Origin of the sequence: Streptomyces sp. NPDC056987, assembly GCF_042673865.1 — a bacterium.
GTDB lineage: Bacteria > Actinomycetota > Actinomycetes > Streptomycetales > Streptomycetaceae > Streptomyces.
In genome coordinates, this window is record NZ_JBHURV010000022.1 from 111,962 (window position 1) to 159,411 (window position 47,450).

General features: G+C 70.3%; 41 protein-coding genes (1 of these 41 cut by a window edge). 27 read left to right on the forward strand and 14 right to left on the reverse strand.

Going from position 1 to position 47,450, the window contains the following annotated elements:
• The 5 genes from ACFTZC_RS24605 to ACFTZC_RS24625 all read left to right on the forward strand — a co-directional run.
• A protein-coding gene (locus ACFTZC_RS24605; RefSeq protein ID WP_382893135.1) for an NADP-dependent succinic semialdehyde dehydrogenase crosses the window boundary here: on the forward strand, positions 1-783 show its 3' portion. The gene continues 624 nt to the left of window position 1, outside the view; 783 of the gene's 1,407 nt are visible here — the last part of the coding sequence; its start codon lies off the left edge, out of view; the stop codon is at positions 781-783.
• Between the two features lie 46 nt (positions 784-829).
• On the forward strand, positions 830-1,795 hold the full coding sequence (locus ACFTZC_RS24610; protein ID WP_382893137.1) for a pirin family protein: 966 nt from the start codon (positions 830-832) through the stop codon (positions 1,793-1,795).
• 81 nt (positions 1,796-1,876) lie between these two features.
• Positions 1,877-2,377, forward strand: coding sequence for a TetR/AcrR family transcriptional regulator (locus tag ACFTZC_RS24615; RefSeq protein WP_382893139.1), 501 nt, complete (start codon positions 1,877-1,879; stop codon positions 2,375-2,377).
• A 13-nt stretch (positions 2,378-2,390) separates the two neighbouring features.
• Complete coding sequence (locus ACFTZC_RS24620; RefSeq protein WP_382893141.1) at positions 2,391-2,741, forward strand: hypothetical protein; 351 nt, start codon at positions 2,391-2,393, stop codon at positions 2,739-2,741.
• An 18-nt stretch (positions 2,742-2,759) separates the two neighbouring features.
• The gene (locus ACFTZC_RS24625) at positions 2,760-3,788 is read left to right on the forward strand and encodes an alpha/beta hydrolase (protein WP_382893143.1); all 1,029 of its coding nucleotides are present in this window, start codon (positions 2,760-2,762) and stop codon (positions 3,786-3,788) included.
• 14 nt (positions 3,789-3,802) lie between these two features.
• Here ACFTZC_RS24625 and ACFTZC_RS24630 read toward each other — a convergent pair whose 3' ends face one another.
• Positions 3,803-4,255, reverse strand: coding sequence for a VOC family protein (locus ACFTZC_RS24630; RefSeq protein WP_382893144.1), 453 nt, complete (start codon positions 4,253-4,255; stop codon positions 3,803-3,805).
• 117 nt (positions 4,256-4,372) lie between these two features.
• On the opposite strand from ACFTZC_RS24630, the gene ACFTZC_RS24635 reads away from it, so the two are divergent.
• The gene (locus tag ACFTZC_RS24635; protein WP_382893146.1) at positions 4,373-5,572 is read left to right on the forward strand and encodes a sensor histidine kinase; all 1,200 of its coding nucleotides are present in this window, start codon (positions 4,373-4,375) and stop codon (positions 5,570-5,572) included.
• A 44-nt stretch (positions 5,573-5,616) separates the two neighbouring features.
• Here ACFTZC_RS24635 and ACFTZC_RS24640 read toward each other — a convergent pair whose 3' ends face one another.
• The 7 genes from ACFTZC_RS24640 to ACFTZC_RS24670 all read right to left on the reverse strand — a co-directional run bounded on the left by ACFTZC_RS24640 (position 5,617) and on the right by ACFTZC_RS24670 (position 13,973).
• Entirely contained in the window at positions 5,617-6,192 is a 576-nt protein-coding gene (locus ACFTZC_RS24640) for a DUF3159 domain-containing protein (protein ID WP_382893148.1), read from the reverse strand.
• A gap of 432 nt (positions 6,193-6,624) precedes the next feature.
• Complete coding sequence (locus ACFTZC_RS24645; RefSeq protein WP_382893150.1) at positions 6,625-8,094, reverse strand: dihydroorotase family protein; 1,470 nt, start codon at positions 8,092-8,094, stop codon at positions 6,625-6,627.
• Positions 8,095-8,178: 84 nt separating this feature from the next.
• Positions 8,179-8,979 carry an ABC transporter permease gene (locus ACFTZC_RS24650; protein ID WP_382893152.1) on the reverse strand — a complete coding sequence of 267 codons (801 nt, stop codon included), beginning with the start codon at positions 8,977-8,979 and terminating at the stop codon, positions 8,179-8,181.
• On the reverse strand, positions 8,976-9,827 hold the full coding sequence (locus ACFTZC_RS24655; protein WP_382893154.1) for an ABC transporter ATP-binding protein: 852 nt from the start codon (positions 9,825-9,827) through the stop codon (positions 8,976-8,978). Before ACFTZC_RS24655 ends, ACFTZC_RS24650 begins: the two co-directional genes overlap by 4 nt.
• A 41-nt stretch (positions 9,828-9,868) precedes the next feature.
• Entirely contained in the window at positions 9,869-10,993 is a 1,125-nt protein-coding gene (locus tag ACFTZC_RS24660; protein ID WP_382893156.1) for an ABC transporter substrate-binding protein, read from the reverse strand.
• A gap of 380 nt (positions 10,994-11,373) precedes the next feature.
• Positions 11,374-12,120, reverse strand: a complete 747-nt coding sequence (locus ACFTZC_RS24665; protein WP_382893158.1) for an SDR family NAD(P)-dependent oxidoreductase — start codon at positions 12,118-12,120, stop codon at positions 11,374-11,376.
• A 170-nt stretch (positions 12,121-12,290) separates the two neighbouring features.
• Positions 12,291-13,973, reverse strand: a complete 1,683-nt coding sequence (locus ACFTZC_RS24670) for a hypothetical protein (RefSeq protein WP_382893159.1) — start codon at positions 13,971-13,973, stop codon at positions 12,291-12,293.
• Between the two features lie 260 nt (positions 13,974-14,233).
• Between ACFTZC_RS24670 and ACFTZC_RS24675 the strand changes: the two genes are divergently transcribed.
• Together ACFTZC_RS24675 and ACFTZC_RS24680 are read left to right on the forward strand one after the other, a co-directional pair.
• Positions 14,234-16,105: a potassium transporter TrkA gene (locus ACFTZC_RS24675; RefSeq protein ID WP_382893161.1), complete on the forward strand. Its 1,872-nt coding sequence runs from the start codon at positions 14,234-14,236 to the stop codon at positions 16,103-16,105.
• A 144-nt stretch (positions 16,106-16,249) separates the two neighbouring features.
• On the forward strand, positions 16,250-16,756 hold the full coding sequence (locus ACFTZC_RS24680; RefSeq protein WP_382893166.1) for an excalibur calcium-binding domain-containing protein: 507 nt from the start codon (positions 16,250-16,252) through the stop codon (positions 16,754-16,756).
• A gap of 75 nt (positions 16,757-16,831) precedes the next feature.
• Here the strand turns inward: ACFTZC_RS24680 and ACFTZC_RS24685 are convergent, their stop codons facing one another.
• The gene (locus ACFTZC_RS24685) at positions 16,832-17,290 is read right to left on the reverse strand and encodes a MarR family winged helix-turn-helix transcriptional regulator (RefSeq protein WP_382893168.1); all 459 of its coding nucleotides are present in this window, start codon (positions 17,288-17,290) and stop codon (positions 16,832-16,834) included.
• Between the two features lie 218 nt (positions 17,291-17,508).
• Between ACFTZC_RS24685 and ACFTZC_RS24690 the strand changes: the two genes are divergently transcribed.
• The 7 genes from ACFTZC_RS24690 (at position 17,509) to ACFTZC_RS24720 (ending at position 22,700) form a co-directional block, all read left to right on the forward strand.
• A complete protein-coding gene (locus ACFTZC_RS24690; RefSeq protein WP_382893170.1) occupies positions 17,509-18,165 on the forward strand; it encodes an NAD(P)-dependent oxidoreductase in 657 nt (218 codons plus the stop codon).
• Positions 18,166-18,172: 7 nt separating this feature from the next.
• Positions 18,173-19,000 (forward strand): SDR family NAD(P)-dependent oxidoreductase, encoded by an 828-nt coding sequence (locus ACFTZC_RS24695; protein ID WP_382893172.1) that lies wholly within the window; start codon positions 18,173-18,175, stop codon positions 18,998-19,000.
• A gap of 399 nt (positions 19,001-19,399) precedes the next feature.
• On the forward strand, positions 19,400-20,467 hold the full coding sequence (locus tag ACFTZC_RS24700) for an alpha/beta hydrolase (protein ID WP_382893174.1): 1,068 nt from the start codon (positions 19,400-19,402) through the stop codon (positions 20,465-20,467).
• A gap of 180 nt (positions 20,468-20,647) precedes the next feature.
• Positions 20,648-21,094, forward strand: a complete 447-nt coding sequence (locus tag ACFTZC_RS24705) for an MFS transporter (RefSeq protein ID WP_382893176.1) — start codon at positions 20,648-20,650, stop codon at positions 21,092-21,094.
• Complete coding sequence (locus tag ACFTZC_RS24710; RefSeq protein WP_382893178.1) at positions 21,069-22,070, forward strand: threonine/serine dehydratase; 1,002 nt, start codon at positions 21,069-21,071, stop codon at positions 22,068-22,070. The genes ACFTZC_RS24705 and ACFTZC_RS24710 overlap by 26 nt, the downstream gene beginning before the upstream one ends.
• A gap of 85 nt (positions 22,071-22,155) precedes the next feature.
• The gene (locus ACFTZC_RS24715) at positions 22,156-22,380 is read left to right on the forward strand and encodes a hypothetical protein (RefSeq protein ID WP_382893180.1); all 225 of its coding nucleotides are present in this window, start codon (positions 22,156-22,158) and stop codon (positions 22,378-22,380) included.
• Positions 22,377-22,700, forward strand: a complete 324-nt coding sequence (locus ACFTZC_RS24720; RefSeq protein ID WP_382893181.1) for a hypothetical protein — start codon at positions 22,377-22,379, stop codon at positions 22,698-22,700. Before ACFTZC_RS24715 ends, ACFTZC_RS24720 begins: the two co-directional genes overlap by 4 nt.
• Positions 22,701-22,796: 96 nt before the next feature.
• On the opposite strand, the gene ACFTZC_RS24725 is transcribed toward ACFTZC_RS24720, so the two are convergent.
• A complete protein-coding gene (locus ACFTZC_RS24725) occupies positions 22,797-23,681 on the reverse strand; it encodes an SDR family NAD(P)-dependent oxidoreductase (RefSeq protein ID WP_382893183.1) in 885 nt (294 codons plus the stop codon).
• Between the two features lie 115 nt (positions 23,682-23,796).
• Positions 23,797-25,338, reverse strand: coding sequence for a nucleoside hydrolase-like domain-containing protein (locus ACFTZC_RS24730; protein ID WP_382893185.1), 1,542 nt, complete (start codon positions 25,336-25,338; stop codon positions 23,797-23,799).
• A gap of 486 nt (positions 25,339-25,824) precedes the next feature.
• On the opposite strand from ACFTZC_RS24730, the gene ACFTZC_RS24735 reads away from it, so the two are divergent.
• The 10 genes from ACFTZC_RS24735 to ACFTZC_RS24780 all read left to right on the forward strand — a co-directional run bounded on the left by ACFTZC_RS24735 (position 25,825) and on the right by ACFTZC_RS24780 (position 37,547).
• Positions 25,825-26,862 (forward strand): TIM barrel protein, encoded by a 1,038-nt coding sequence (locus ACFTZC_RS24735; RefSeq protein WP_382893187.1) that lies wholly within the window; start codon positions 25,825-25,827, stop codon positions 26,860-26,862.
• A complete protein-coding gene (locus ACFTZC_RS24740) occupies positions 26,859-27,767 on the forward strand; it encodes a transketolase (protein ID WP_382893189.1) in 909 nt (302 codons plus the stop codon). The genes ACFTZC_RS24735 and ACFTZC_RS24740 overlap by 4 nt, the downstream gene beginning before the upstream one ends.
• Positions 27,764-28,717 (forward strand): transketolase family protein, encoded by a 954-nt coding sequence (locus ACFTZC_RS24745; RefSeq protein ID WP_382893190.1) that lies wholly within the window; start codon positions 27,764-27,766, stop codon positions 28,715-28,717. The genes ACFTZC_RS24740 and ACFTZC_RS24745 overlap by 4 nt, the downstream gene beginning before the upstream one ends.
• Positions 28,717-30,186, forward strand: coding sequence for a glycerol kinase (locus tag ACFTZC_RS24750; RefSeq protein ID WP_382893192.1), 1,470 nt, complete (start codon positions 28,717-28,719; stop codon positions 30,184-30,186). Before ACFTZC_RS24745 ends, ACFTZC_RS24750 begins: the two co-directional genes overlap by 1 nt.
• Positions 30,183-30,872, forward strand: a complete 690-nt coding sequence (locus tag ACFTZC_RS24755) for a DUF2291 family protein (protein WP_382893194.1) — start codon at positions 30,183-30,185, stop codon at positions 30,870-30,872. The genes ACFTZC_RS24750 and ACFTZC_RS24755 overlap by 4 nt, the downstream gene beginning before the upstream one ends.
• Complete coding sequence (locus ACFTZC_RS24760; protein ID WP_382893196.1) at positions 30,869-32,428, forward strand: sugar ABC transporter ATP-binding protein; 1,560 nt, start codon at positions 30,869-30,871, stop codon at positions 32,426-32,428. The genes ACFTZC_RS24755 and ACFTZC_RS24760 overlap by 4 nt, the downstream gene beginning before the upstream one ends.
• Positions 32,421-33,551 carry an ABC transporter permease gene (locus ACFTZC_RS24765; protein ID WP_382893198.1) on the forward strand — a complete coding sequence of 377 codons (1,131 nt, stop codon included), beginning with the start codon at positions 32,421-32,423 and terminating at the stop codon, positions 33,549-33,551. Before ACFTZC_RS24760 ends, ACFTZC_RS24765 begins: the two co-directional genes overlap by 8 nt.
• Before the next feature lie 130 nt (positions 33,552-33,681).
• The gene (locus ACFTZC_RS24770; RefSeq protein WP_382893200.1) at positions 33,682-34,674 is read left to right on the forward strand and encodes a D-ribose ABC transporter substrate-binding protein; all 993 of its coding nucleotides are present in this window, start codon (positions 33,682-33,684) and stop codon (positions 34,672-34,674) included.
• A gap of 111 nt (positions 34,675-34,785) precedes the next feature.
• Positions 34,786-35,754: a sugar-binding transcriptional regulator gene (locus ACFTZC_RS24775; RefSeq protein ID WP_382893202.1), complete on the forward strand. Its 969-nt coding sequence runs from the start codon at positions 34,786-34,788 to the stop codon at positions 35,752-35,754.
• Between the two features lie 182 nt (positions 35,755-35,936).
• A complete protein-coding gene (locus tag ACFTZC_RS24780; RefSeq protein WP_382893204.1) occupies positions 35,937-37,547 on the forward strand; it encodes a nucleoside hydrolase-like domain-containing protein in 1,611 nt (536 codons plus the stop codon).
• Between the two features lie 19 nt (positions 37,548-37,566).
• Here ACFTZC_RS24780 and ACFTZC_RS24785 read toward each other — a convergent pair whose 3' ends face one another.
• Both ACFTZC_RS24785 and ACFTZC_RS24790 read right to left on the reverse strand, forming a co-directional pair.
• On the reverse strand, positions 37,567-40,692 hold the full coding sequence (locus tag ACFTZC_RS24785; RefSeq protein WP_382893205.1) for a discoidin domain-containing protein: 3,126 nt from the start codon (positions 40,690-40,692) through the stop codon (positions 37,567-37,569).
• Between the two features lie 167 nt (positions 40,693-40,859).
• The gene (locus ACFTZC_RS24790; protein ID WP_382893207.1) at positions 40,860-41,327 is read right to left on the reverse strand and encodes a YybH family protein; all 468 of its coding nucleotides are present in this window, start codon (positions 41,325-41,327) and stop codon (positions 40,860-40,862) included.
• Positions 41,328-41,607: 280 nt separating this feature from the next.
• Here ACFTZC_RS24790 and ACFTZC_RS24795 point away from each other — a divergent pair, with 280 nt between their 5' ends.
• On the forward strand, positions 41,608-43,848 hold the full coding sequence (locus ACFTZC_RS24795; protein ID WP_382893209.1) for an MMPL family transporter: 2,241 nt from the start codon (positions 41,608-41,610) through the stop codon (positions 43,846-43,848).
• A gap of 113 nt (positions 43,849-43,961) precedes the next feature.
• On the opposite strand, the gene ACFTZC_RS24800 is transcribed toward ACFTZC_RS24795, so the two are convergent.
• Positions 43,962-46,661, reverse strand: coding sequence for an AAA family ATPase (locus ACFTZC_RS24800; protein WP_382893211.1), 2,700 nt, complete (start codon positions 46,659-46,661; stop codon positions 43,962-43,964).
• Between the two features lie 353 nt (positions 46,662-47,014).
• On the opposite strand from ACFTZC_RS24800, the gene ACFTZC_RS24805 reads away from it, so the two are divergent.
• Positions 47,015-47,395: a Dabb family protein gene (locus ACFTZC_RS24805; RefSeq protein ID WP_382893213.1), complete on the forward strand. Its 381-nt coding sequence runs from the start codon at positions 47,015-47,017 to the stop codon at positions 47,393-47,395.
• The last annotated feature ends 55 nt before the right edge of the window (positions 47,396-47,450 follow it).

A 47,450-nucleotide genomic window follows, 5' to 3' on the forward strand; every position in this document is an offset into this window, starting at 1 on the left:
ACCCTCACCGGCAGCGAACCGGCCGGCCGCGCCGTCGCGGCGGTCGCCGGCGACGAGATCAAGAAGACCGTCCTGGAACTGGGCGGCAGCGATCCGTACATCGTGATGCCCTCGGCGGACATCGAACGGGCGGCGAGGACCGCGGTGACCGCCAGGACGCAGAACAACGGCCAGTCGTGCATCGCCGCCAAGCGCTTCATCGTCCACGAGGAGGTCTTCGACACCTTCGCCGCCCTGTTCACCGCCGGCATGCGCGACCTGACCGTCGGCGACCCGATGGACGAGTCCACGGACATCGGCCCCCTCGCCAGCGAGCGGGGCCGCGCCGATCTGGAGGAACTGGTCGAGGACGCGCTGGGCCGGGGGGCGACCGCGCTGTGCGGCGGGCAGCGCCCGCAGGAATGCGGCAAGGGGTGGTTCTACGAGCCGACCGTCCTCGCCGGGATCACGGACGCGATGCGGATCCACCACGAGGAGACCTTCGGACCCGTCGCCACGCTCTACCGGGTCAGGGACCTCGACGAGGCGGTGGCGCTCGCCAACGACACCCCGTTCGGGCTGAGCTCCAACGTATGGACGCGCGACGAGCCCGAGACGCACCGCTTCGTACGCGACCTGGAGGCGGGCGGGGTGTTCTTCAACGGCATGACGGCCTCGCACCCCGCCCTCCCCTTCGGGGGCGTGAAGCGCTCCGGGTACGGGCGGGAGCTGTCGGGCCAGGGCATCCGGGCCTTCTGCAACACGACCACGGTGTGGCACGCCCCGGACACCGGCGACCGGTGAACCGCGACGGGACCGGCACGCCCCGTCCCGTACTAGGTTGGTCGCCATGAGTAATCTTGATCGTCAGGCCACCGCCACCGTCTGCGGCGGTCGCGGCTTCGTCGTCGCCGAGCCGGTACGAGAACTCCTGAGCCCCCGCGCGGTCCGGCTGGGTGAGTCCACCGAGGTCCGCAGACTGCTGCCCAACCTCGGCCGCCGCATGGTCGGCGCGTTCGCCTTCGTCGACCACTACGGGCCCGACGACATCGCCGACGAGCCCGGCATGCAGGTCCCGCCCCACCCGCACATGGGGCTCCAGACGGTGAGCTGGCTGCACGACGGCGAGGTGCTGCACCGCGACAGCCTCGGCAGCCTCCAGACCGTACGTCCGCGCGAACTCGGCCTGATGACCGCGGGCCGGGCGATCTCCCACTCGGAGGAGAGTCCCCGCTCCCACGCCCGCTTCCTGCACGGCGCCCAACTCTGGGTCGCGCTCCCGGACGCCCACCGCGAGGTCACACCGCATTTCCAGCACCACGCGGACCTGCCCGTCGTCACCGCCCCCGGCCTGACCGCCACCGTCATCCTGGGCGCACTCGACGGCGCGGTCTCCCCGGGCACCACCTACACCCCCCTGCTCGCCGCGGACCTCGCACTGGCCCGCGGCACCGAGACCCGTCTCCCCCTCGAACCCGACTTCGAGTACGCGGTGCTGTGCATGTCCGGCGAGACGGAGGTCGACGGAGTGCCCGTGCTCCCCGGCTCCATGCTCTACCTGGGCTGCGGCCGCACCGAACTCCCCCTGCGCGCCCGGTCCGACGCGGGACTGATGCTCCTCGGCGGTGAGCCCTTCGAGGAGGAACTGGTCATGTGGTGGAACTTCATCGGCCGTTCGCACGAGGAGATCGAGGCGGCCCGCAAGGACTGGACGGACACCTCCCGCTTCGGCGAGGTACGAGGCTACGCGGGCGACCGCCTCCCCGCCCCCGAACTCCCCCCGGTGGCCCTGAAACCGCGGGGAAGGGTGCGCTGACCCGCGGCACGCGCGGAGCCGCCGCCAGTTGAGGAACGATCGTTCTTGACCAATCGTTCCTCAACTGGCTATGGTCGTGTCATGGGTAGGCCAAGAGCGTTCGACGAGGACGAGGTGGTGCGCGCCGCCGTAGGGTTGTTCGGCAGCCGCGCGTATGACGGTGTGTCCGTCGACGACCTCGTCACCCACCTCGGCGTGCACCGCAACAGCCTGTACAAGACGTTCGGCAGCAAGCGCGGCCTCTACCTGGCCGCCCTGCGCCGCCACCTCGCCGACGATGTCCGTCCCTTGGCGGACGCGCTCGCCGCGGCACCGGACGCCGCGACCGCGCTGCGGCTCGTCACCTCGGCCGACCTCGGTCTGCTGCTGCTCGCGGCGGTCGAACGGGCGCCGGTCGACGAGGAGGTCGCCGCCGAGGTGACGGCCGCGTTGGGCGCCCTCGACCAGGCAATCGCCGACGCGCTCGGCCTCTCCGCCGACCTGGCCGCCGCTCTCACGGCCGCCGCACTGGGCATTCTCCTGCGCGGAAACCCCGAGGGCGTCGGCGCCGCGCTGTCCCAACGCCTCGATTCTCTCGCCTGACAAGGAAACCGACATGGCACTGGTTCACATCGACGGCGACGACCTCGTCGTCGTGATCGAAGGGCTCGGCAAGCTCTGGGCTATGAAGAGCAGCCTGACCATCCCGCTGGTCAACGTCCGTGGCGCGACCGCCGACCCCGGCATCGCAGCCGATCCCAAGGGGATTCGCGCGCCTGGCACCCGCGTACCCGGTCTGATCACGGCGGGCACCTTCCATCTCGACGGCGAGACGGTCTTCTGGGACGTCAAGGACCCGTCGAAGGCCGTCGTGGTCGAACTCGCCGACGAGCGCTACGCCCGCCTGGTCCTCCAGGTCGACGACCCCCGCGCGACCGTCGCGCTGGTCGAGAACGCCCTCATCTGAGCTGAAAGAGGTAGACCGATGTTTTTCCGCTTAGCCGCGGTCGTGCTGGCGTTGACCGTCGTGACCGTCACCCCGGCCGAGGCGACTCCGGCTCTCGTGCCCGCCGCCGACCGCGAGGTCGTCTTCACCGTCGACGGGACGACGACGTACGGGACACTGCATGTTCCCGCGCACCGTGCCGGGCAACGGCTGCGGGCCGCGCTGCTGCTGCCCGGCAGCGGCCCCACCGACCGCGACGGCAACCAGCCACCCGCGTCTCGCCCGGACACCCTGGCGCAGCTGGCCGACGCGCTCGGCAGCGACCAGGTCGCCACGCTGCGGTTCGACAAGTACGGCACCGGCCGCACCGGGCTCGGTGCCTACCGCGACCGCCCGGAGGAACTCGACTACCCGGCGTTCGTCCGCCAGGCGAAGGCCGCCTACGAGTCGTTGCGCGATCAGCCGGAGACCGACCCCCGTGCACTGCTGGTCGTCGGGCACAGCGAGGGCGCGATGACCGGGCTGCTGCTCGGCGGTACCGTCCGCCCGCGCCCGGCCGGCCTGGCGCTTCTGCAACCGCAGGCGATCCGCTTCCTGGACCTGGTCGCGCTGCAACTGCACGCCCAGATAGCCGAGGCGACCCGGCAGGGCCAGTTCACCCCGGAGCAGCAGCGCGCCATCGACGCGGCGGTGGACGCCGCCGTCACCGCCCTGCGGGCACACCGACCGGTCGACACCACCGACCTGCCGCCCGCGGTCGCCCAACTCTTCGAAGCCTTCCAGGGGCCGAGCGCCCTGTTCGTGGAGAGCGACGACGCCGTCTACCCGCCGGACACCGTCGCGGCACTCCGGCCGGGGACCAGGGTGCTGCTGACGTGCGGCACGGACGACGTCCAGGTCCCGTGCTCCACGACGAACGCCCTGACCACCGCCCTGCGCCGCGCACACGTCGAGGGACCGGGCCGGGTGCCGCTGCCCGGAGTGGACCACCTGATGCACGACGCCGACCACCCGGACACCCTCGCCCCCGCCGCGCTCGACGCCTTGCGCCGGTTCACGGAACGCTAGGGGAGGGTCCCTCTTCAGCCGCCGAGAAGTTCACTCTCGATCAGCTCTATGACCGGCCCGTGCGCCAGACCGTCCAGATACACGAAGCGGGCCTGATCGGCGATCGTGGCGTCGAAGGCAACGCGCGGTTCCTCGCCTGCCTCGCGCAGGGCGGCGAGGTGTTGGTCGATGCTCCCCACGACGTAGGCCAGGTGATGCACGCCCTCCCCGGCCGTTTCCAGGAACTCCGTGTACGGAGAGCGGCCGGAGAGCGGCTGGATCAGTTCGATCTCTGAGGCGCCTGTGTTGATGAAGCCGTAGCGGGCCGAGCAGGAGGTCTCCTGCCCGTGGAACCTGGCCGTGGTGAAGTCGAGATCCCTCACCCTTTCGACTTCAACGGACCACCGGCGTTCATAGTCGGCGGCGGCACGGTCGAGGTCCGCCACCACGATGCCTACGTGGAGCAGCGGGGGAAGAGCAGCAGACATGGATATCTCCTCAGTGGATTGCCGAAATGACCCGTCATGACGGAGGCGGTGGCGGCACGGGGACGCCTCGGTCTCCGGCCGGACTCACCACCCGCCGGCTTCGGGGATGATGAGTAGGTGAACTCGGACGTCGTGGCCCGGCTGGGGAGGTGGCAGCGGAACTGGCAGCTTGCCGCAGCCGCAGCAGTGGGCCTATGGATCTGGCTCTATATCGGCGTGGGGATGAAGTGGCCGTCGGCCGACAGGGGCACCTGGTATCTCATCGGTGATCCGTTGGTGGCTCTCGGTTGCCTGACAGCCTTGGTGTGGCGCAGGCGGTACCCGCTGGCTGTCGCTCTGACGGTCGCCGTTGTCTCCAATGCCTCCTCACTTGCCACCGGCGCTGGACTGCTGGCGCTGGCCTCGGTCTCCACCCGCCGGCGCCCGATGGAGATCGGGGCCGTCACGCTCGCCTATCTGACCGCGTCCTACTTCCTCGTCGGGTCCTACCCCGTGCAGAGCCCACCCAACTCGCCCACGTCCTTCTACGAACTCGTCGTCCCACCCCTGATCGCCGGCATCGTGGTGGCCGCGGGTGTGGCTGTCGGTGCGCGACGCGTCGAGGTACGGACCCTGCGGGAGCGGGCACGGAGCACAGAACGGGAACAGAAGGCGCGCGCGGCCCAGGCCCGAGCCCAGGAACGCAACCGCATCGCCCGCGAGATGCACGACGTCCTCGCCCACCGCATCTCCCTGATCGCCATGCAGGCCGGAGCACTCAACCACCGCACCAACCTCCCCGCCCACGAGAACCGGACACTCATCCACGGCATCGCCGACGGCTCCCACCAGGCCCTCGAAGAACTACGCGACGTCCTCGGCGTCCTACGCTCCGGCCCACCCCACTCCGAACCCGCCCAGCCCTCCCTGCACAGGATCCCCGACCTGGTCGCCGACGCCCGCACCTCAGGACTCCACGCCGCCCTCACCACCACCGTGACCGGAACACCACCCGACACCCTCGGACGGACCGCCTACCGCATCGTGCAGGAAGGACTGACCAACGCCACCAAACACGCCCCCGGCGCACACATCCACATCACCCTCGAAGGAACACCCGGCGACCAACTCCACGTCACCGTCACCAACACCCCCGCCCACACCGACAACCCGGCGAAGACCCACCCACCACCATCATCGGGATACGGACTGCTCGGCCTCGCCGAACGCGTCGAACTCGCCGGCGGCACACTCGACCACCACCCCACACCCGACAACGGATACACCCTCACCGCACAACTCCCCTGGCCGACCCCCACCCACGAAACCAACACCTGAACGGACCAGATCCCGGCAGGCAGCGGCCGGCGCGGCCACCCCGTTCAGCCGGCCTTGGCGAGCCGCTTGGTGCTCCGCCGGAAGGCCCAGATGACGACCACCGCGGCCAACGCGGTGAGCGGGGCCCCCATGATGATCTTCGCGGCCGCCAGCCATCCGGTGGAGTCCTTGAGGTAGAGCCACTGCATGACGACGAAGCGGGCGCCGAAGACGGTCGCCGCAGCCAGGGTCGCGACGTAATGCGCGCGGAGCACGGTGCGGTCGGCGCGCCAGGCGTGTTTGCCGCCGTGGAGCAGGTTCCATATGACTCCGGTCAGCGGCCGGCGGGCCACCGCGGAGCAGAAGGTGACGAGGAAGCCCGCAAACGCCGCCCAGATACCAAAGACGAAGAAGTCCTTCGCCGAGCCGGTCCAGGCAACTACCCCCGCGGTGATGGCGATTCCGGCGAGGCTGCCGACCGCCGAGGAGAAGGGCTCACCGCGAGTGAGCCGGAACACCGTGAGCGCCAGCCCGGTGGCGAGCGCGACGGAGACGGTCAGCGGCAACGGCAGGAAGGCGTTGGCGGCCACGAAGATGACAACCGGAACGGTGGAATAGACGAACCCCAGCGGGCCGCCCATGGATTCGAGCGCCGTTGGCTTCGCCGTGGCAGACGGTTGCGTCGTGACCGGAGCCGTTTCGGGCTCGGGAACTCGGTCACGACTGTCGTCAACAAGGGGCATTTCTTCCTCATGTAAAAGTGGGTATGAAGTCTGGAAACCTGAGCCGTGACAACGTGGGAGCGGTACCGGTGAGTTGTGCTCGGCCTGCGGCCTGCGGCCTGTTGCTCGCGCGAGGTGGCGGGCGACGCTGTCCTGATCACCGCCTCACCCCCTTCCCGGGGGTGCGTCATTCGGTCTACGCGGATCAGGACATCCAGCTGAGCGGGGTTGTGCTTGCGTCCGATTGGCTCGGCACCTGCGCAATTCTGTGCCTACGGCGCGGGCTGCGCATCGTCCTGGCGGGCGAAGCCGCCTTAGACCCTGGTCTAAGGCGGCTTCACCCGCCGGCCGTCACGCGCCGCGAGTCGGGCGGTGCAGGTAGGCGCCGACGGGTTCGCCGGCGACCTGGCCCGCCCGCAGGATGTGATGGCCGCGCAGGAAGGTGTCGGTGACCCGGGCGGTCAGCTCGAAGCCTTCGAACGGCGTGTACTCCTGCGCCGACTCCGACTCCGCGGCGCGCACCGTCCAAGGGCGGCCCAGGTCGACCAGGGCGATGTCGGCGTCGAAGCCGGGTGCGAGGCTGCCCTTGGCGCGCAGCCCGTAGCGCCGGGCCGGGTTCCAGGAGGTCAGCGCGGCGATCCGGCCCAGGGGCAGGCCGCGCTTCGTCCCCTCGGTGATCAGGCCCGGGAGGAGGTATTCCGCTCCGCCGAATCCGGACCTGGCGAGGAAGACATCGTCCTCGGGCTCACCGAACTTCACCTCCTCCCGGCAGCACGCGTGGTCGCTGACGACCCAGTCGACGGTGCCGTCGAGCACGTACTCCCAGAGCGCCTCGACGTCCTCGCGGGGCCGCAGCGGCGGGTTGACCTTGCCGCCGAGGCCGTGCGCGGTGGTGATGTCGGCGAGCAGGTGGCCGACGGTGACCTCGCGGCGGAAGTCGATGTGCGGGAACGCCCGGCCCATCCGCACGGCCGCGTCGACCGCCTTGCGGGACGACAGGTGCAGCAGGTTGACGGTCGGCAGCCCGGTCTCGTGCGCCAGGTAGGCGGCGATGGAGACCGCGAGCCCTTCGGAGTGCTGCGGCCGGGAGGCGCTGTAGGCGGCGAGCCCGGTCAGGTCGCCCGCCTTCTCGACCAGTTCGGTGTACGCGGTCATGATCTCGGCGGTCTCACAGTGCAGGGAGAGGGAGATCTCCTCGGCGAGGTGGGGGAAGCGTTCGCGGGCGGCCCGCACCCCGCGCATGACGAACTCGAAGTGCGCGTAGTCGTACCGCTCGTCCTCGGGGATCATCAGGAACGCGCTCTGGTCGGCGGACCTGCCGTGCAGGCCGTGGCTGCCGTAGAACATGAAGATCTTGAACGAGGTGACGCCGAACCGCTCGATCAGGGCGGGAATCTCGTCGATGTGTCCGCGTGACATCGGCGCCAGGTGGAAGCCGTAGTCGACATGCGCCCGGTCGGCGGCGGCGTCCAGCACCTCGGGGAAGAAGTCGGCGTACGCGCCTCCCTTGTTGAGGTAGTACCGCCCGGTCCGCATGTAGGTCAGGGCGGTGGTGACGCCGCCCTGCGCGCACGCGCGGCTCTCGGTGGCCGCGTCCTCGGCGAGCGGATTGTAGATCCCCCAGTGCTGGTGGGCGTCGACGACGCCGGGGAACGCCAGCCGGCCGCGGGCGTCGACCACCCGCCGGGCGCCTTCCGTGGCGATGCCGGGGGCCACGGCGGCTATCCGCCCGCCGCTGACGGCGATGTCCGCGGGCCGCGCGCCGTCCTGGTCGTGGTGGACGACACGGGCGTTCTTCAGCACCAGGTCGTACTCGGTCACGGTGGACTCCGTAAGTTGCCAGGCGGCCCGGGCTCCGCCACGGGCCGGCCGCCGAAGCCGTACTGATCCGCGCTCATGTCCCGGTCACGCGGACCCGGTCACCCGGCTGTCCTCGGCCCAGAAGACGAAGCGCTTCTGGGCGAGACGTACGGTGAAGTGGGCGACGAGCCCCACCACGGAGAGCACCACCAGCACGGCGAACATCCCTGCGATGTCGAAGTTGTAGTTGGTCTGCAGCAGGAGGTATCCGAGGCCCTCCTTCGCCCCGATGAACTCGCCGACGACGGCCCCGAGGATCGAGAAGACGATCCCGATGTCGAGACCGACGAAGATGAAGGGGAGCGCGCTCGGCAGCCGGACCATCCTGAAGACCTCGAACCGGCCCGCGCCGAACACCGTGAGCATCTGGATCCGGTCGGCGTCGGCCGAGCGCAGCCCTTCGATCACGTTGACCAGGATCGGGAAGAACGCGATCACCGCCGCCATGACGACCTTGCTCGTCATGCCGAAGCCGAACCACACGACGAACAGCGGCGCGAGGGCCACCTTGGGCACCGTCTGGAAGGCGACGATGTACGGCATGAACGTCCGCTCGATCAGCCGCACCTGCGCGATCACCGTTCCGAGGACCAGCGCGGCCATCGCGGCGAGGAGGAAGCCGTACAGCGACTCCAGCAGTGTGACCCTCAGATGGCGCCAGAACAACGGGTCGAGCAGTTGGGTCCACAGGGCGTCGGCGATCCGGGAGGGGCGCGGCAGCAGATAGTCGTCGACTCCGAACGCGGGGACCGCGAACTCCCAGACCAGCACGACCAGGGCGAAGACGGCGGGCACGAGCAGCAGTTCGGGGCGCTCCCTGACGGTCCTGGCCCTGGGGAGCCTCATCGGTCGGTCACACCGGCGCCGTCGAAGTGCTTGCGGATCCGCTCGACGAAGACCCCGGCCCGGTCCGAGGCCATGACGCTGAGCGCACGCGGGCGTGCCAGCTCGATGTCGACGATCTCGGCGATACGGCCGGGGCGGGGGCTGAGGACCACCACCCGGTCGGAGAGGAAGACCGCCTCGGGGATGGAGTGGGTGACGAACACGATGGTCTGGCCGCTCTCCCGCCGGATCCGCAGCAGTTCGACGTTCATGTGGTCGCGGGTCAGGGCGTCGAGGGCGCCGAACGGCTCGTCCATCAGCAGCACGGCCGGGTCGTGCACCAGGGCCCGGCAGATTCCGGTGCGTTGCTGCATCCCGCCGCTCAGCTCGTGGGGGTATGTGTCCTCGAAGCCGTCGAGACCGGCCATCGCGAGCAGCCGCTCGGCCCGCTCCCGGTACACCCGGGCGTCGAGTTTCCGCACCTCCACGGGCACCATCACGTTCTGCAGCACGGTGCGCCACGGCAGGAGGGTGGCCGCCTGGAAGACCATGCCCACCTCGGGCAGCGGACCCGCCACCTCGTGGCCGGCGACCCGGACCGTCCCCCGGCTCCCGGGGACGAGCCCGGCGAGGATCTTCAGCAGGGTGGTCTTGCCGCACCCCGAGGGGCCGACGACCGAGACGAACTCGCCGCGCCGGACCGTGAAGGTGACGTCCGAGAGTGCGTGGGTCGGCTCGGACCTGCGCGGCCGGTAGGTCTTGTGCACCGCGTCGACCTCGATCCAGCGGCCTTCGTCCACATCGGGCGCGGGAACCCCGCCCCGGCCCCGCGCGTTCCGGCGGCGTCGGCCCAGAGCACTGATCACCATGGCGGCCTCCCTCCCTGCCTTCCTGACGGTGTGTCCGGTCGCTATCCGGCGGCCTTCGCCTTCTCGATCACGGCCGCCGGGTCGAAGTCGTTCGCGTCCTGGAGCAGGCTGCCGTCCCACACCTCCGGGACCGGGACCTCCTTGGTGATCTGGCCGGACGTCCTGGTGTAGGCGACCGTCCTGCGCCACTCCTCGTCACCGATCGCGCCCCAGTCCCGGAAGCCCTCGGGCTCACCGGTGACCGGGACCGCGGTCTTTATCCACGTTTCAAGGGTCCTGGTGTCGTCGGCGACACGGTCGGCGGCCTTCTTGCCGGCCAGCAGCTGGGGGAAGGCGCGGTAGCCGTCACGCATGGCGGCCCCGGGGTTGACGGCGGAGAAGAGCAGTGCCTTGTACGAGGCGCGCAGGTAGCGCGTCAGCACGTCCTTCTTCTCCCGCAGGGTCTTCTCGGCCACCGCGAAGGTCAGGGAGCGGATGCCTTCGAAGGCATCGGAGTTGTCCAGGTAGCGGAACTCCGTGCCGGTGTTCTCGATCGTGGTGTACGCCTGCGTGAACAGGGCGAGGACGTCGACCTTGCCGGCCTCCAGCGCGGACAGGGCCTGCGCGCCCACCCCGACCGGCAGCAGATCGATGTCCTCGGCCGCGTCCAGCCCGGCGTCGCCCGCGTAGGCGCGGGCGAAGATGGCCGAGCCGGAGGCGAGGCTGATGACACCGATCCGCTTGCCCTTGAGGTCGGCGGGGGAAGCGATCCCGCTGTCCGGCAGGACCGCCATGCGCCAGGGCCAGTTGCGTACCAGGCCGCCGACGGCCTTGACCGGAACGCCCTTCTCCCGCGCGGCGAGGATGGCTCCCGCGTCGGCCGGCGCGATGTCGGCACTGCCCGAGGCGACGGCCTGGACGGCGGCGACCGAACCGTCGGTGTTGATCACGTCGACCTTCAGCTTCTCCTCGGAGAAGTAGCCCTCGGTGTCACCCACCGCGTAGGTGGCGACTTCCTCCTTGGGAGCCATCACGGCCGAGGGGATGGCGAGAGCGAGCGTGGCCCGGACGTCCGGGCCGCCGTCGGCGGACGGCTCGGACGTCGCGGATCCTCCTCCGCAGGCGGAGAGCGCCAGGAGGGCGGCGAGAGCGGCGGCTGCCACGCCGAGTCGTGTGGACTGATTCATGTTCGGCACCTCAATCCATCCGGTGGAGCAAGGGTGTCCGTCGACCGGGATCGGGACCGGGATCGGTCCCGGTCATGGCCAGATCGTTGCCGATGTATCGGTGTGGAGCCCGCGGCCGCGCTGCTCGACGAGGTTCGCTGCGGTATGCGACCCGCTGCGGGCCCGGACGGTCCCGGAGGCTTCCCCCAGCGTACGCCGGAGGCGGGTGCCACCGGGTAACTTTGCCAAAGAGTCCGGCAGTTGACCGCCCGTGAAACGGTACGGGCAGAGCCGGACGCCGTAGCCCCGTCCCGGGCCACCCGCCGCTCCCGCTGTTCCGCGCCAGGTACTTGCCGAGGTGGAAGCAGGTGGTGCTGCCGCCGCGGTGCGGCAACGCGAGGTCAGGACGCGGACATGCCCGCGTCGATCTTGTGTTCCGCGCCCGTGATGTAGGAGGACTCGTCGGAGGCCAGGAACAGCACCAGCGAGGACACCTCGTCCGCCTCCGCGAGCCGGCCGAGGAAGATCTGCGCCAGCGCGTCACCGCCTTCCTCGTCGGTCGCCTCCACCATCATCGGGGTGTTGATGAAGCCCGGGTGCACGGAGTTCACCCGGATGTTGTCACCGCCGTACTCCTGCGCGGCCGCCTTCGTCATCCCCCGGCTGGCGAACTTGCTCGCGACGTAGGCGAGGCTCGGGAAGCCGTAGTTCGCGCGCAGACCCGCCAGCGACGAGATGTTGACGACCGAGCCGATGCCGGCCCGCTGCATCGACGGGATGACGGCCTTCATCCCGAGGAACTGGGAGTGCTGGTTGACGGCACACACCTTGAGGTAGTCGTCCTCGTCGAGGTCCGCCGTCTTGGCTATGGGCCCGAGGATCCCCGCGTTGTTCACGAGCACGGTGATGTCACCGAACGCCGCTTCGGTTTCCTCCACGACACGCTTCCAGTCGTCGTACTTCGTGACGTCCTGCACCGTGTACCGCGCGTTGTCGCCGAGTTCGTCGGCGAGCTCGCGGATGGCCGCCTCGTTGAGGTCGGTGAGGGTGACTTTCGCCCCCTCTTTGACGAAGCGACGGGCGTGCGAGGCGCCCATGCCCTGGCCCGCTCCGGTGATGATCGCGACCTTGTTGTCCAGACGGCCCATGAGAGGACTCCTTCGTCCTTACGGGAACGCGAATTTCGGAACCCAGTACCAAAATACACCTCGGGGTCTCACAGCCTCTGTGGCACGAACGCGGGGCAGGCGCAGGACGACACTTCCGGAGGGCGACGGGGCCGGCCGCGGATCGACGCGGCCGGCCTTTGTGCGCCAGGTCAGCCGGCGGTGCGGCGGCCGGGGGCGTGGGTGGCGGCCAGGAGTGCGGCGCCCAGGGCGATTGCCGTGCCGCTCATCCAGGCGACGGCCGTCGTACCGCTGTTACCGGTGGCGGCCAGCATGCCCGAGGTGTCCGGGGAGGAGGTCCGGGGTGCGCTGATGGTCTGGGTGTGGGGCTGGTTGCCGGTTCCGCCGGTGGCGCCGTCCGGGCCGGGCGCACCGCCGTTGCCCCCGCTGTTGCCCCCGCCGTTCTTCACCCGCACCGTGAACTGGGCGGTGTTGTTGGCCTGGTGGGTGTCGAACGTCAACTCCCCGCCGTACACCGACATGGTGCGCATCGTGGCGCGGGTGGTGGCCGGTGCGTCCTCGGTGACGCGCAGCGTGAACGGCATGTCCACGGCCTGGCCCACGGCGAAGGGCGAGCGGAACGCGCAGAGGTACTGCGGGGCGCCGGGGCGGGGGTCGTCCGTTCCGAGGCCGTTCCAGGGGCGGCAGCGTTCGGGGACCTTCACCGCCGTGGTGCCCTGGGGAATGTCGACCAGCAGCCCGATCTGGGCGTCGGAGGTGAGGAGGTCGAAGGTGGCGGGTCCGTCGTTGCGCAGCTTCGCCGTCAGCGTCACCTCGGTGCCGGGACCGGCCTCGGCGGTGGCGGAGTCGCCGGTGACGGCGAGATCGGCGGTGTTGGCGGCGTTGATCATCCACATCCCCTGTTCCGTCACGGTGCCGGGCGCAGGCGCCTCGCCGTCCGGCACCAGCGTGAGCACGGGTGCTTCGCCGCTCGGGCCGGAGCCCTTGGAGCCGCCGTCGCGCGGGTCCGCGGCGGTACGTACGGCGTCGGCCGGCGGCTTCACCCGGTAGTCCAGGAAGTCGAAGAGCGCCGTCCCCTTGACGTCGAGGCCCACGGGGGCCGACAGCCGGTAGCGCTTGCCCGGTTCGACCGGTGTGCCGATCCGGCAGACGGCGGATTCCAGCGTCCGCCCATGGCCGGAGGGGAGGTCGTCGGACGTGCCGTACGCGCAGTTGGCGAACCGCGGTGCGAAGCCGAGCCCCTGGGTGGTGGTCAGCTTCAGTTCCACGCCGGGCGACGTGAGCGAGCCCATGTTCGCGACGGTGATCGGTGCTGCCAGCGAAGTGCCGGGCTCCGCACCGTCCTTCTGCGGCAGGCGGTTGACGACCAGCTCCATGGTGCCGACGGTGACCTGCACGGTGAGAGGGGCGATCGTCGCGTTGGAGGACGTCGCCGTGAGCCGGGCGGTCCCGGTGGTGCCGAGCGGCGCGTCCGGCTTGGCCAGCACTTCCATGACGCCGCCGGCGAATCCGTCCGCCTCGATGTCCCTGACCGGCCAGGAACACAGGTTCTCGCGGCAGCTGATGCCCTTGACGTCGGCGAAGGCGGAGATGCCGGACACGTCGATGGTGACGACCACGTCCTTGGCGGTGCCACCGTCAGGATCGCCGGGCAGGCCCCAGCTGATCTGCGCCGGGTCGCCCGGGTAGACCAGTGGTTGCGGCACATCGACCTTGTCCCGGGAGACGGTGAAGTTCAGTTCCGGGCCGTACCGCGCGGCGCTGCTGCCCGACGGTTCGGCCTGGGCGGGAGCGCCGCCGAGCCCGACGCCGAGCAGGGCGACCGCGATGGCGGTCAGGGCGGCAAAGCGCCGGTGCCGTCCGGGGAATGACATGTCGCATACACCCTTCCGTTCAGTGGAAGCCTTCTCGCGGATGCCTGGTGTGACAGATGGGTGCGGCGAATGGTTGTGCGGCGTGGCTGTTCCGATCACGCCCGTCGCCATCCGGGCGGTGGGCGCGTGCCGCGTTTCTGCCCGACTTTGTCACCACGATTGGCGTGGTCAGGGGATGGGCGACACCCTCTTACGGGTAACACGCCGTCCGGACCACCCTGTTGGGCGCGGCGGCGGATGGAACGACGGAGGATTACGGCATGCGCAAGACGCTGCGGGAGCGGCTGCGGTACTGGTTCGACGGAACGATGGACCGTGGCACCCCGGCGTTGATCGGCTGGCTCGGGCTGGCCTCGTTGGCACTGATCACCCTGGTCTCCAGCGCGGTGGTGGTGCTGGCCCACAAGGACACGGAGGAGAACGGCGGCTGGGCGGGCGTCGTCTGGATGAGCCTGCTGCGCACCCTCGATCCGGGCACGATGGGCGGGGACACCGGGCAGCCGCTGTTCCTGATCCTCATGCTCACGGTGACCATCGGCGGGATCTTCATCGTCAGCGCGCTGATCGGAGTGATCACGACCGGCCTGGAGACCCATATCCAGGAACTGCGGAAGGGCAAGTCGCAACTGATCGAGCGCGGGCACACCATCGTGCTCGGCTGGTCGGACCAGATCTTCACGGTGATCGCCGAGTTGGTGGAGGCCAATCAGAGCGAGCGGCGCTCCTGTGTGGTGATCCTCGCCGACCGCGACAAGGTCGACATGGACGACGAGATCCGGCGGCGCATCCCGGACACCGGGAAGACCCGGGTGATCTGTCGCTCCGGCAGCCCCCTGCAGCGCGAGGACCTGGAACTGGTCAGTCCGGACACCGCCAAGTCGATCATGGTGCTGCCGCCGCTCACCGACGACAGCGATATCGATGTCATCAAGGTGCTGTTGCTGCTCAACAACCGCAGATGGCCGGAGCGGCGCCCCACCGTGGTGGCCGCGGTGCAGAACTCCACCAACCTGGCGGCGGCCCAGCTGGCCGCGGGCGACGCGGCGCTGGTGATCGACGTCGACGACATCGCCGTACGGCTGATCGTGCAGGCCCACCGGCAGTCCGGGCTGTCCACCGTCTTCAACGAACTGCTCAGCTTCATGGGCAACGAGATCTATCCCTGGAGCGAGCCGGCGCTGGCCGGTGCCACCTACGGGGAATCACTGACGGCCTTCGAACGCGGCATCCCCATCGGCCTGCAGCGGGAGGACGGGAAGATACACGTCAACCCGTCGATGGACACCGTCGTCGAGCGCGGTGACCGGCTGCTGATGGTCGCCGAGGACGATCTGCTCATCGAGCGGGCGGCTGCCCCGCCCGCGATCGTACGGTCGGCGATCACCACGGCCGAGGCTCCGGAGCCGTTGCCCGACCGGACGTTGATCATCGGCTGGAACCCCCGTGCGGCGGAGATCGTTTCACTGCTCGACCGTCTGGTGCAGCCCGGCTCCGCGGTGGACATCGCGGCCCCCCGGCAGCCGCGGGAGGACCTGACCGGGCGACTGGACAACCTGACGGTCGGCTTCAAGCACTGCGCCCCCGTCAGCCGGCCGTCGCTGGAATCCCTGGAGCTGGACAGCTATCGCCATATCGTGGTGCTCACGGACGACACGATCGATCCCGGCCGGGCCGACGACCGCACCCTGGTCACGCTGCTCCATCTGCGGGACATCGAGATCCGGCTCGGCGATCCGTACTCGATCGTCACGGAGATGAACGACGACGCCAACCGCGAGGTCGCGCAGGTCACCAAGGCCGACGACTTCATCGTCAGCACGAAGGTGATCAGTCTGCTGCTCACCCAGCTCAGCGAGAACCGCCAGCTGGACGCGGTGTTCGCCGACCTCTTCGACCCCGAAGGCTCGGAGATCTACCTCAAACCGGCGCCGAGCTATCTCCTCCCGGGAGCCGAGGCGAACTTCGCCACCGTGATCGAGGCGGCCCGGCAGCGCGGTGAGACGGCCATCGGTTACCGGCTCGCGGAGCACAGCGACGAACCGCCGCTGTACGGGGTGAGTCTCAACCCGTCGAAGACCGCGCCGCTGACCCTGCGCGAGGGCGACACGGTCGTGGTGCTCGCGGAGGACTAGGGCTGCCTTCAGAGAAGCGGCGGTCGGCCTTTGCAGGGTCCTCCACTCTTTGATTACAAATCGGTCACCACTCGTGCGCATCTGTCACCTGATGCCTACATCCCCCGTTACGGTCATCGCTCACGAACCACCTCAGGGGGACTCATGTCGAACAATCCGCCGTCGCAGCCGACACCTTGGGGCCGGTCACCCCGGACAGGCGCCAACCCGTACACCGCACCGGGTTCGCCCAACCGCCCCAAGTGGACCCGGAAGCGGGTCCTCCTCCCGGCCGCCGGGCTCTTGTTCCTCGTGGGTGTCGGCATCGGTGCGGGCGAGGAGCCGGCCCGGTCCGAGCAGGCCTCCAGCGTCGAAGCGGCCCCCGCGGTGACGGTCACGGCGACCACGACCGAGACGGCCGCACCTGCGCCGGCGGTCACCGAGACCGTCACGGCCGAGCCGAAGCCGGCGCCGGCCGTGACGGTGACGGAGACGGAGACGGTTGAGGTGACCGCCGAGCCGGCTGCCGACGGTGGCGGCGGCAATGACGAGTCCGTGTACTACAGGAACTGCGCCGCCGCCCGAGCCGCCGGCGCGGCGCCGGTGCGCGCCGGGGATCCGGGGTACGGGCGTCACCTCGACCGCGACGGAGACGGCGTCGGTTGTGAGTAGGCCGGGCCGGCCGCGCGGTGCGCTCCCGGGGCTGGGCTGGCGACCGCCCGGCGCCCCGGCGTCGCACCGAGCGGCTCAGCCCCTCCCCGAAGAGCCTCCGGTCCCTGGAGAGCCTCCGGACAGCGCCGACAGGAGGAGCCCGGTGAGGTCCTGGCGCCGTTCCTTCCCGAGCACGGATTCCAGGGCGGCATCCACTTCGGCGTAGGCATCGCGCCCCGCCCGCAGGAGTTCCTGGCCGGTTGGCGTGACATGGAGTTCCGCGGTGCGGCCTCGTCCGGGGTCCGTACGGCGCTCGACGGCGCCGCGCTCCTCCAGTTGCCGGACGGTGGCCTGGGCGCTCTGCGCGGTGATCCCCGCCCGGCGGCCCAGTTCGCTGTAGGACATGCCCGGCTCCCTCAAGAGGTGGCCGAGGGCCGAGAGATGACGCAGCGTGTAACCGGTTGGCTTGAGGGCCCGTTCGACGTCCTCACGTGCCCGCCGTCCCAGGGCGGCGAGCAGGAAGGCGGTGCTGGTGGGCGGTGGCTGGGCGGTCACGACTCCTCGTTCCTGCTCGGAAAGTTTCAGCTTGACTTTAACTGGAGTTCCGGGCAGTCTCCAGTTCCGGCGGGCGCGGCGCGGGACCAGCCTCCGAGTTTCAGGTCAGCTGAAACCTGGGGAGGGGTCTTGCAGTGCCCCTCGCCCCCCGTGGCAACGAAATCGGGGTGATTCCGACGGGCCGTCCGGTGGACGCCCGGTGATCCGGATGAAGTGAGATGACGGAGATGAAGCTTCTCGTGGTCGGCGCCAACGGCGGCCTGGGCAGGCAGGTGGTCACCCACTCCCTGGAGCGCGGACACCAGGTGACCGCACTCGTACGACGGGGTGCGGAGCGGGCGGAGACGCCGGGGCTGCGCATCGTGGAGGGGGCTGTGGGCGATGACCTGGCAGCCGTACGCCGCGCCGCCGACGGGCAGGACGCGATCGTCGGCGCACTGGGCAATCCGCTCTGGCTCAAGGCGCGTACCGGCTCCGCGGTGATGGCCCGGGCCGCCGCAAATCTGGTGGCCGCCATGCATCTGCATCAGGTACGGCGTATCGCCATGCCGCTGGCCTGGGGGAGCGGCGCCTCACGGCAGCACACCGCGTGGCCGCTCAGGGCGCTGACCCGGCTGCTCATCCGCCGTGACTACCAGGACTTCGACACCGCGGAGGCGATCCTTGCCGCCTCGGGGCTCGACTTCACCATCGCCTACTTCGGCTCGCTGACCGACCGGCCCGCCTCGTCCGCCTGGTCCGCCCACCCCGATGTGAAAACCCCCTCGCCCCTGGCGATCAGCCGCGCCGACCTGGCTCAGTGTCTGCTGAACGCCGTCGAATCTCCCGGCCCCACCGCTCACCGCCTCTCGGTCAGCGGCGCGCTGAAAGGATGACGCACCCATGAACCTCGCGGGCAGGACCATTGTGCTGACGGGGGCGAGCTCGGGGCTGGGCGCCGAGGCCGCCCGCCTGCTCGGCGCCCGAGGCGCCGCACTGCACCTCGTGGGCCGCGACGAGACACGTACCAGGGTCATCGGCGAGGAACTGCGCGCGCCCACCTACACGGCCGACTTCACCAGCCTGTCCGAGACCCGCGGCCTGGCCGCGCGGCTGGCCCACGCCGTGCCGAAGATCGACGTACTGGCCCTCAACGCCGGAGGCGTCATGCCCCCGCACCTCACCGACGACGGGATCGACGCCAACTTCCAGGCCAACGCCCTGGCGCCATGGCTGCTGATGACGCTGCTGGCCGGGCGGCTCGGCACCGGCCGCGTCCTGCTGACCACCTCCCCGTCACACAACAACGCCGTCCTTTCCCCGCACAACCTCGCCGCCACCCTCGCGGGCGAGCCGCGTGTGTCGGGCCACCGCACCTATGCCCGGGCCAAGCTCGCCGCCGGAGTGCTGCTGCGTGAGTTCCACCGCCGCAACCCGGGCGTGGACGCCGGCGACTTCCATCCCGGCATCATGGCCTCGGACTTCGGCCGGTACATGGGCCGCACGGGCAGCCTGCTGAAGACCGCCGCCCGCCCGTTCATCGGCTCACCTCGCCAGGGCGCGGAACGGCTGGTCGAACTGGCCGCTCGCCAACAGGCCCTTGCCGGCGCCTACTTCGTCCACACCCGGCGCGCCAGGGGTTCCGCCCAGCTCCACAGTCAGGAACTCGGCGCGGCCCTGTGGGAAGCCGCCGACCGCGCGACCGCATACGGCGGCGGACAGGAGCGGTGAGAAGGTCCGCCCACATCGTGCGCGGGACCGGCGCTCACAGGGCGTTGAGTGCCCGTACGCGATTGCCGAGCGCGCGGCGACTGACGGCCGCGGCGGGATCGAACGTGTCGAAGGCGTGGGGAACACCGGGGTACTGGATGAGCTCGACCGGTACCTGGCACGGCTGAGCCGTTGTGCGTACGCGATGTTCTCGTCGCGGAAAAGGTCGAGCTGGCCTGTTTCGATGTGAGCGGGCGGCAGCGGGGGAGCGTCATCGGTTCCTCTTTCGTCGCGTCACTACGTAAGGGCCGCCCCGGAGAAGCGCCGGGCCACCCGTCGGCCGGCGTGGCCCTGTCTCTTGAGTTACAGTCTGCCTGAAACATTCTTTCAGTCAAGCTGTAACTCACCGGGAGGGGCCGCATGGCCAGCGATCTCCCCGTGCCGATAGGGGTGCGGGCGCAGGAGGTGATGGTCGGACTGCTGGGCCGCCTGCCGGGCCGGGTGCGGTCGGCGATGGCGGGACCGGAGATCGTCGTGGACGGTGAAACGCTGGCCGTCGATGCCCGGTTGCTGATCCGCTCCCTCGGCGACAAGGAGTCGGCTCTGGTGGTCGAGGACTCACCGGAGCTGTCCCGCGCGGCACTGGAGCGCAACACACCGATGCTCCGGGCCGGCCGACGGCCGACGCGCGCGGTGACCGTGTCCGAGGTATGCCTGAAGGGCGGGCAGCACGCCCTGGAAGCGACCTTGTACGAACCCGCGTCCTGCCGCGGAACGTCGGGTGCGCTGGTGTTCTTCCACGGTGGAGGCTGGGTGATCGGCAGACGCGCCGGGTATGACCACGTGGGACGCTTTCTCGCCGAACACACAGGCCACCGGGTGCTGTCGGTGGACTACCGGCTCGCCCCCGAGGCCCCGTTCCCCGCCGCGGTGGACGACGCGCTGGCAGCGTTCGACGACACCGTCACGCGGGCCGCGGAATTCGGCATCGACCCGACCAGGATCGTGGTCGGCGGGGACAGCGCGGGGGCCACCCTCGCCGCGGTGACCGCCCGCCGTGCCGCCGGGCGCGAGCACGGCCCCGTACCGGCGGGGCAGTGGTTGCTGTATCCCGCCACGGACCTGGCGACTCGTCACCCGTCCCGGGACACGTACGGCCAGGGTTTCCTGCTCACCGACGACGACATCGTCTGGTTCCGGCACCACTACCTTCCCCCGGGAGTGGACCGTACGGATCCGCTGGTGTCGGTCGTCCACGGCGAGGTCGCCCCGGACACACCGCCGGCACACCTCGTCACGGCGGGATTCGATCCACTGCGTGATGAAGGCGAGTCCTACGCCGACAAGCTTTGCGCCGCGGGTGTCCCGGTCACCTCCGTCCGCGAAGGGGACCTGCCGCACGGCTTCCTGCCGTTCGTCCATCTCGGCCCCCGGTTCGACCAGGCCGTCACCGCGAGCGCTCACGCGCTGCGCCGGATGCTGGGCTGACCGCTCTTTCCCTTTCCCACCCGGGCGCCGTCCCACCGACCGCGCTTCCCGGCCAGACAAGGACGTGTGCCATGCACGTACAGATCGCGCTCTACGACGGCTTCGACCCCTTCGATCCTTCTCATCGGTACTCCGGTGGAGCCCTGCCATGAACGGCTTGCGCGGACGGGTGGCGCGGTGGTGAGCGGCACCCGCGCGGCGATGCCACCGTCCGCACACGAGGGCCGGACCGGACCGCTCATCGGTGTGCTTGTGGTGGAGGCGTTCGTGATGTTCCTCAACGAGACCGTTTTCAGCGTGGCGCTGCCGACCCTCACCTGGGACCTGTGCCTGACCACGGCAACCGCGCAGTGGGTGATCAGCGGGTATCTCGTGGCGATGGCGATCGTCCTGCCGGTCACGGGATACCTGCTCGACCGGTTCTCGGTACGGCGTATCTTCGTCGGTTCATTGACCGTCTTCATCGTCGGAGCGCTGATCGCCACCCTCGCCTCGGCCGGTCCCGCTCCTGACTCGACCGGACTGCGTGTCGCCTTCACCTGTACCGCGGGCGTCGGACTGGTCCTGGCGGGGCTGGCGCCCCTCACTCGTAGGATGAGTCATGACCGTAACGCGTTTGTCTCCTGACAGCATCGACGAGGCCGCCCGTCTGATCGACCCCGCCTTCCTCCGCACCCCCCAGTTCCCGGACCCCTCGCTCTCCCGCGCACTCGGCCGGGACACCGTGGTCAAGGTGGAGACACTGAACCCGCTCCGCTCCTTCAAGGGCCGCGGAGCGGACCTCTTTCTGCGGCAAGCCGCGGTCGCGCGGCATGTCGTCTGCGCCTCGGCCGGCAACTTCGGCCAGGCCATGGCGTATGCCGCACGGTCCCGCGGAATCCCGGTGACGGTGTTCGCCGCCCATGACGCCAACCCCGCCAAGGTGGCGCGGATGCGGGAGCTGGGCGCCGAAGTCCGGCTGTCGGGAGCCGACTTCGACGCCGCCAAGGACGCGGCCCGGGCGTACGCCGGCAGCCGCCCGGAGTCCGTGTTCGTGGAGGACGGCGACGAGCCGCTCATCGCGGAGGGAGCCGGCACCATCGCCGTGGAGCTGGCCCGGCTCGGTGTCGACGCCATCGTCGTCCCGGTCGGCAACGGCGCGCTCATCAGCGGCATCGGCTGCTGGACGAAGGCCCGCTCACCCCGCACCCGGATCATCGGGGTGTGCGCGGCGGGCGCCCCCGCCATGGCGACGAGCTGGCGCACCGGCGTGCCCGAGGCCACCGGTCCGGTGGACACCATCGCGGACGGCATCGCCGTACGGGTGCCGGTGCCCGCGGCGGTGGCCTGGATGCGCGAGGTCGTCGACGATGTCCTCCTCGTCGGCGAGGAGGACATCCGGCGGGCCCTGCGGTTGGTACGGGACACCCTGGGCCTGATCCTGGAACCCTCGGGCGCGGTCGGCATCGCCGCCGCACTCCGCCACGACCTCGGTGGCGCTTCCGTGGCCACGATCCTCACCGGCGGCAATTTCTCCCCCGCCCTGCTGCGGGAGCTCGCCCCGGACTCGGCACGCACGGACCCGGCACGCACGGACCGTACGGCTTCCCCGACGATGAGATGACATCACATGCCATGTCAGGAATCAGTTGCTGATTGGCAGTTCTGCCCGGGAGTCGAACCGTGCCAGGGACAGTCACTGTGGCTGTATGACGATCAGTAACGCCTCAGGGCTGTCCCTTCCGGATCTCGCCTCCTCGCCGCTCCGCCGAGCCGCCGTGGAGCATGTCCTGGAGATCGAGGCCGCCTCGACAGCGCATCACAGCCTCCGTAGCTATTTCTTCGCTCTCAAGACCGCCGAATTCCGCCAACTGCGCCGGGACGTCGACTACGACGACGACACGCTGCCCGCCGCGGGGTCCCGTCCGGGGTGAGGGACACCGTCCGGGACGCGATCGCCCTGCACACCAGTCCCGGCATCGCACAACGCCGCGGTACCGTCTGCGACCTCGTCCGCCTCGGCACCGGGGCCGACTTCGGATACGAGTCCGACTACGTCTCCGACGAGGAGGCCGCTGTGATCAATGAAGCGTTCCCACGGCTGGACATCAACACGGCCATCGGCCAGTTGATCACCGAACAGGCGAGGCGCAACCGCGCCGTCAAGGCGCCGCATCTTTCGGCCGGGGACTACTTCTACCGTTCCGTTCACGGGTTCGACATGAGTTTCGTGTCCCGGTGGGGCGCGGTCTGAGGATGGCGTGACCGCAGAGCAAACCCCCGGCCCGAAGGAGTTCTTCGGGCCGGGGGTGTCTCACGCCGAGGCGGCTGCCGGTGGGCGTGGAGCCCTTCAGCGGTCTTCGCCGGTCAGCGGCGCGAGACGGCGGCTGAGTGTGCGGACCGCCTCGGCCAGGCGGGGGTCGGTCGCCCGGCGCGGTGGCGACAGCGGCAGGCCGTCAGGGCCGACGACAAGCCCCGGCCGGCCGGCGAGGGCGGGGTCGGTCGCAGCGGCGACCGACGAGCGGGCGGCCTGCGCCGGCGTCCCGGACGTGGTGCGCCGGAATGCCGTGCGGACCAGCGGCCAGAAGGGCCGCAGCCAGGGGGCGACGACATGGGAGGAGGACATGGTCCCGGTGGTCATGGTGGTGACGGCGCCGCCGGGGTCGGCGGCGAACACGGATACGCCGTCCCCCTTCAGACGCCGCGCCAGGTCAAGGGTGTAGGCGAGGTTGGCGAGCTTCGCGCGGCCGTACGCGTGGAGGCCGTAATACGAGCCTTTCCGTTCGGCGGTGTCGATACGGCCGGTGGGGATGCGGACCGAGCCGGAGGTGACGTTGACGACGCGGCTGGGAGCGCCGGCGCGCAGGGCGGGGAGCAGCAACTCCGTCAGCAGGTAGGGGCTGAGATGGTTGAGGGCGAAGCTCGCCTCGATGCCCTCGGGCGTCAGGCGCCGGTCGTCGAACATCGCTCCGGCATTGTTGACCAGCACGCTCAGGGCGCCGCCCGCCGTCACACGCTCGGCGAGGCTCCGTACCTCCGCCAGGGACGAGAGATCGGCGGTGACGAACCGGGCCTCCGTACCGGTGCCGGCGGCGTTGATGCGCTCGACGGCGCTGCCGCCCCGCCCCGCGTCGCGGCCGACCACGGTCACCGCGTATCCGGCCGCGGCGAGGCCCACCGCGGTCTCCAGACCGATTCCGCCGGTTCCCGCCGTGACGAGCGCGCGCCGATTCATCTGTCCTCTTTCTCCCTGGGTGTGTGGGCGCCCGCCGACGTGGTCACCTCCTTCACGAGTTACAGTCTGCATGAAACCCAGTTGCAGTCAAACTTCAACTCGGGAAGAGGGGGTCCTACGTGCCCGCGACGGTGACGACGACGCGCTGGTAGTGCTTGAGCGCGGGGGTGCCGTTGTCCTTCACCTCCAGGATGAGGTGGAGCGTGGAGCCCGGTGCCGCGTCGGACGGTACGACGAAGGAGAGCTTCGGCCCGTTCGCGGCGCCCAGGGCGATGTCGCCGGGGTAGGTGTCGGCGTCGGTGTACCGCCACCACTTGTAGGACACACGGTCCCCGTCGGGGTCGGTGGCACTGCCGTTCAGTGTGATCCTGGAGCCCGGCCGGGCGGTGAGGTCGGTGCCCTGGCGGACAGAAGCCGTGGGGTTGTGGTTGGCCTTCGAGTAGGAACCGGTCTTCCCCCAGTCGGCGCGGGCCGCGAAGTCGTTCTGGATGTCCTCGACCCAGCGGGTCTGGGGGTAGCTGCGGTCGGCCGCGTTTCCCGTGTGGGGATTGGCGTCGGTGGTGTCGATCCACCCCGTGGCGTTGGGAGCGAACCGGCCGCCCCATCCGCCGTACGTGGGGTCCTCGGAGGAGCGCAGTCCGTTGAAGTCCAGCATGTGCAGGAACGCGGGGGAGTCGCCTTCGGAGATGAAGTCGTGGACCCCGTATCCGAGGTTCTGGTTCTCCTCGTTGGCCTCCGGACGCCATCGGTTGTTCTCGTCGTCCTCGGGTGTCGGGTTGCCGTCCCGATAGGTCCGGTACTGCTTCAGCAGGTCGCCGTGTCCGTCGAGGAAGTTGCGCTCCATGTAGGGGCCTTGGAGCGAGTGCTGGAGCGGACCGGGCACCGTACGCTGCCAGGCGTAGGCGAAGCTCCAGAACTGGGACTGGTTGTCGATGATCTTCACGTTGGGCCAGGTGGGCTTGATGTAGTCCCGGAGGGTCGAGTCCTGTTCCAGGATGTTGTAGAGGACCAGCTTCTTGTCGATCTTCCGCTGGACGGCGGCCCACTTCCGCGTGCCCTCGTACTCGTCCTGAATGGATTTCAGCGCTCGGGCGACGGTGTTGAGGCCGCCCCACGCCTGTACGTAGAGCGGCCCGGGCCTGTCGTCGAGGATCGCCTTCCTGATCAGTTCGGAGCCGTCGGTGGGTTCGGCCATGTCGCCGACGTTCTCGATGTTGCCGATCTTGTACAACGAGCGCAGGCGCTCCGGTGCGGGATAGCCGTCCGCGTGCTTGCGCAGGTTGGGGTAGATCTTCGCGTACGCGTCGAGGTACTGGTCGACCCAACGGGTTCCGGTCCACCGGTACGGCGCGACCGTGTCCCCGTTGCCCGCCCAGTGGAACCGTGAGCTGGTGTACACGATGCCCGCGATGTCGAACTCGTTGGCGTAGTAGAGGAACCGGATGAAGGAGTCCATGTCATCGACTTCGCCGTCCTGGGTCACGATGACACGCGGCTTGTCGTGAGGGCGCTGCTCCGTCGACGCCGCGGGACGGTCGGGCGGGGACGCGGCCGGTGTCGCGTAGGCCGTGGCGGGCAGGAAGGACGCGGTGACGGCGAGCAGGGCGGCGATGGTGAACGGCCGGCGTCGGCGCGGGCTCGGACCGTGCGGGTGCATGTGTCTCCTCTGAGTTGTCGGAGAGTTCCGGGGTGCGGCCGTAGCCGGTGTGCTCCGGTGGGCGTGGTGGCCCCGATCGCGCCACACCGCCGACCGGCGGTGTGGCGGGCGGCCCGCACAGGACGTGCCGTGGCGGCCTGTTGGGCCGGCCCGCCCCGCATCGTGGCCGGGGGCCCGGCGCACGGCCGCACCCGCGTCGCCTCGTCCGGTGCGCGTACGCGAGCAAGGCGCGGCGGGGCCGATGGACGTCCGGACCGGTGACGCGCCAGGCGGACGGCGGTTCACCGCAAGGAAATTGGGTGAATGTCTATTCGCGTTCGATTCGGTAAGCAGTGCGATTCTGTGAGCACCCCGACGGCATGTCAACAGATCGGACCGAAGTTCCCGACGGTTCCGGCGCGCGTCCGAAGCTCCGGCCGAGCGGAGTGAAAACCCCCCGACGCAGGGGTCTTGACGCGCCCGGCCCGGGTTCGTAACTTGACCCGCATGTCGACTCAACCACGCATAGACATTCAGCAGCCCGGTCAGGACGAACCGATCTACGGCGCCGGTGTCTGGCACTTCGCGACCTACGTCGACCGGTACGCCACGGACGGCTACGGCGAACCACGCACCATCCTCGACGCCATCAAGCTCGCCGGAGCGGTCGGTGATCTGTCCGTCCTCGACCTGAACTGGCCCTTCCCGCCCGGCGACATCAGCACCGCCGAGGTGCGACAGGCCCTGGCCGAGCAGAACCTGCGGGCCATCGCCGTGACACCGGAGTTCTACACCGGGAAGTTCGCCAAGGGCGGCTTCACCAACCCCGACCCCGCCGTCCGCCGGCAGGCCATCGACCTGGTCGCCGCCTCGGCCGAGGTCGGCCGCGAACTCGGTGTGGACTACGTCAAGATCTGGCCCGGGCAGGACGGCTACGACTATCCCTTCCAGGCCGACTACACCGACCTGTGGACCAAGTCGGTCGACGCACTGCGCGAACTCGCCCAGGGCTTCCCGGATCTGAGGTTCGCGATCGAGTACAAGCCGCGCGAGCCTCGCAACCGGATGGTGTTCTCGTCCGTCGCGCGGACCCTGCTGGCCATCCAGGACATGGGCGTGGACAACGTCGGTGTCCTCCTGGACTTCGGCCACTCCCTGTACGGAGGGGAGACCCCGGCCGAGGCCGCCCGGCTGGCCATCGCCCGGGACAGGCTCTTCGCGATCGACGTCAACGACAACTTCCGCGGCTGGGACGACGACATGGTCGTCGGCTCTGTGCACCTGCTGGAGACCTTCGAGTTCTTCTTCGCCCTGCGGGACGCCGGCTGGGAGGGCGTGTGGCAGCTCGACCAGTTCCCGTTCCGTGAGGACCCCGTCGAGGCGGCCCGGACCGGGATCCGTACCATGCGCGCCTTCCACCAGGCACTGGCCTACCTCGACCGCGACGAACTGGCCGCCGCGCAGTCCGCGCAGGACGCCCTCGGGGCGCAGCGCATCGCGAAGCGGGCGCTGTTCCGCGCCCTCGCGGAGAGCGAGTCCGCGTGAGCGCCACCCTGGAGACCGCCGCGCCGCTGCGGGCGGACGAGGACGCTGCCCGGGAGTACGAGCGTCGCAGCACACGACTGCGCGCCGCGTCGCCCGCCGAGGCGGCCGCGGAACTCGCCGGCATCTCGGCCTCGATCCGGCGCGACATCCTCACCACCATCCAGTCGGCCGGCATGGGACATGTGGGGGGCGACCTGTCCGTCACCGACCTGATGGTCACCGCCCTGTGGGGCACCCTGCACATGCGTCCCACGGAGCCCGAGCACCCGCGACGTGACCGGTTCGTGCTCAGCAAGGGGCACTGTGCCGCAGCCCTGTACTCGACACTGGCGTCCTGCGGGTTCTTCCCGCGCGGCCGGCTGAGCGAGTTCATGGCTCCGCTGTCCCCACTCAACGGCCACCCGGCCCGGCTCAAGGTTCCCGGCGTGGAGACCAACAGCGGACCGCTCGGACACGGCTTCCCCGTGGCCACCGGATGCGCACTCGGGGCGAAGCTGCGCGGCGAGACCTGGCGGACCGTCGTGGTGCTCGGCGACGGCGAGATGCAGGAGGGCAGCAACTGGGAAGCCGCCATGACGGCCGCCCACCACGAACTCGCCAACCTGACAGCCGTCGTGGACCGCAACCGGCTGCAGCAGGGCGCCCGTACGGAGGACACCAAGTCGCTGGAGCCGCTGGACGCCAAGTGGGCCGGCTTCGGCTGGGAGGTCCGCGTCATCGACGGGCACGACCACCGGGCGATCAAGGAGGCGTACGCGCCGTCCACCACGGGGCGCCCGGTCGCGGTGATCGCCAACACTACCAAGGGCAAGGGCGTGTCGTTCATGGAGGACCGCGTCGAATGGCACCACAAGGTGCCCACCGACGAACAGGTGCGTCTCGCCCTTGAGGAGCTGAGCCGATGAGTTCCGTGGCCGCACAGGCACCCACCTACGACTGCCGCGTGGACTTCGCCGACGAACTCGCCGCGCTGGCCCGCGCCGACGAGCGGATCGTGGCGGTCTGCAACGACTCGGTGGGCTCCAGCAACCTCGTTGGGTTCCGCGAGGAGTTCCCCACCCGTCTCATCAACGTGGGCATCGCGGAGCAGGACCTGGTCGGTGTGTCGGCGGGCCTCGCCAACGCCGGGTTCATCCCCTTCGCGTCCGCCGCGGCGCCCTTCCTGACCGGTCGCGCCCTGGAGCAGATCAAGGCCGACATCGCCTACACCCACCGCCATGTCGTGCTCTGCGGCCAGAGCCCGGGCATGGCCTACGGAGAGCTGGGACCCACCCACCACTCCATCGAGGACCTGTCCTGGATGCGCGCCGTCCCGGGACTGGACATCATCGTGCCGGCCGATCCGGCGCAGACGCGCAGCGCGGTGCGCTGGGCCGCCGGGTCGGGCAGACCGACCTATATCCGTGTGCCGCGCTTCAAGGTGCCCGCCGTCACTCCCGACGACGCGCCGTTCGAAGCCGGCCGGGCCGTACGGCTCCGAGAGGGCACCGACGTCACCCTGATCGCGGTGGGCACGATGGTCTCCCGCGCCCTGGACGCCGCACACCTTCTCGAACAGCGGAACATCTCCGCCCGTGTCCTCAACATGACCTTCGTCGAACCCCTCGACACCGCCGCCGTCATCGCCGCGGCACGGGAGACCGGGGCCGTCGTCACCGCCGAGGAGGGGCTGCTCTCCGGCGGCCTGGGAGCCGCCGTGGCCAAGGTCGTGGCCGAGAGCAACCCTGTCCCGGTGCGCATGCTGGGCGTGCCCGGTTTCGCCCCGACCGGCAGCGCGGCCTTCCTGCTCGACCACTTCGGGCTCACGGCCGACGGTATCGCCGGCGCCGCGCGCGAGGCACTGGGACGGGTGTGATGAAGCCGCACGTTCTCGCCATCGACCAGGGCACCAGCTCGACCAAGGCACTGCTCCTGGATGCCACGGGCGACATCGTCGGCCGGGCCGAGGCGCCCCTGACGCAGACCCATCCCGGCCCCGGCCTGGTGGAACAGGACGCGACGGCACTGCTCGACAGTGTGTACGGCGCCGTCACCGACTGCCTGACGGGCATCGACCCGCGCTCGGTGGCCGGGGTGGCGCTGAGCACGCAGCGCGAGTCGGTCGTCCTGTGGGAGGCGGCGACCGGCGAGCCCGTCGCACCCCTGGTCAGCTGGCAGGACCAGCGCGGGGGAGAACGTGCGGCCCGCCTCACCGCCGCCGGAAGGGCCGACGAGATCCGCCGCCGCACGGGTCTCCCGCTCGACCCGATGTTCTCGGCCCTGAAAATGGCCGCCCTGCTCGACCGGTACGACCCTACGCGGGCCCGGAGCAAGGACGGCGCCCTACGCCTCGGCACCGTGGACGCGTACCTCCTGTACCGGCTCACCGGGCAGCCGGTGACCGAGATCGGCAACGCGTCCCGGACCCAGCTGCTCAATCTCGCCACGGGCGACTGGGACAACGAACTGCTCGACCTGTTCGACATCCCCCGCGCGGCCCTGGGCCGTATCGTGCCCTCCACCGGGCCGTTCGGAACGGTCCGCGGCCTGCGCCCCCTGCCCGACGGCACCCCGGTCCTGGCCGTCATGGGTGACTCGCACGCCGCCCTGTTCGCCCATGCCGGCTGGCGGCCCGGAACCGTGAAAGCCACCTACGGCACCGGATCCTCCGTCATGACGGTGACGGACTCGCCCGAACCGGCGGAACACGTGTGCACCACCATCGCCTGGTCCACCGGACACCCCGTCTATGCGCACGAGGCCAACATCCGCTCCACCGGGCGCACCCTCACCTGGCTGGCCGAACTGCTGAACACCGAGCCCGCGGAACTCATCCGGCTCGCGGCCGGCACGGACGCGGGCGACGTGACACTGGTGCCGGCCTTCGGCGGCATCGGAGCGCCCTGGTGGGACTCCCGGGCCGTGCCCGTCCTCGCCGGCTTCGAGCTGGGTACCGGCCGCGCCCAACTGGCGCGCGCCGCACTGGAATCGGTCGCACTCCAGGTGGGCGACGTCCTCGCCGCCCTCCCCGGCCCCCGACGGGTCGTGGCCGACGGCGGCCTGAGCCGCAGCGACGCGCTCATGCAGCTGCAGGCCGACGTCTCCGACGTCACCGTCGCCCGCACACGCCACCACGAACGGTCCGCCGCGGGTGCCGCACAGCTGGCGGGAGTGGGACTCGGCCTGTGGACCACCGCCGACCTGGAACGGCGCGCCGACCGCGACCTGCAGACCTTCACCGCCGACTGGAACGACACACGGCGCGGCACCACGGTCGCGCGCTGGCGTCATCGGGTCGCGGCCGCTCGCGACCTCGGGACACGCGGACAGCAAAGGACGTCATGACCACAGCAGACTTGCCACAGACAGACAGGACACAGACAGACAGGACACCGACGCGCCCCCGCGGCCGGCTCACCCTGGGCAGCGGTTCGCTCATCGCGCTCGTGCTCCTGTTCGCCGCCATCGCGGCCACCACCACCTATCGATCGGACAGCGAGGCCAGGACGAGCGGCAAGCCCGCGTTCGACGCCTCCACGTACGCCACCAGCACGTACGAACCGAAGGTCGTGCCCGCGATCAAGAAGAACGCCGTGGACATCGCCACCCTGCACCAGGCCATCGCCGCCGACACCGAGGCGGCCGGCAAGCAGTACGGGCATCGGCCGGGAACCGGACCCTACAGCTATGCCGCGACGCTGACCGGGACCGCGGGCGCCGTCAGGAACGGCCTCCTGCAAGTGACCGTGGACGGCCTGGACAAGGCCCGCGTCTCCGTGCAGGTCGGCCCGGCGATCAACGGTACGGCCCTCCGCGACGCGGCCGGCTTCATCACCTTCGGCCAGTTCACCAACCAGGTCGAATACGCCGACGCCGGGACCGCGTTGAACACCGCGATGAAGGACAAGGTGCTGAAGGCCTTCGATCCCGCGGCGGTCCGCGGCAAGAAGATCACTGTCATCGGCGCCCTGACCCCGCTGACCGCCGACGTACTGACCCTCACCCCCGTCTCGATCGAGGCCGCGTCATGACCTCCGCGACCCCGCAGCCACCGGTTCCCCCCGTGCTGCGCGCCGCCGAGGTCACCAAGGTGTACGGCGGGACGCAGGCGCTCAAAGGAGTGTCGCTGGACATCCCGGCGGGCCGTACCACCGTGCTCTTCGGCGAGAACGGGGCCGGCAAGTCGACCCTGATGAAAATCCTCAGCGCGGTCGAGTCCCCCAGCACCGGCCACATCGAACTGGACGGCCGGGCGGTGGAGTTCACCAGCGCGCGAGAGGCGTCCGACCACGGCATCTCGATCATCCACCAGGAACTCAGCCTCTGCCCCAACCTGACCATCCAGGACAACCTCTTCCTCGGCCGCGAGCGCACCCGGCACGCCGGCGCCCTGCTCGACCGCACCACTCAGCGCGCCCTGGCGCGGAAGGTGCTGGGCCGACTCGACGGAAAGCTCGACCCCGACACCCCGGTGGGCGAGTTGCGGCTGGGCCAGCAGCAACTCGTCGAGATCGCCCGGGCACTGCTGCAGAACGCCCGGGTGCTGATCATGGACGAACCGACCTCCGCGCTCAGCGCACCGGAAGTGGAGATCCTCTTCCACGTGATCCGGGAGCTCAAGGCCGAGGGCGTCGCGATCGTGTACATCTCGCACCACCTGGAGGAAGCCCTCTCCGTCGCCGACGAGGTGGCGGTCCTGCGGGACGGCGCCATGGTCGCCACGGCACGGGCGCGGGACATCGACCTCGGGTGGATCGTCCGCACGATGGTGGGACGCGACCAGGCGGATCTCTTCCCCGACCGGAACCCCACCCTCGGGCCCCTGGCGCTGGAGATGACCGAACTCTCCGTCGCCGACCCGTCCGTCCCCGGACGGCTCGCCGTGAACGGCGTGACCACGACGGTCCGGGCGGGCGAGATGGTCGGCATCTACGGCCTGATGGGCAGCGGCCGTACCGAACTGCTGGAGTGTCTGGCCGGCCGGATGCCCGCCGCCTCGGGCGAGTTGAGGCTCCACGGCGAACCGCTCACCGGCAGTGTGCGCGACCGCATTCGCAGCGGGCTGGCCCTCGTCCCCGAGGACCGCCAGCGAGACGGCCTGGTCCAGTCCATGACGGTGGGACAGAACCTCTCACTGGCCTCCGTGACCCGGTTCGTACGCCGACTGCTGCTCGACCGGCGTGACGAGGACGCAGCCGTCGACTCGATGATCTCCGACGTGACCGTCAAGACCTCCGGGTCCCGCGCGCCCATCGGCTCCCTCAGCGGCGGAAACCAGCAGAAGGTCGTCATCGGCAAGGCGCTGATGACCGGCCCGCGCGTCCTGCTCCTGGACGAACCCTCCCGGGGTGTGGACGTGGGAGCGAAGGCCGATGTCTTCACCCTCATGGCCCAGCAGGCCGAACGCGGCCTCGCCGTGCTCTTCACCACCTCCGAGGCCGAAGAAGCGCTGCACGTGCCCGATCGCCTCCTGGTCCTGGCACGCGGCCGGCTGGTCGCCGACCTGAAAGCCGGAGAGATCACCCGGGACCGGCTGATGAGCCTGGCCGATGGAGCCGACACCACCGAGAAGGCAGAAGATGAGTGACACCCTGACCACGGACCACGAAGTAGTGCTCCAGCAGCGTCGCGCCGCGGCCGCGCAGGCACGGCGCCTCAAGACGGTCGACTCGATCTTCGAACTGCGCGCCTTCATCGCCCTCGGAGTGCTGATCGTCGTCTTCAGCCTGCTGTCGGACTCCTTCCTCACCGTCGACAACGTGATCACGATGACCAAACACGTCGCCATCAACGCGATCCTCGCGCTGGGCATGCTGCTGGTCATCCTGAAGGGCGGCATCGACCTCTCCGTCGGATCGACCGTCGGCCTGTCCGGAGTGATCGCCGGTGAGCTGCTCCAAGGCCTGCACCTGAGCATCCTCGACGTCGTCGCCTATCCGCGGGTCTGGGGCGTCATCGCCCTGTGCATCGCGGTCGGCGCACTGGTCGGCGCCGTCAACGGCATCCTCGTCACACGCCTCAACGTGGCCCCTTTTATCGCCACCCTCGGCATGCTGTACGTGGCCCGGGCCACCGCTCTGCTCATCTCCGACGGCACCACCTACCCCGATCTCGCCGGCGACCCGGGCACCCACAACACCGGCTTCGACTGGCTCGGCCAGGGCCGCCCCCTCGGTCTGCCCGTCGCGGTCTGGATCATGATCGTGGTGGCGGGCCTCGTCGCGGTACTGCTGCGTTCGACACCCTTCGGCCGCTGGCTCTACGCGACCGGCGGCAACGAACGCGCCACCGAACTCAGCGGAGTCCCCGTCACCCGTGTGAAGCTCCTCGTCTACGTGATCTCCGGCGCCTGCGCCGCGATGGCCGGCCTCATCATCGCCTCCGAACTCACCTCCGCCGCACCGCAGGCCGGTGAGACCTTCGAGCTCAACGCCATCGCCGCCGTCGTCATCGGAGGCGCCGCCCTCTCCGGCGGCCGGGGCACCGTACGGGGCACACTCGTCGGGGCCTTCGTCATCGGCTTCCTCGCCGACGGCCTCGTCATTCTCGGCGTCTCGACGTTCTGGCAGATGCTCATCAAGGGCGCCGTCATCATCGTCGCCGTCATCCTCGACCAGAGCCAGCAGCGCTTCCAGCGCCGCCGCGCGGCGGCGTCCGCGGTCGCCGTGCCCACCGAACCCGAACCGGCCGACGCGGGCCGCGCCCCGTGAGCCGACTCCGGTGACCTCCTGCCGGGAGGGGCACCAGCAGCCGACCGATGTCTCCGGGGCCCCGCCCCTCCACCGCCCCCCCGTACCGACCTCCGTACGCATATCCGCACACCGTTGTGAGGAGACCAGAATGTTCCACCGCAAGCGCACCCGCACCGCCACCACCATCGCAGCTCTCGCGGCAGGTGCTCTGCTCCTGACCGCGTGCGGGGGGTCCGGCGACTCGTCATCCGGCGCGGCATCGTCCGAAAGCGGTTCGAAAAGCAATCTGGTCGCCATCATCACACCCTCCGCGGACAACCCCTTCTTCAAGGCGGAGGCCGACGCGGCGAAGAAGAAGGCCGAGAGCCTCGGCTACACGACCTCGGTCGCCTCGCACGACGACGACCCGAACAAGCAGAGCGAACTCGTCGACGCGGCCATCTCCCGCAAGGCCGCCGCGATCATTCTCGACAACGCGGGCGCCGACGCGTCGATCGGCCCCGTCCGCAAGGCCACGAAGGCCGGTGTCCCCGTCTTCCTGATCGACCGGGAGATCAACGAGACGGGTATCGCCAAGGCTCAGATCGTGTCCAACAACGCCCAGGGCGCGCAGCTCGCCGCGCAGGAGTTCGTCACCGCGATGGACGGCAAGGGCGAATACGTCGAGTTGACCGGGAAGGAGTCCGACACCAACGCCAGTGTCCGCTCCAAAGGCTTCACCGACGTCATCTCCCAGTACCCGGACATGAAGCAGGTCGCCAAGCAGACGGCCAACTGGGATCAGCAGGAGGCCTTCAGCAAGATGGAGACCATCCTGCAGCGCAATCCGAAGATCCGTGGTGTGATCGCCGGGAACGACACCATGGCCCTCGGCGCGGTGGCCGCACTCAAGTCGGCCAAGCGCGAGAACGTCATCGTGGTCGGCTTCGACGGCAGCCCGGACGCCATCGCCCAGATCAAGGCCGGCACCATGCGGGCGACGGCCCTCCAGCCCGCCGCGCTGGGCGCCGAGCGCGCGGTCGAGCAGGCGGACACGTACGTGAAGACGGGCAAGACCGGACAGCCCGAGAAGCAGTCCATCGACTGTGAACTGATCACCGAGAAGAACGCCGCCGAGTACGGCGTCTTCGCCAAGCTCTGACACCGGCGACGTGGGCGCCGCGGCCAGTCGTGGCCGAGCCCCGACGATAGGGTGTTCCGCAGCGGTAACAGGCCCTGGCGCCCGGCCGCCAGGGATGACAAGGATGGAGACATGGTGGCGGCAGCGTCCACTCCCAGCCCTGACCATATGCGGCTGCTGATCAAAGTGGCCCGCATGTATCACGAGCGCGGAGTGCGGCAGCCCGAGATCGCGGCACATCTCAACATGTCCCAGCCGCGCGTCTCCCGTCTGCTCAAAGAGGCGGTCGACAGGGGAGTGGTCCGCACCGTCGTGGTGTCACCCGAAGGCGTACACGCCGAGCTGGAGGAAGCCCTCGTCGAGCGGTACGGCCTGCGCGACGCCGTCGTGGTCGAAGTGGAGGGCTCGGGGGCGGACGTCATCCCCGCGCTCGCCGCGGCCACCGCCACCTATCTCGACGCGACGCTCAAGGGAGGAGAGGTCATCGGTGTCTCCTCCTGGAGCGCCACTCTGCTCGAATCCGTGAAGGTCATGCGGGCCAAGACATCGTCCGTGGCACACGAAGTGGTCCAGATCGTCGGCGGCTCCGGCAGCCCGGAAGTACAGCTGCACGCCACCCGTTTGACGAGCCGACTGGCCGAACTCACCGGCGCGCGACCGGTGTTCGCCCCCTCCGCCGCCCTGGTCGGCAGCAGGGAACTGAGGGTCCTGCTGGCGCAGGAGCCGGCGATGGTGGGTGTCATGCAGGCATGGTCACGCCTCACACTGGCGCTCCTCGGTATCGGCAGCCTCGATCCCTCTCCGCTGCTGCGACGTTCGGGCAACGCCATCACCACGCAGGACCAGCGGGCACTGAAAAAACTCGGAGCGGTGGGCGACGTCTGCGCCCGGTACTTCGACGCCGACGGGAACTCCGTCGGTGCGCCTTTCAACGACCGCCTCATCGGCATCGATCCGGATCAGCTCCGCGCCGTGGAACGCCGTATCGCGGTGGCGGGCGGAATGGACAAGGTGGCGGCGATCCGGGGCGCGGTGCGCGGCAGGTGGATCAACATCCTGGTCACCGATGTCGATGTCGCCCGAGAACTGCTGAGCGACTGACCGCGGTACGACGCGACCACAAGGCCGGAGGGCGGCTTCGGCACCTCCGTCCACTGCGCACCTCCGCCCTCTCCGCCCCCTCGGCGGCTCCGTAGCGGTACGGGGCGGCTTCGAGCGGTGAGCCCGTACGGCCGAACCGCCTCCCCAACTCGTCAGCATCGCCCTACACATGGAGGTCTCCGATGGAACCCAGCGCCCCGATCAGCGCCCCACGATCTCCCGGATTCTCCCACCTCACCCGCGCCCTCGTCGTGACAACGGCGGCTCTCGGCCTCACACTGTCGCTCACCCAGACCGGCGCGGCGGCGGGCGCCGGCACGTCGGCGGCGGACCGGGACCGGCAGGTGCGCACCGGCAGCCATGCCACCGCACCGTCGGCCGCGCCCCGTACGATCGTGACGACCGACCCGGAGCTGGACGACCTCAACTCGATGCTGCGCATGCTGCTCTACAGCAACGAGATCAACATCGCCGGCCTCGTCTACTCCTCCAGCCAGCACCACTACCGGGGCGACCCGAGCCGAGGCCTGGAACCACACCGCTGGCCCGCCCCCGGGGCCCGGCTGCACATCGACGAGGCCGTCGACGCCTACGCCCGGGCCTACCCGAACCTCGTCCGGCACGACCCGCGCTACCCCGCGCCCTCCCGCCTGCGGTCGCTGATCGCGACGGGCAATGTCACCGACGAGGGCGACATGGCCGCGGACACGGACGGCTCCGACCTGATCAGGAAGGTCCTGCTGGACGACCGGCCGGGGCAGGTGTTCCTACAGGCCTGGGGCGGGCCCAACACCATCGCCCGGGCCCTCCGGTCGATCCAGGAGGAGTACCAGGGCACTCCCCGGTGGCGCGCCGTCTACAACAAGGTCGTGAACAAGGCGGTCATCACCAGCTTCGGCCAGCAGGACGCCACGTTCGACGACTACATCAAACCCAACTGGCCCGACATCCAGAACCGGGAAGTGGCCACATCGGTGTGGGGGTACGGATCCCGCGGTGTCGTTCGCCCCGAGGACGCGTTCTACCACTCCGCCGAGTGGACCAGGACCAACGTCTCCGGCGTGGGACCGATCGGCGCCCCCTACCGCGTCTGGGGCGACGGCAAGCAGATGGCGGCCGGCTTCGACGACGAGGACTACTTCGGCCTGTCCGGATACACGGCCGAGGAACTGAAAGCGATGGGGTACCTGGTCTGGACGCCACCGCAGCCCAAGGGATCGTGGATCTCCGAAGGCGACTCCTCCAACTTCGCCCTCCTCGTTGACAACGGACTGCGCAGCTACCAGCATCCCGGCTGGGGCGGCTGGGCCGGCCGGCAGGTCGTCGACCCCGACGACCCCCACCGGTGGTCCAACCGGGACGCGCAGGACGCCGACGAGACCGGCGCCACACCCCGCGACTACACGGCCGCGCGCTGGTTCTCCGCCATCCAGAACGACTTCGCCGCGCGCCTCCGGTGGAGTGTCAGCGGTTACGCCGACGCCAACCACGCCCCCCGTGTCCGCGTCACCCAAGGCCTGGACCTCGACCGCCGCGCAGGCCGGCCCGTCGAACTCACCTCCCGGGTCACCGATCCCGACGGCGACACCGTCACGCGCACGTGGTGGCAGTACCGGGAAGCCGGAACGTACCCCGGCACCGTCGACATCCGGCGCAAGGGCACGAGCACCGTGCAGGTGAACGTTCCCGCGGATGCCCGGCCCGGTCAGACCATCCACCTCATCCTCGAAGCCAAGGACAACGGCACACCGGCCCTCACCAGCTACCAGCGAGTCGTCATCACCATCGTCTGACGCGGTCGGAGGCGGGGCGTCAGCGCACCGTCAGGCGCCGCAGGTGTGACACCGGCGCCCGCGCCCCGTCGACCTCCACACCGACGTAGCGGGCCGTCCCGGAGACGGAAAGCCGGCGCAGGCGCCCCCGCCCGGTGAGGGGCCCGGCGCTCCGGTAGGTGATGCCGTCCGTGCTGAGGCCCACCTTCGCGCCCGGCACGGCGCCGGTCGTCCACTCGGTCTCCACCAGGCGGACAGGGAGGTCCGCGCCGAGGTCCACCACCATGCGGCCGCGCGGGCCCGGCCGCCACGCGGTGCGGGCGTCGCCGTCCACCGCCGCCGCCGGGTCGGACATGCCCTCCGGCAGCGGGCTCGTGGGGAAGACGGTCCTGCCGAGGGCCAGGTCGTCGTGCGGGTAGGCGGTCGCGCCGTCCAGGACCACGGTGATCGTCCGGCCCGCTGTCACGACAGCGGTCTTTCCGCGCCCCTGGGCCTGGACGCGCAGGGCGCAACGGGCCCCGGACAGGCGCACGGTGGCACCGTCGACGACCTGGACCCGCAGGCCCGACGGCAGTCGTCCGCCCGTGAGGGGGGTGAGTGTGAAGCGCGGGGCCAGCACGACCGCCGAGGCGGCGGGCAGCGCGGCCTCGAAAACGGTGCCGCCGTCGGTCAGCCGCTGCGTGCCCTCGAAGACCACCGTCTCCGTGCCGGTGCGCGGGATCGCGACCCTCGTCCTGACGGACTCGCCGGAGAGGTTGAACAGGGTCAGGTGCCCGTCCGTCAGCGTCGTGCGCACCTCGGCGGCCTCCGCCGAGGGCGCGGGGCGCCGGGCTGTCGTACGCAGCTCCCCGGCCGGGACACCGGGGAAGCCCTCGACGAGGAGAGGCGCCGCCGGGCCGTCGCCGAGGACGATCGTGTCGTCGTACACGCCGATCGGGTTCCGGCCCTCACGCACCACGAGCCCCGCGCGCCCCTCGATGTCGAGCCAGCCGCCGCGGCTGCTCACCGCGGGCCTCGGCCCGGTCACCAGGTCCTGCCAGTTCCGGCCGTCCGTGGAACCCTGGACGCGGTAGGCGCGGCCGGCCGCCGACTCCCAGCGCAGGGTGACGTGGCCGATCCGGCGCTCGGCGCCGAGGTCGACGGCCAGCCAGCTGTCGGCGCGCGGACGTTCGGCCCTCGACACCGCCCAGCGGGTGGTCGCGTCGCCGTCCACCGCGAGGGGCGCGCCCTTCCCGGCGTCGGCCGACGAGGCGGTGGCGGATCCGCCGCGTGCGAGGTCCGCGCCCTGGGAGCCCTCGCGCACCTCGACGGCGTACAGCGAGTACCCGTAGGACGGGTCGGGCCGCACGCCGAGCATGCGGACATGGCGCACCGTCGTGGGTGTGAAGCCGAGCTCGTCGACCCGCCCCGCGGGTGTGCCGGGGGAGGTGTCGCGGGCGCGGACGGTCGCCTCGCCCTCCTCGAAGAGGTACGTGCGCGCGCCGTCGAGCCCCGGCATGCCGGGCATCGTGAGGTTGTGCATGTCGAGGCGGCCCTCCGCGTCGGCGGTGCCGCTGCTCGCGTAGACGACGGCGCCCGTCGGCAGCGTCGCGAACCCGGCCCAGCCGCCGTCCAGGCGCAGCAGCGTCGCGCCGGCGTCGAAGCCGTCGCGCAGGGACTCGTACACGCGTACGGTACGGCCCTGGACCTTCGCACCGGTGGCGGGCAGGAACATCGGGGTCGCGCCGCCGAGCCGGAACAGCCAGTCGTCGTGCCCCGGCTGCCAGGCGAACTTCACGAACCCCGGCTTGGTCACCGCCCCGGCCCACGCGCCACGCGACTGGTGCGACACCAGCCCGGGGCCGCTCCCGAAGTCCGTGACACCGGAGGCCTGCGCGAACAGCTCCTCGCGTGACAGCGCCGTCACGGGCTTGCCGGCGGCCGCCGCCCACACGTGCAGCAGATAGCTGATCGCGATCTCGGCACGTGCCTCCGGCTCGTACTTCGGCTCCCCCGAGAACTTCACCATCCGGTGCGCGGGCGGGTACTGCTGGTAGGCCTCCAGCCGCGCCGCCAGCTCCTGCTCCGCGCGCGCCGCGGCCGGGTCGCGCATCACCTGGGAGAGGAAGGCGAGCGGGATGACGTCCCTGCCGTAGAGGTGCTCGCGGTCGTCGACCATCGGCATCAGCGGCTCGCCCGCGTCGCTCATGACACCCAGCAGTGTGCGCCACAGCGGCTCGGCGTTCGGCTGCCGCACGAGGACCTGCGGCAGGGGGCGTCCCGCCGCGAGGAAGTGCGCGGCGTTACGGCCGGAGGTGCGCCACAACTCCTCCTGGTAGTGCGGGCCGAAGGAGCCGTGGTTCTCGACGATGAAGGTGTCGTACAGATTGCGGGCGGTGTTCTCGGAGACGGCGACGCCGTCCACACGGGCCGGGTTGGCGAGGTCGGCGGGCGGTAGCCCCGCCTCGTTGCGCGACCAGATGCCGTACCACGCGGCCCAGTCGGCGGCGCGGTCGTCGTCGTGGGCCCACGCGAGCGCCGGTGCGAGGGTCTGCGCGTACAGGCCCATCTCCTCCAGCTTGGTGTCGCCGATGTGTCCCCCGAGCAGCCCGTTGGGGGTCCAGCTGCCCGAGGCGGGGTCGTCGCCGCTGCCCAACGACGCGCAATAGGCGGCCTGTTCACGGATGATGGTGTCGACGTTCGTCCGTGTCGTGGCGTCGAGGTCCTGCCACAGAAGCCGGGCGGCGAGGATGAAGTACGACTGGAACGTGGTGTCGAAGAACAGCGTGCGGCCCCACTCGCCGCCGCCGGTGAGCCGGTTGGACGCGGCGAAGTGGCGGATCGTGGCGAGTGTGCGCCGCTTGAGGGTCTCCGGATCCGTTCCCGCGCGCTCCGCGTCGTAGGTGCCGTGGGTGAGCAGGACCGCGTTGCCCAGGACCACGGCGAACCCGAAGTCCTTGGCCCGGTAGTGGCCCTGGGCCTCGTCCCACTGGGTCTCGGACCACCGGGTGTGGTCCAGGAGCACCCGCAGATAGGTGGCCGCGACGGCGTCGGGGGGTGTGTCCGCGCGGCCTTCCGCTCCCTGGGGGCCGGCGGCGGCGCTGAGCGGAGGCAGGGCGGCCAGCGCGCCCGTGAGACCGGCGAGGTGCAGGAAGCGGCGGCGATCGAGGGGGAGGGGATGCGACACGGAGCGGAACCTCGGCAGATAGACAACGTTGTCAAAGGCGTGTCGCACATTCTTCGGCGGCACCGGTGCGCGCGTCAACGGGTGTGACGTCGGTAATTCGACGGGTTCGCCGGAGCCTCCGGGCCGCCGCACCGGCCCGGAGCGGGAGCCCGGGCCGGTGCACGGCGTCATGGGGTCTTGGGCGTCGGCAGCACGCCGTCGAGATCCCCGGCCGGCAGCACCTTGGAGGAGTTGTGTTCGCGGACGATCCGCCAGCCGTCAGCCGTCCGGTGCCAGACCAGCGAGGTCGTGGTGCGAATGTCCGTGGTCGAGTCGGGCATGGTGATCCGCGCGACGAAGGTCAGGGTGGACGCGGCCAGTTCGTGGCCCGCGACGACATGGGGCCCGTCGTCGACGGCATGATGCGCGGAAACCATCCGGTCGAATGCGGGCTCCCAGATGGAGCCGTATCCGGCGGCTGTCGTCGCCACGCGCTGCGCGGGGTCGAAGTCGTCGTAGAGGCGGACGTCGGGGGAGTTGAAGTCGTAGAACTCGCCGAAGGTGCGCCGGAAGTCGAACGGCGCGTCCCCCTTGTCGCGCTCCCAGCCGAACACCCATCGGTGGTGCAGGTCGGCGATTACCTCTTCGTGTCTCATGACTCGACGCTAAGACCGTGTGCGGGGCTCAGCCAGGGTCCACCGCACCCACCCGCCGCCGGGGGCGTCGGAAGCCGCGGCGGGTCAGATTTCCCTCACAGTGTCAGGTAAATCTCCTACTGCTCAAGTGCCGCCTGTCTTACTAGCGTCGTTCTCGGCGACGAAGAGCGCGGCACCGCACCCTCTCTGACGGGGTGAAGGGGCTCTGCGGTGCGTGAAGCCGGTTCCTGTCCGGCTGACGCCCCTCGCCTATCGCAGAAAGCATTGAAGGAGATCATCCGTGTTCGAACGTATAGCCGAGCTGGCAATTCGCCGGTCTCGGCTGGTGCTGATCGTCGCTGTCGTGGCCCTGGCTCTCATGAGTGGGCTGGGTGCGGGCGCCTTCGACAAGTTGAAGGGGGGCGGATTCGACGACCCCGCCTCCGCGTCCACCCGCGCGGCAGAGGTCATCGACGAGAAGTTCGGCGGCGAGGCGAACCTGGTCCTGCTGGTCAGCTCCTCCGACGGCCGCGTCGACACCCCCGCCTCCGGCAGAACCGGCCGAGCCCTGGTGGCCGACCTCAAGAAGGAGAAGAACCTCACCAACATCGTCTCGTACTGGGAGACGAACAGCCCCGGCCTCCGCTCCGAGGACGGCCGTGAAGCCGTGGTGCTCGCCCATGTGAAAGGCGACGCCACCCAGCTGCGGGACAACGTCGAGGAGATCCTCGACGCGTACACCGGTACCTACCAGGGCACCCTCACCGTCCGGGCCGGGGGAGGCGCGGCCGTAGGCGCCGACCTGTCCGGCCAGGTGGTCGACGATCTGATCCTCGCCGAAGTGATCGCCGTACCCCTCACTCTCGTACTGCTCCTGTTCGTCTTCGGCAGCGTCGTCGCGGCCCTGCTGCCGCTGGTCATCGCGGTCATCGCCATCATGGGCTCGTTCGCCCTGCTCTTCGTGCTCGGCAGCGTCACCGATGTCGGCGACACCGCGACCAACCTCACCACCGCGCTGGGTCTCGGACTGGGCATCGACTACGCCCTTCTGATGGTCAGCCGCTTCCGGGAGCAGATCGCGGCCGGGGTGAGCGTCGACGACGCCGTCCTGCGGACGGTGCACACCGCCGGGCGCACCGTCGCCTTCTCCGCCGCGACGGTCGCGGCCGCCCTGGCGGCGCTCCTCGTGTTCCCGCAGTACTTCCTGCGCTCGTTCGGCTTCGCCGGTGTCGGTGTCGTGGTCATCGCCGCCCTCAGCACCCTGTTCGTGATGCCGGCCCTGCTGAAGGTCCTGGGGCACCGGGTCAACAGCGGGCGACTGCCGTGGGCGAAGCCGGCCCGCTCCGCCACCAGGGAACCGATGTGGGGACGGCTCGCCCGTACGGTCATGCGGCGGCCCGCGCTCACCGCGCTGCCCGTCCTCGCCGTGCTGCTCTTCGCGGCGAGCCCGCTGCTGGGCATCACCTTCGGCACGCCGGACGAACGCGTGCTGCCCGAGGACGCCGAGAGCCGCCAGGTCTCGCAGGTGCTGCGGGAGAAGTTCGCGAGCAGTGAGGACTCGGCCCTCCAGATCGCCATCGACCGGTCCGTGGGCCAGGCCCCGCTGGCGTCGTACGCGGGCCGGCTGTCCGAACTCGCGGGTGTCATCCGGGTCGACAGCAGCGCGGGCACCTACACCAAGGGAGAGGCCGCGGCGGCCGGCCCGGCCGATGCCGCCCTCGGCCGGCCCGACGCGCAGCGGATCAGTGTGGTGAGCGGCCTGACACCCAAGTCGGACGCGGCCCAGGACCTGGTCGAGCGGGTGCGCGCGGTCACCCCGCCCCCCGGGGTCCGGCCCCTGGTCGGGGGAACGGACGCGGCGCTCGTCGACGCCAAGGACTCCATTGCCGATCGGCTCCCCCTGGCCGTGACCCTGGTCGTCCTCACCACGTTCCTGCTGCTCTTCCTGTTCACCGGCAGCGTCGTGCAGCCGCTGCGCGCACTGGTCCTCAACCTGATCAGCCTGGGGGCCACCCTCGGCGTGATGACCTGGATCTTCCAGGACGGCAACCTCTCCTCGCCGCTCGGCTTCACCGCGCAGCCGATGGAGGTGTCCATGACGGTGCTGATGTTCTGCATAGCCTTCGGCCTCTCGATGGACTACGAGGTCTTCGTCACCAGCAGGATCAAGGAGCTCCACGACCACGGAGCCGACAACGGGACCGCCGTGGTCAACGGTCTCGGCCACACCGGGCGCATCGTCAGCGCGGCTGCCTTCCTGCTCGCGGTGAGCTTCTTCGCCTTCGGCACCGCCCAGATCAGCTTCATGCAGATGTTCGGTCTCGGCAGCGGACTGGCCGTCCTCCTCGACGCCCTCGCCGTGCGCGGCGTCCTCGTCCCCGCCGCGATGCGTCTGCTCGGGAAGAGCGCCTGGTACGCGCCCGGCTTCCTGCGCAGGCTCCACCTGCGGTACGGCCTCAGCGAAAGCGGCCCCGAGCCGGTGTCCGCACCCGGACCTGTCAGCGCGGCTCCGGCACCCGTGGAGAACTCGACCAGGGTCTGACGGCGGGCGCAGCACGCTGAACAACGCACACCGTCCCCGGCCCGCCGCCGTGCGTCCAGCGCGGTGGTGCGGGCCGGGTCCGTTGTCGTCGCGGCGGTGAATGGCCGCGATGCCTATGTGAACCGTTCCTGGGTGAGCAGTTCAGGGTGGTCCTTGAGCTGGCGTCGTGAGGTGAGCCCGAGCTTGCGGAAGATGTTGCGCAGGTGGGCGTCGACGGTGCGTTTGCTGATGAAGAGCTGGCCGGCCACCTCGTTGGAGGTGGCACCGGAGGCGACGAGGCGGGCGACGGCGACTTCCTGCATGGTGAGCTTCTCGTAGGGCTGCTCGGAACGGGGGCGGACCCTTTCGCCGGTGGCGCGCAGCTCGTTGGCGGCCCGCGCGGCGAAGCCCTCGCTTCCGGCCCTGGACAGCAGCTCATGGGCGGTGCGCAGGTGCCGGCGGCAGTCGCGGCGGCGGCCCTCACGGCGCAGCCACTGTCCGTACAGCAGGTGTGCCCGGCCCAGGTAGGGAGCAAGACGCTCCTTGGCGAGGAGCTCGACGGACTCCTGGAAGTGGTGCTCGACGCCGGTCACGAGCCCTCGCGCATAGGCGGCGATCCCCCGGCCGACGGTGGTTCCGCCGGCTTCGGTGCGCTCGGTCAGCGATGCCAGCGCCTCCTTCGCGGTGGCATGGTCGTCGCAGTGGACAGCTGCCTCGATGAGCTCCGGCAGGGCCGATCCGGTGAGGAAGATGTCGTCGTGCTCGGTGGCCCTGCGTGCGGCGGCCAGCGCGGCCGGGTAATGGGCGAGTCCGTTGTTGAGCAGGGCCGTGGTCGAGTGCAGGTTCGTCACCTGCCCCGTGCCGTGCGGACCGTTCTCGGCCTCCCGGGCGAGCTGCTCGAACTCTTCGCGACGGCCACGCTGCGCGGCCAGGTGCAGGCGGTGGTAGGTGAGGGGAGGAATGCCGGCGGCGTCGGCGATCGCGGCCTCCTCAGCCGTGGCGGCGATCGCCTTCCCGAGGTCGCCGGTCATGACGGCGTCGATGGCCTGCTGGGCCAGGCCGAGCCTGAGCACCAGCGGGGAACCCGATTCACGGCCGTCCTTCACCAGCCAGTCGGCGATGTCGGTATGGGTCCGCGGGTCCCACAGCTCGATGGCGATCATGGCCGCGAGGGCCGGCCGCCGGAACCACAGTGGCTCGTGCTCGCCGTGCAGGGTCCGGTGGAGGAGCGGAGCGGCGGTCGGGTAACCGTTGGTGACCAGTTCGATCAGCGCGTCCAGCAGATCCGGGGAATCGGATGCCGGAGCCGCGGACCGGGCCGCGGCCACGACCTTGCGGATGACGCCACCGCCGCGGCCGACGACCAGGCTCATCTCCAGGGCGTCCAGGAAGGATTCGCGTGCCTGCCGCGGGTGCAGGGCCACAAGCCGTTGTGCGGCGCGCGTCATGAGCATCGGACCGGCATCGTCGTGTCGCCGGGTGAACGCCGTCCGGCCCCGCAGCAGATCGACTCGGGCGTGCTGGTGGTCATCGAGCGCGGCGGTCTCCAGAGTGGCGAGCAGTCCTTCCGCCACGTCCGTCGTCCCGGCGTCGAAGTGGGCCTGCGCTGCCGCCAGAGTCCGCTCGATACGGCGCCCGGGATCAAGGGACAGTGCCACCGAGCGTTCGAGGAACGCCGCCGCCGCGGCCACGCCCCCACGTGCCCGGGCCCGTGACGCGCACTGCTCCAACGCGGTGGCGATGTCGTCGTCGGGACCGGCGCCGGCTTGCGCGCGGTGCCAGACCTGCCGGTCCGGGGCCCCCGTCGGGTCGGTGACTTCGGCCAGCGCGCCATGGGCCACATGGCGCTCACGGGCTGAGGCCGCCCGGTAGACCGCCGACCGCGCGAGGGGGTGGCAGAAACGGATCCGGTGACCGAATTCGGCCAGCCCGGTCGTGGCCGCCTCCGCGCTGGACCGGGCCAGGTCGAGGCCGAGGTGGCGCGCGGCCGCCCAGAGCAGGCCGGGATCGCCGGTCGGGTCGGCGGCAGCGACGGTGAGCAGAAGCCGGGCTTCCGCGGTGAGGCCGGTCAGCCTGGCTTGGAAACCATGCTCGATCCGGCTCGGTACGGAGGACATCTCGGGCGGCACGAAGCCTCCGGCCCGCGGCAGTTCGAGCAGCGCCAGCGGACTGCCCTGGGCCTCCGCGATCAGCCGGTCACGCACCTGGTCGTCCAGGGGGAACGGGCTGCGCGTCGTCAGCAGAGTCCTGGCGTCCCTGTCGTTCAGGCCGCGGACGACCAGCCCGGGCAGCTCGTCGAGTTCCGCCGCTCCGTCCCCCGACCGGGCCGCGAACAGCATCGCGATCGGGTCGGTCGTGATCCGGCGCCCCAGGAAGAGCATGACCTGCAACGACGCGCTGTCCAGCCATTGCGCGTCATCGATCAGGCACAGCAGGGGCCGTTCCTGCGCCGCGGCTGTCAGCAGCCCCAGGGCGGCGAGGCCGATGTGGAACGAGTCGGGCGTCCCCTCGGCCATACCGAAGGCCGCCCGCAGGTCATCGCGGCGCGGGTGCGGCAGAGCGTCCAGGTGCTCCAGCATCGGCACGCACAGCTGATGCAGTCCGGAGTACGGCAGATGCTGCTCGAATTCCGAGCCCGAGGCGCGAATGACGCGGAACGCCGACGCCGTATCCGCCGCATGGGCCAGCAGCGCGCTCTTGCCGATGCCCGCCTCACCTCTGAGGGCCAGCGCACCACCCCGGCCCGAGGCCGCCCTGCCGGTCAACTCGTCCATGTGGCGTTTCTCGTCGAATCTGCCGAGGAGCAGGTCGGGCCGAGGTAAGGACGTCGACATGTTGAAAATTTTAACTTATCGGCGTACGACCGGAATCACGCGCCGAGGGGCGGCCGGAGCCGAGGGCGGTCGCCCGGCGGAGCGGTCCGGGAAAGGGAGCGTCGCGGTTCCGGCGACGCCTCCGCGCGGCGGCACCTGCCCGGCGTGATCCGGACGAGAGGCCCTGGGCGCCCTCGAATAGGCAACTCATGCCGATGTGACGAGGTACCGGACCACCTCATAGTCGGCTCATGACCGTGAACGGCCTTGCGCACCGCTCGTCGGGGCGCTCGCCGTATTGATGGGACTCGTGCGGCGCTCCTGCCCCGCACCGAGTCGGCGGCAACGCATTTCACCCACCGATGAAGGGGAGCATGATGATCTACCACACCATCCGGCTGAAGGCCAAGGCGGGCGTCACGGAGGAGCAGGTCGGGGAGGCCCTGGAGAGCATGCGTAACCAGGGCCGGGACATCCCGGCGGTGAAGTCGTTCATCGTCGGGCGCGACTTCGGAGGCGATTTCGACTGCGGCGGCGTGTTCGTCATCGAGGACCTCGACGGCTACTGGGCGTATCTGACGCATCCCGCGCACGCGGAAACCGACCGGATCGGTATGCCCCTGGTGGAGAAGTACGAGTCGTACGACATCGTCGACGACCACGACTCGGAGATGGGGGCGAAGATCGCCGACCTGCACCGGCGCCGGTACGAGAACGACCCCGAGCTGGCCGCGCTGGTGGGCGAGCAGCCGTAGTGCTCCGGAAGTGACGAGCGACGCGCGGAGGGCTCCGCCGACCCCGGCGGAGCCC

Coding starts and splice junctions, on each gene's coding strand:
- ACFTZC_RS24610 (WP_382893137.1), top strand. CDS start 830: ATGAGTAATCTTGATCGTCAGGCCACCGCCACCGTCTGCGGCGGTCGC.
- ACFTZC_RS24615 (WP_382893139.1), top strand. CDS start 1,877: ATGGGTAGGCCAAGAGCGTTCGACGAGGACGAGGTGGTGCGCGCCGCC.
- ACFTZC_RS24620 (WP_382893141.1), top strand. CDS start 2,391: ATGGCACTGGTTCACATCGACGGCGACGACCTCGTCGTCGTGATCGAA.
- ACFTZC_RS24625 (WP_382893143.1), top strand. CDS start 2,760: ATGTTTTTCCGCTTAGCCGCGGTCGTGCTGGCGTTGACCGTCGTGACC.
- ACFTZC_RS24630 (WP_382893144.1), bottom strand. CDS start 4,255: ATGTCTGCTGCTCTTCCCCCGCTGCTCCACGTAGGCATCGTGGTGGCG.
- ACFTZC_RS24640 (WP_382893148.1), bottom strand. CDS start 6,192: ATGGGCGGCCCGCTGGGGTTCGTCTATTCCACCGTTCCGGTTGTCATC.
- ACFTZC_RS24650 (WP_382893152.1), bottom strand. CDS start 8,979: ATGAGGCTCCCCAGGGCCAGGACCGTCAGGGAGCGCCCCGAACTGCTG.
- ACFTZC_RS24655 (WP_382893154.1), bottom strand. CDS start 9,827: ATGGTGATCAGTGCTCTGGGCCGACGCCGCCGGAACGCGCGGGGCCGG.
- ACFTZC_RS24660 (WP_382893156.1), bottom strand. CDS start 10,993: ATGAATCAGTCCACACGACTCGGCGTGGCAGCCGCCGCTCTCGCCGCC.
- ACFTZC_RS24665 (WP_382893158.1), bottom strand. CDS start 12,120: ATGGGCCGTCTGGACAACAAGGTCGCGATCATCACCGGAGCGGGCCAG.
- ACFTZC_RS24670 (WP_382893159.1), bottom strand. CDS start 13,973: ATGTCATTCCCCGGACGGCACCGGCGCTTTGCCGCCCTGACCGCCATC.
- ACFTZC_RS24675 (WP_382893161.1), top strand. CDS start 14,234: ATGCGCAAGACGCTGCGGGAGCGGCTGCGGTACTGGTTCGACGGAACG.
- ACFTZC_RS24680 (WP_382893166.1), top strand. CDS start 16,250: ATGTCGAACAATCCGCCGTCGCAGCCGACACCTTGGGGCCGGTCACCC.
- ACFTZC_RS24690 (WP_382893170.1), top strand. CDS start 17,509: ATGACGGAGATGAAGCTTCTCGTGGTCGGCGCCAACGGCGGCCTGGGC.
- ACFTZC_RS24695 (WP_382893172.1), top strand. CDS start 18,173: ATGAACCTCGCGGGCAGGACCATTGTGCTGACGGGGGCGAGCTCGGGG.
- ACFTZC_RS24700 (WP_382893174.1), top strand. CDS start 19,400: ATGGCCAGCGATCTCCCCGTGCCGATAGGGGTGCGGGCGCAGGAGGTG.
- ACFTZC_RS24710 (WP_382893178.1), top strand. CDS start 21,069: ATGACCGTAACGCGTTTGTCTCCTGACAGCATCGACGAGGCCGCCCGT.
- ACFTZC_RS24715 (WP_382893180.1), top strand. CDS start 22,156: ATGACGATCAGTAACGCCTCAGGGCTGTCCCTTCCGGATCTCGCCTCC.
- ACFTZC_RS24725 (WP_382893183.1), bottom strand. CDS start 23,681: ATGAATCGGCGCGCGCTCGTCACGGCGGGAACCGGCGGAATCGGTCTG.
- ACFTZC_RS24730 (WP_382893185.1), bottom strand. CDS start 25,338: ATGCACCCGCACGGTCCGAGCCCGCGCCGACGCCGGCCGTTCACCATC.
- ACFTZC_RS24735 (WP_382893187.1), top strand. CDS start 25,825: ATGTCGACTCAACCACGCATAGACATTCAGCAGCCCGGTCAGGACGAA.
- ACFTZC_RS24745 (WP_382893190.1), top strand. CDS start 27,764: ATGAGTTCCGTGGCCGCACAGGCACCCACCTACGACTGCCGCGTGGAC.
- ACFTZC_RS24750 (WP_382893192.1), top strand. CDS start 28,717: ATGAAGCCGCACGTTCTCGCCATCGACCAGGGCACCAGCTCGACCAAG.
- ACFTZC_RS24755 (WP_382893194.1), top strand. CDS start 30,183: ATGACCACAGCAGACTTGCCACAGACAGACAGGACACAGACAGACAGG.
- ACFTZC_RS24760 (WP_382893196.1), top strand. CDS start 30,869: ATGACCTCCGCGACCCCGCAGCCACCGGTTCCCCCCGTGCTGCGCGCC.
- ACFTZC_RS24765 (WP_382893198.1), top strand. CDS start 32,421: ATGAGTGACACCCTGACCACGGACCACGAAGTAGTGCTCCAGCAGCGT.
- ACFTZC_RS24770 (WP_382893200.1), top strand. CDS start 33,682: ATGTTCCACCGCAAGCGCACCCGCACCGCCACCACCATCGCAGCTCTC.
- ACFTZC_RS24775 (WP_382893202.1), top strand. CDS start 34,786: ATGGTGGCGGCAGCGTCCACTCCCAGCCCTGACCATATGCGGCTGCTG.
- ACFTZC_RS24780 (WP_382893204.1), top strand. CDS start 35,937: ATGGAACCCAGCGCCCCGATCAGCGCCCCACGATCTCCCGGATTCTCC.
- ACFTZC_RS24790 (WP_382893207.1), bottom strand. CDS start 41,327: ATGAGACACGAAGAGGTAATCGCCGACCTGCACCACCGATGGGTGTTC.
- ACFTZC_RS24800 (WP_382893211.1), bottom strand. CDS start 46,661: ATGTCGACGTCCTTACCTCGGCCCGACCTGCTCCTCGGCAGATTCGAC.
- ACFTZC_RS24805 (WP_382893213.1), top strand. CDS start 47,015: ATGATGATCTACCACACCATCCGGCTGAAGGCCAAGGCGGGCGTCACG.